Annotated in this window: 39 protein-coding genes; 15 read left to right on the top strand and 24 right to left on the bottom strand. The window is 35.5% G+C overall.

All coding sequences use genetic code 11. The annotated features are described in order from the left end of the window. Positions 1-42: 42 nt before the first annotated feature. Positions 43-1,191 carry a DNA/RNA nuclease SfsA gene (gene sfsA / locus P6940_RS07560; RefSeq protein WP_277293671.1) on the bottom strand — a complete coding sequence of 383 codons (1,149 nt, stop codon included), beginning with the start codon at positions 1,189-1,191 and terminating at the stop codon, positions 43-45. Between the two features lie 305 nt (positions 1,192-1,496). Between sfsA and P6940_RS07555 the strand changes: the two genes are divergently transcribed. From P6940_RS07555 to P6940_RS07545, 3 genes are read left to right on the top strand one after another with little or no spacing between them, the layout of a single operon-like run. Continuing rightward, positions 1,497-2,699 carry a DUF1858 domain-containing protein gene (locus P6940_RS07555; protein WP_277293670.1) on the top strand — a complete coding sequence of 401 codons (1,203 nt, stop codon included), beginning with the start codon at positions 1,497-1,499 and terminating at the stop codon, positions 2,697-2,699. 1 nt (position 2,700) lies between these two features. Next, positions 2,701-3,366: a hypothetical protein gene (locus tag P6940_RS07550; protein ID WP_277293669.1), complete on the top strand. Its 666-nt coding sequence runs from the start codon at positions 2,701-2,703 to the stop codon at positions 3,364-3,366. Positions 3,367-3,370: 4 nt separating this feature from the next. Then, entirely contained in the window at positions 3,371-3,655 is a 285-nt protein-coding gene (locus P6940_RS07545; RefSeq protein ID WP_277293668.1) for a DUF1637 domain-containing protein, read from the top strand. A gap of 310 nt (positions 3,656-3,965) precedes the next feature. On the opposite strand, the gene P6940_RS07540 is transcribed toward P6940_RS07545, so the two are convergent. From P6940_RS07540 to P6940_RS07500, 9 genes are all read right to left on the bottom strand, one after another. Beyond that, positions 3,966-4,418, bottom strand: a complete 453-nt coding sequence (locus tag P6940_RS07540; RefSeq protein ID WP_028257893.1) for an OmpH family outer membrane protein — start codon at positions 4,416-4,418, stop codon at positions 3,966-3,968. 261 nt (positions 4,419-4,679) lie between these two features. Further along, positions 4,680-5,033, bottom strand: coding sequence for a GerW family sporulation protein (locus P6940_RS07535; protein WP_028257892.1), 354 nt, complete (start codon positions 5,031-5,033; stop codon positions 4,680-4,682). A 300-nt stretch (positions 5,034-5,333) separates the two neighbouring features. Further along, positions 5,334-6,287 carry a hypothetical protein gene (locus P6940_RS07530; RefSeq protein ID WP_277293667.1) on the bottom strand — a complete coding sequence of 318 codons (954 nt, stop codon included), beginning with the start codon at positions 6,285-6,287 and terminating at the stop codon, positions 5,334-5,336. A 324-nt stretch (positions 6,288-6,611) separates the two neighbouring features. Continuing rightward, positions 6,612-7,190, bottom strand: coding sequence for a cob(I)yrinic acid a,c-diamide adenosyltransferase (locus P6940_RS07525; RefSeq protein WP_277293666.1), 579 nt, complete (start codon positions 7,188-7,190; stop codon positions 6,612-6,614). An 18-nt stretch (positions 7,191-7,208) separates the two neighbouring features. Continuing rightward, complete coding sequence (locus P6940_RS07520; RefSeq protein WP_277293665.1) at positions 7,209-8,222, bottom strand: M23 family metallopeptidase; 1,014 nt, start codon at positions 8,220-8,222, stop codon at positions 7,209-7,211. A 145-nt stretch (positions 8,223-8,367) separates the two neighbouring features. Further along, entirely contained in the window at positions 8,368-8,889 is a 522-nt protein-coding gene (locus P6940_RS07515; RefSeq protein WP_028257888.1) for a DUF4446 family protein, read from the bottom strand. A 23-nt stretch (positions 8,890-8,912) separates the two neighbouring features. Next, entirely contained in the window at positions 8,913-10,130 is a 1,218-nt protein-coding gene (gene hydF, locus P6940_RS07510; protein ID WP_277293673.1) for a [FeFe] hydrogenase H-cluster maturation GTPase HydF, read from the bottom strand. A 26-nt stretch (positions 10,131-10,156) separates the two neighbouring features. Continuing rightward, positions 10,157-11,032 (bottom strand): ParB/RepB/Spo0J family partition protein, encoded by an 876-nt coding sequence (locus P6940_RS07505; protein WP_423839129.1) that lies wholly within the window; start codon positions 11,030-11,032, stop codon positions 10,157-10,159. Positions 11,033-11,072: 40 nt separating this feature from the next. Beyond that, a complete protein-coding gene (locus tag P6940_RS07500) occupies positions 11,073-11,837 on the bottom strand; it encodes a ParA family protein (protein WP_038153205.1) in 765 nt (254 codons plus the stop codon). A gap of 1,407 nt (positions 11,838-13,244) precedes the next feature. Between P6940_RS07500 and P6940_RS07495 the strand changes: the two genes are divergently transcribed. From P6940_RS07495 to P6940_RS07480, 4 genes are all read left to right on the top strand, one after another. Beyond that, positions 13,245-13,919 carry a methionine synthase gene (locus tag P6940_RS07495; protein WP_028257884.1) on the top strand — a complete coding sequence of 225 codons (675 nt, stop codon included), beginning with the start codon at positions 13,245-13,247 and terminating at the stop codon, positions 13,917-13,919. A 683-nt stretch (positions 13,920-14,602) separates the two neighbouring features. Next, positions 14,603-17,026: a homocysteine S-methyltransferase family protein gene (locus tag P6940_RS07490; protein ID WP_277293663.1), complete on the top strand. Its 2,424-nt coding sequence runs from the start codon at positions 14,603-14,605 to the stop codon at positions 17,024-17,026. Positions 17,027-17,086: 60 nt separating this feature from the next. Further along, positions 17,087-17,944, top strand: coding sequence for a methylenetetrahydrofolate reductase (locus tag P6940_RS07485; RefSeq protein ID WP_277293662.1), 858 nt, complete (start codon positions 17,087-17,089; stop codon positions 17,942-17,944). A 104-nt stretch (positions 17,945-18,048) separates the two neighbouring features. After that, a complete protein-coding gene (locus tag P6940_RS07480; RefSeq protein ID WP_028257881.1) occupies positions 18,049-18,237 on the top strand; it encodes a hypothetical protein in 189 nt (62 codons plus the stop codon). Between the two features lie 197 nt (positions 18,238-18,434). Here the strand turns inward: P6940_RS07480 and P6940_RS07475 are convergent, their stop codons facing one another. The 13 genes from P6940_RS07475 to P6940_RS07415 form a co-directional block, all read right to left on the bottom strand. Next, positions 18,435-19,190, bottom strand: a complete 756-nt coding sequence (locus tag P6940_RS07475; RefSeq protein WP_277293661.1) for a Fic family protein — start codon at positions 19,188-19,190, stop codon at positions 18,435-18,437. Between the two features lie 159 nt (positions 19,191-19,349). Further along, on the bottom strand, positions 19,350-19,832 hold the full coding sequence (locus P6940_RS07470) for a HepT-like ribonuclease domain-containing protein (protein ID WP_277293660.1): 483 nt from the start codon (positions 19,830-19,832) through the stop codon (positions 19,350-19,352). A gap of 4 nt (positions 19,833-19,836) precedes the next feature. Continuing rightward, positions 19,837-20,142 (bottom strand): nucleotidyltransferase family protein, encoded by a 306-nt coding sequence (locus P6940_RS07465; protein WP_277293659.1) that lies wholly within the window; start codon positions 20,140-20,142, stop codon positions 19,837-19,839. Positions 20,143-20,149: 7 nt separating this feature from the next. Next, positions 20,150-20,341: a hypothetical protein gene (locus tag P6940_RS07460; RefSeq protein ID WP_277293658.1), complete on the bottom strand. Its 192-nt coding sequence runs from the start codon at positions 20,339-20,341 to the stop codon at positions 20,150-20,152. 764 nt (positions 20,342-21,105) lie between these two features. Further along, on the bottom strand, positions 21,106-22,551 hold the full coding sequence (locus P6940_RS07455) for an amino acid permease (RefSeq protein ID WP_038153187.1): 1,446 nt from the start codon (positions 22,549-22,551) through the stop codon (positions 21,106-21,108). Positions 22,552-22,568: 17 nt separating this feature from the next. Further along, the gene (gene gyrB, locus P6940_RS07450) at positions 22,569-24,470 is read right to left on the bottom strand and encodes a DNA topoisomerase (ATP-hydrolyzing) subunit B (protein ID WP_277293657.1); all 1,902 of its coding nucleotides are present in this window, start codon (positions 24,468-24,470) and stop codon (positions 22,569-22,571) included. A gap of 90 nt (positions 24,471-24,560) precedes the next feature. Continuing rightward, positions 24,561-24,821: an extracellular matrix/biofilm biosynthesis regulator RemA family protein gene (locus tag P6940_RS07445; RefSeq protein ID WP_277293656.1), complete on the bottom strand. Its 261-nt coding sequence runs from the start codon at positions 24,819-24,821 to the stop codon at positions 24,561-24,563. 5 nt (positions 24,822-24,826) lie between these two features. Beyond that, on the bottom strand, positions 24,827-25,783 hold the full coding sequence (locus P6940_RS07440) for a DUF721 domain-containing protein (RefSeq protein ID WP_277293655.1): 957 nt from the start codon (positions 25,781-25,783) through the stop codon (positions 24,827-24,829). Beyond that, on the bottom strand, positions 25,764-26,864 hold the full coding sequence (gene recF, locus P6940_RS07435; protein WP_277293654.1) for a DNA replication/repair protein RecF: 1,101 nt from the start codon (positions 26,862-26,864) through the stop codon (positions 25,764-25,766). Before recF ends, P6940_RS07440 begins: the two co-directional genes overlap by 20 nt. Next, complete coding sequence (locus P6940_RS07430; RefSeq protein ID WP_028257876.1) at positions 26,864-27,094, bottom strand: RNA-binding S4 domain-containing protein; 231 nt, start codon at positions 27,092-27,094, stop codon at positions 26,864-26,866. The genes recF and P6940_RS07430 overlap by 1 nt, the downstream gene beginning before the upstream one ends. Positions 27,095-27,268: 174 nt before the next feature. Then, a complete protein-coding gene (gene dnaN / locus P6940_RS07425; RefSeq protein ID WP_277293653.1) occupies positions 27,269-28,378 on the bottom strand; it encodes a DNA polymerase III subunit beta in 1,110 nt (369 codons plus the stop codon). A 247-nt stretch (positions 28,379-28,625) separates the two neighbouring features. After that, entirely contained in the window at positions 28,626-30,311 is a 1,686-nt protein-coding gene (gene dnaA / locus P6940_RS07420; RefSeq protein WP_277293652.1) for a chromosomal replication initiator protein DnaA, read from the bottom strand. 312 nt (positions 30,312-30,623) lie between these two features. Further along, positions 30,624-32,744, bottom strand: a complete 2,121-nt coding sequence (locus tag P6940_RS07415; protein WP_277293651.1) for a TonB-dependent receptor — start codon at positions 32,742-32,744, stop codon at positions 30,624-30,626. A 774-nt stretch (positions 32,745-33,518) separates the two neighbouring features. Between P6940_RS07415 and rpmH the strand changes: the two genes are divergently transcribed. From rpmH to rsmG, 8 genes are all read left to right on the top strand, one after another. Continuing rightward, positions 33,519-33,653, top strand: a complete 135-nt coding sequence (gene rpmH / locus P6940_RS07410; protein ID WP_006555255.1) for a 50S ribosomal protein L34 — start codon at positions 33,519-33,521, stop codon at positions 33,651-33,653. A gap of 81 nt (positions 33,654-33,734) precedes the next feature. Further along, on the top strand, positions 33,735-34,082 hold the full coding sequence (gene rnpA / locus P6940_RS07405; RefSeq protein ID WP_028258037.1) for a ribonuclease P protein component: 348 nt from the start codon (positions 33,735-33,737) through the stop codon (positions 34,080-34,082). A 47-nt stretch (positions 34,083-34,129) separates the two neighbouring features. Then, on the top strand, positions 34,130-34,339 hold the full coding sequence (yidD, locus tag P6940_RS07400) for a membrane protein insertion efficiency factor YidD (protein ID WP_028258036.1): 210 nt from the start codon (positions 34,130-34,132) through the stop codon (positions 34,337-34,339). Between the two features lie 147 nt (positions 34,340-34,486). Next, on the top strand, positions 34,487-35,116 hold the full coding sequence (locus P6940_RS07395; protein WP_277293672.1) for a YidC/Oxa1 family membrane protein insertase: 630 nt from the start codon (positions 34,487-34,489) through the stop codon (positions 35,114-35,116). A 1-nt stretch (position 35,117) separates the two neighbouring features. Beyond that, the gene (jag, locus tag P6940_RS07390) at positions 35,118-35,906 is read left to right on the top strand and encodes an RNA-binding cell elongation regulator Jag/EloR (RefSeq protein WP_038153049.1); all 789 of its coding nucleotides are present in this window, start codon (positions 35,118-35,120) and stop codon (positions 35,904-35,906) included. A gap of 207 nt (positions 35,907-36,113) precedes the next feature. Beyond that, positions 36,114-37,505 carry a tRNA uridine-5-carboxymethylaminomethyl(34) synthesis GTPase MnmE gene (gene mnmE / locus P6940_RS07385; RefSeq protein ID WP_277293650.1) on the top strand — a complete coding sequence of 464 codons (1,392 nt, stop codon included), beginning with the start codon at positions 36,114-36,116 and terminating at the stop codon, positions 37,503-37,505. Positions 37,506-37,589: 84 nt separating this feature from the next. After that, a complete protein-coding gene (gene mnmG / locus P6940_RS07380; protein ID WP_277293649.1) occupies positions 37,590-39,467 on the top strand; it encodes a tRNA uridine-5-carboxymethylaminomethyl(34) synthesis enzyme MnmG in 1,878 nt (625 codons plus the stop codon). Positions 39,468-39,785: 318 nt separating this feature from the next. Continuing rightward, positions 39,786-40,538 carry a 16S rRNA (guanine(527)-N(7))-methyltransferase RsmG gene (gene rsmG / locus P6940_RS07375; protein ID WP_277293648.1) on the top strand — a complete coding sequence of 251 codons (753 nt, stop codon included), beginning with the start codon at positions 39,786-39,788 and terminating at the stop codon, positions 40,536-40,538. Between the two features lie 186 nt (positions 40,539-40,724). Here the strand turns inward: rsmG and P6940_RS07370 are convergent, their stop codons facing one another. Further along, the gene (locus tag P6940_RS07370; RefSeq protein WP_028258030.1) at positions 40,725-41,711 is read right to left on the bottom strand and encodes an IS30 family transposase; all 987 of its coding nucleotides are present in this window, start codon (positions 41,709-41,711) and stop codon (positions 40,725-40,727) included. Between the last annotated feature and the right edge of the window lie 144 nt (positions 41,712-41,855).

Raw genomic sequence — 41,855 nt, 5'->3', positions numbered from 1 at the left:
TTCTATCTTTCTATCTTTCTATCTTTCTATCTTTCTATCTTTCTATCTTTCTATCAGCGAGTCTAACCGATTCATGCGCATATCTTCAACAACTTTCATAAATAATTTGTTATGAATTGGATTATCTTGCATGCCGAATAAATGACTTTCACAATGGCAATCGGAGCAACCAAAACCCGGTATGGACCAATCAGTCACCGCTTTCAATGTCTGTGCTAATTCACATTCTAAATCAGAAGCTGTCCGCACTGGAATAGCAGCCACGATTTCACAATGGCCACGAAAATAATCTAAATGCCAATGCATTTTTTTGCGCTTTCGTGTATGTCTTTCTATACGTTTTTTCAAATTGGCTTTAGCCGATCCTACATACATATAGTAGCCTTGTTTAAAAACCATGGTCCCCTTGTTACCAATAGTGATTGACGCATCTGTTGGTAAGTGCATAACAATGATATAATCACCTGCATCCTTAGCTTCTTGTGCGACTACAGCTGGTTCATAATGACATATGCGAACTACATGAGGCATGGTGAATTGCTCATTCCAACGCAAAGCGACCGCTTTCCAGTCGAGGTGAGGGGCCACTTGCTGAAATGTAGTCGCAAATGCTAAATCCGTATGGTAATCAGGCAAAAACCATTCTGCCTTTTCCCATTGCACTAAAAATAATACGCCCGTATGATACCCCTCTTGCTGTAACGCCTCTAAATGCAACAGATGTTTTCTCCCACGCTCAGTAATCGCATCGGGAAACATGGCACCCCTTTCACTAAACAAGGTGCAAGATTTTACTTCTAATAAAAATTGTTCTTTCTTAGCATTCGTCAACAGTAAATCAAATCGACTATGCCCTACCGTATATTCGCGTCGCACGACAGACCATGCTTCCCAACCAGGAATGAGCTGATGGGAAAGTAGGTACTCCGCCACATCATTACTATAATTGGTATCCAACATAATGGGAATGCCATCACGATCAATGCCAATCACTCGGTACTGTGTTTTTGCCCCTACTTTATCATGGGGCACAATATACATAGTCACCCCCGTAAAAAGTAATTCCCACATACGTCCTGGATTTGGCAAATGGGCTAATACGGGTATGCCATCTAAGGCTACTGAAACGACAAAACGATTAAGTCGTTCTATAAACGTCGCCTTATATACGGTATCATATAATACTTTCATAATAATCTCCTTATTCATCCCTACAGATCATACTACGTGCTAGCAATGTAACTTTCTTCTACTCCTAGTATATACATATCCTATCATAATAATAACTGATTAGCCTATTCGACTATCATACTATATAATAATTATGAAAGCGAATAGCAAATACCTAAAAAAAATATTCATATGTTGCCATGGCAACATACAACACTGATAAAATACGATATACTAAGTATATCAATACAGAATATTTCTATATAACATATAGGCTACGGCAATCGCAGAAGAATCAGTATTAGTTACTGAAGAAAGGATGTACTATGTCACAAATTGCAGCAAACTTACAACGAATTAGAAATGGTCAACGGCGCTATGCCATTACTCCTCGTATTCCAGGCGGCTTTGTGCAACCTGCTCTATTACAAAAATTTATCGATGTGGCTAACAAATATAAAGTTACCTTGAAAATAACTGGCGCACAACGAATTATGATTACCGGCTTACGATCAGAAGATGTCAATGATGCTTGGGCCATGCTAGGTATGAAACCAGCCTACACTGTAGCGAATCGTGTACGCTCCGTTACCATGTGCCCAGGTACCACTTTTTGTAAACGAGCAAAACAAGACAGTGTAAAACTAGGTATGCAACTAGAAAAAAAATACACGTCCCTTGAAATGCCTTCAAAAGTAAAAATGTCTGTATCTGGATGTCCTAACTCTTGTACAGAAGGCGCTTTAAAAGATATTGGTATTATCGGATCTGTTAATGGTTGGTCCATCTATGCAGGCGGTAGCGGTGGTGCTCATCCACGCCTTGGGAAACTTATTGCCCACGTGCCAAATGAATCAGATGTGTTAATCATTGTGGATCGCATGATAAACTATTACAAGGAACAGGCACAAATTGAACGTGTAGCAGAATTTATCGATCGCATTGGGTTAGAAACTTTCAAACAAGCAGTATTGGGCCCTGATTATATGCAATATGCAGCGCCTATAGAATCTGAAAACACTACTACAAGCGATATAGAAGAAGTAGTACCAACAGCCAAAGTAGCACCTACTATGGACGATGTAAACGCCAAGTATCCTATTATTACACCTGATACAATCATTCGCGATATTGTGGATACCTATCCTGATTGCGTTCCCATTTTACAAGATATGGGAATGGGCTGCCTTGGTTGCCCTTCTTCTACAGCAGAGCCATTATCGCAAGCGGCCCATATCCACGGTGTGAATGTATACGACTTGGTATCCAAGTTAAATAGTGTGCGTGCAACATTACTAGAACCAGATCAAGCTAAACCGCTACAAAAAGGTGAGCCGATTACCAAAGATACTATCATTCGTGACATTGTCCACATTTACCCAGAAGTAGTACCTTATCTACAAGATAAAGGAATGGGTTGCCTTGGTTGTCCTTCTTCTACGGCAGAACCGCTATGGCAAGCTGCGCAAATTCATGGTTTTGATGTGACTCACTTAGTCGATGAATTAAATGAACGAAAAGGAGCATAACATGTCAGCAACACTAGGTCATATTCATTATTGGTTATACAAAAAAATTCAATTGATTGTAACGAGAGAACAATTAATTGCAGATCGAACTCGCACGGTAATCGATAGCTTGTCCGATGAATTACATCAAATGTCACTCGATACATATGGTACACCCATTGATCCAACTACGGCACTGGAAACTATAATTGATCACAGTAATATCCATGGTTGGTTATCTAACCAAATACAAATTGCCTCTGTGCGAGAAGCCACTTTCATCAAGGATTTATTAGATTGTGTAGATGGTAAACAAGCGTTGCCAACAATTTCCGCCATACTAGCATCCTTTGCTGTACAAGGTAAAGCTTGTGCTGCCATTGCAAAAGAACAACTTTCACCGATAACAGCTGAAACGATTTATAAGGAATTACAAAACTTTTACGTAAACGGTATGCCTTGTGATGGTGGTGATCAAATCATCACCCAAACAGCAGATACCTTTAGCTGGATAGGTAATCATCGATTGCAATTACCATACTGGAAAACAGCAGGCGTAGACCCTAAATTTATGGCCTTAGCGTACCAAACTTGGTTTGAATCCTTTGTAAAAGAATTAAGTCCAACCCATACATTTACCGTCACCGAAGATAATGGTGAACCTATTTATACAATTAAAAAGGAGTGATACTATGTCTCTAGGTATTGAAAAACATGAACCAGGAACCATGTTTCAAGAAAAGCAGTATACAGTCATAAAAAAAGTAGGTAATGCAAGTGACACTATAGAAAAGCATAATCATCCAGATTATACGATTTTATTTACCGTTATACGAGGTACTATCCTTGTAACACTTAATGAAGTGGAAGACCATACACTCAGTGCTGGTATGGTGCTACGCTTTGATGGCACGAATTTTATACAAGCTAAGTTTATAGACGATGGAGAATGCATTGTGACCCTGTTAAAAAAATAATTGCTACGCTTATACATTATATTCGTTTCTTATATAGTTAACTAAAATAGAATGAATTTTCTTTATAGAATAAGCCTAGTATACGCAACACATTAAGTCCAGAAATACACACTACAAAGTAGCCGATGTCGTTATGTACTGCTTTTAACACACTAAATGCTACCAAAACATCTCCCTATAAAGGAACCGATATCACTATAGACTGTGCTTAATTACGCATTAACCACTAGATACTATAAAAGCTATAGAACCTAAAAAAATTGCCCTAGACCTATGTGGTCTAGGGCAATTTGCGCTATTAATTTTTATATTATTTTTTCAATGTAGCAATCACATCATTAGTAATATTAATTACTTGACTATTTGCATCAGCAGAAATAACTGCATATGGATTATCTACTACAACATCAATAGATTTTCCTTTACGGATCGTATCGATACGACCTGCAATATCAGTCATCATTGGATTAATAATTTTATTAATTTCGCTTTGTGCTTGTTGATTTAATGGTACAACTTTTTCATTAAATGCAGCTTCACGTTTGGATTCTTCCAATTTATTAATAGCATTGTATTCTTTTTCAATTTTAGGTTTATAATTTTTTTCTACCGCTTGAATTTGTAATTCAATAGCGCCGTATCCAGGATAAGAACTTACTACTTGATTAATATTTACAAAACCAATATTGGCAGCACTAGCTACTGCTACTGCACTCATAGCACCAATAACTGCTAATGACATAACTTTTTTCTTTAAATTCATATTCATATCCTCCTTATAAAGAGTTAATATACTCTATATCATTATACCGTAATTATGTATAAATAGCAATCAATAAACACAATTACCTTATATATTGCATCAATTCTACATGAAAATCATAAAAAATACATATATCCAGATTTCATATACGTTCAATCATATAACATATACACAAAATAAGCATTGCAACACTATACTACTTAGTATTCTTAGTTACAATGCTTATTATATACTACTACTTGTATTCTTTAGTAAAATATATTAGTCTTCTTCATTAAGATAAATATATTTGTCTGTTTTTAATTTTGCAATGACATCTGGCACCATACCTACTAATCGATCAAAACCTGATGTATAGGCTGTTCCTTTAATATTGAATAATTCAATACGTTCCCCTTTCACAACTAAAATGGCTGTTGGTTCCATCTTGGCACCACCACCGCCACCGCCTAGTTCATTATTGCGCGATCCTGATCCAAAACCAAATGTAACATCTACAAAAGGAACTAACGTAGCATCACCGATTTTAACAGCTTCGCCAACGACTGTTTCCACTTTAATCATGTCTTTAAATCGTTCAAATAAGGTTTCTAAATTTTCTTTTACTCCATCCATGACGTATCCTCCTCAGGTTTATGACCACACTATGTACACATGATAATAATCTATCATTCATTATCTATTGGTAACGTATTAAACTTACGCCTATTCTTAATTACTAATGATACTGCCATCTATCTACATTCATTATATACTTGTCATCCAACGATTCACAATAGGTGATTGATATAAAGTATGCATATAGAAGAATTGATGTACTCTCTACATAGGTTACACATATAATACGTTGACTACCAATATATTTACTTACACATTTACCTCATAATTACTTCGAGTTCTCCTCTGAAAGTACGATTAGGCTACTGATTGTTTCGCTTTTGCTTCTTTTCGTTTAATAAAAAATACTTTCATACCAGCTACCACAAATGTTCTTACAGCTTTTGTTACCATAAATTGAGTACCATACCAAGCCATAACAGCAGGAATAATTCTCCCATATATATACCCACTACCATCACAAACGGGCTTGATATACTCTAATCGAACATCTTTCATACCATGAGGCCAAACACTATATAATACACCAGCAATGAGACCTGTATAATACGCATTACCACACCCATATGTACCTTCTATATACATTTTTCTTGGCTTAGAATGGTCATACATTCGTTTACTCACTACGTAAAGAGCCTTATATAGTGCAGGATTTTTCAAATAGGGTACCCACCAATCAAAGGGCACTTTTGAATCTTTCTGTAATACGTTATCAATCTTTTTATGAAATTGTTCTTTCTTATCAGCAAGCGTCCCTGTAAACTCTTGCAATGATGAAAAAATAGTTTTTTTCTTATGGTTCGCATCATCCGTCCCAGTGACTGTATCATCTGATTGGCACACAATTTCTTGTATATTCCCATCTTCTGTAAATACTACCTTTTCGATAACTGGCTCCGTATCCTTTTCTTCTACGTGCACCTCTTTTGTACTGATAGGCTCATCATACTGTTTAGATGCTTCCATATCTACTTCTTCTTCTACACGTTTTGCTAACCATTCTTCATAATCTCTGGCAGGGCCAATTTTCATACGCCCTAATATATAGACCTCTTTAAAAAATGGCTTTCCTTGTTCATAGCGAACATGAACGGAAAATATACGATACAACCATGATAACTTACCTTCAAATGTATAGGGATACCTACCATTAATATCAATGCGGTAAGTAACTGGACTGATTAACACAATCACTAACAGAGAAATAATGACTATGAGTATAGCCAGTAATGCTATTCCAATGCCAGACATATGCATCACCTGCTTTCAAAATAATATATACTTATATATATTCGATACAGCCTTATAAAATCCTTTATTTTTTTTTAAGTCTATAAAAAACTCTACGTAGCTATATGTCATCTATCTACGTAACCAAGAATAAACTGCTATGTCTACAAATTTCTATCCATCTATGTAAGCATGAGTCATATATTTTTTTATTCACATGCACTATGGTCAAACCAAGTACGTATGTTGAATGAATTGAATACTAATTACTATGCTTTATTCTACAATTAACAGCCTACGCCTATGGTAATGTAACTCTATAACAATGAAAGATTTTTGATTATCTTAGTTTTCAATACCTAATCGCGCATTGACACCTTGCGTATAGTAATGCTTAATTTCTTTCATTTCTGTTACCAAATCAGCAGCTTCTATCAATTCCTTTGGCGCACCACGACCTGTAAAAATTAATTCTATAGATGGATTACGTACATCAAGTAACTGTTTAGTGTCTTCCCAACTAATTAATTCGAAAAAGAGTGCCATATTGTATTCATCTACTATGACCATATCAAACTCATTAGATTGTACAGCTTCTAAGGCACGATTATAACCTTTTTTGATTAAATCAATATATTCTTGAGGTGGATGCCCTGCTTCAAATACAACGACTTCATTGCCCCAACGAGCTAACTCTTCCTCTGATTTCATTCCCTTAGGAATAATAAAAAACGGTTTCCCTACAGTCTCTAACGTTATGCCTGGTAACGATTCTAGTATAGCATGTTCACTATAGACTTTTGATTTCATAAATTGTAATACTAACACCCGCTTACCAGCACCAATTGCCCGAATTGCTAGACCAATAGCCGCTGTAGTTTTCCCTTTTCCATCACCTGTATAAACTTGTACATATCCTTTCATACCAGCCCATCCCTCTTATCAATGATTACCAATCGGTAAAAATAACATAGGATCCACAGGCGATCCATTAATACGTACTTCATAATGCACATGAGGTCCCGTACTTTTACCTGTACTGCCCATCAATGCAATCACTTGACCTTGTGTAACCTTTGTACCTGGCGATACTAGTAACATCGAGTTATGACCATAGCGAGTAACAAATCCATTACCATGATTAATTTCTACTAAATTACCATAGCCTCCATCTGTACTGCTAGCGATCGTAACTACCCCATCCGCTGTAGCCACAATCGGTGAATTATAATCATCAGCTATATCAACACCTTCATGAAAACCGCTGCCGCCATATACGGGATCGACACGATTGCCAAAAAATGAAGTAATCACACCTTTTGATGGCCAAATACTTGGCATCGCACTATTAGAAGTAGAGGATCCATTCGTAGCTATGTTTAGATTTTTCAAATTTTTTATACTATCACTGGCACTGTCTTTTAAAATAGACCGCAACATATAAAAAGAAACTAACCGTTTTTGTGCTTGTCGATCCAATTTCGATAATTTAATAGACATAGCTGTAATACTACTTTGATCACCATCTGCTGCTGTTTCATCACTAGTAGATAATGGGACCTGATCATGATCAGGCCCCCCTTGTGGTACGTGTCCTGATTCAGAACCTTTAATCATCTGACGAATTTCTTGGTCCAAAGAATCTAACACATTCATCTTTTTATCTAGCATTTGTATTTTCTGATCTAATAATTTGAGTTGATCACCTTGCATTTGATTTTTTTCTCGCAATTGCCATACTTCAGTTTCTCTTACAATCCCCCATATACAAGCGGCCATTGACAAAATAATCATCATACAAACTATCAGAATAATAATTTTACTCTGTTGTTTGCTAATCGTAATATGATAGGATCCATCTTCTTGTCTAACGGTCGTATATAACCAATTTGAAGGTTTACATAGCTTATATAACCGTTTCCATATGGTGCCTATCTGTAATCGAATGTTATTCAAATACCTACAACCTTCTATCCATGCACACATATAAAACTATAAAATAGATACGATGATAACTCACCTATCACACAGGTATACATATCATACGTTTATATGTAAAAGTACGCTAGTATCTACCATAATACAATACTTACGCTATCTTCTACTTATCTACAGAAACACGTTCTAATGCATCTGCATTACTTGTTTCTCCTAATGCTTCATTTAAACTTTCTAATTCTTCCTGTGAAAGACTATCGATACAACTTCCTTTCACAATAGGTTTACTAAATATACGAGATTCATTACGCCCATAAATACTAGAAATAATGATACCATTATTGTTTCCATCTAAAATCGTTAAGGAAAATGACAAATCATTACCAATATTTTCAAAGGCATTGTACTTCACAAACCCAATTTTTTGTAGTGTACTATGCTGTATATTTCTAATCGCATATTGTTCTTGAAATAAACTGTCAATCGATTTAGCGGCTTCACGAATTTCTGTAATTTCTACAGATAACTTTCTCTCCAAACTATTACCATCATCGCCTTTCATAAAAAAATTATATTTTTTATAAAGTCGACTAATTTTTATTTGTAAATTAATACAATAGAACAATAATATAATACAAATAATTACACTTATAGCTCCTAGCCACGGTAGAATATTTTCTAACATGCTAACACCTTTCATCTCTCTTATTATAATTCATTACAGAAGGGACTAATAGCCCTTTCTAAAATACCATGCAATTCAGCAATCAAAATACCATAATTTACAATTGGTACACCATGTATCGTAGAAATATCAATGCGATGTAACACTTCACGTCGTGTTAACATGCATGCACCACAATGGATAATTAAATCATAGGTTTCTATATCTTCCGGAAAGTGACCACCAGAACTCCAATGTAAATCTAAATCTTTATACCCTTGTTTTTCTAACCATTTTGGAATTTTCACGGTGCCAATATCATCACATTGTCGTCTGTGAGTACAGCCTTCACTAATCAACACCTTTGAGCCAGGTTGTAACTGTTTAACTGCATCAATTCCCTTTACCAATTCTTTTAATCGTCCTTTAAAGCGAGCCATTAAAATCGAAAACGATGTTAACGGTATATGTAATGGCACTATGTGAGATACCTCTTCAAAAGCTTGTGAATCGGTAATTACCAACCGAGGTTCTTTACTTAATGAATCAAGTGTTTGTGCTAGTTCCTCTGTTTGAACAACCACCGCCAAGCCACGTTTGTTGAGAATTTCTCGTATCATTTGTACCTGTGGTAAAATCAATCGTCCTTTTGGTGCTGCACTATCAATGGGACACACTAATACAACGATATCACCAACTTCAATAATTCCTTCTAATAACGTAGCTTCCTCTTCCCCATCAATCGGTTGTATATGTCCTAACATATCAAGTAATGCTAATCTTTGATCTTTTTCTAAAAAATTAGCACTGCCAATCGCTTTTACTTGTTCTTTTATCATAGGATAGGAGGCCAAATACTTGTCTGTAGAAAGTGATGGATCTACTTGATTCACACATAAGACGATAGGCACATGATGAGAAGATAATAAATGTATCCATTCTATATCCAATTCAGAAATTGGTACATCATTTCTTACTACGTACACAGCAATATTGATGGTAGGTAATAAGGTTTTTGTTTTTTTTATACGCAACGCACCTAATTCAGACGTATCATCAATACCAGCTGTATCGGTAATCATTACAGGGCCTAACGGTAAAATTTCCATAGCTTTACTAACTGGATCTGTTGTCGTACCAGCTACAGATGCTACTAACGATACTTCCTGATCTGTTAACATATTAATTAACGTAGATTTTCCTGCATTGCAAGGTCCAAAAAATCCTATATGGATTCGATTACTTTTAGGGGTATTTTCTATAGTTGACATAACTTACTTTCTAATTACTAAACGCGAAAGGAATCAATATGAGTGTCACTTTCATCACGGGTCTGCATGTAAGATAGCAATCGTTCTAGTTCACGCTCTGAAGAAAATGAAATTTCAATACGACCTTTCATCGTCTTACCTGTATGTAACTTAATCGCCACAGGCGTTCCTAAACTTACTTTAAGTTGTTCTACTAAGGCACGAATTTCTGCAGAATCGTTAGAACTAGATCGTGCAGTATCTTGTTTTACCTGTTTTGGCTTAACTAGTGCTTTTACTAATGCCTCCACTTGACGAGCACTCAATTCTCCTTCTTTTATTTTCTCTACTGCTTCTAACTGTAATGCTTCATCTTTCAATCCTAATAAAGGTCTAGCTTGACCAATAGTAAGATCACCAACAGACAAATCATTTCGAATCGGTTCTGGCAATTGCAACAAACGCATCATATTAGCTACATGAGATCGGCTTCGTCCCAATTTCACTGCTATTTTTTCCTGTGTTTGTTTAAACGTTTCCATGAGCCGTTGATACGCATAGGCCTCTTCAATAGGATCTAAATCTTGTCGCTGTAAATTTTCGACCAATGCAATTTCAGTAACTTCTTCCGTACTATAATTTTTTATAATAACCGGCACTGTCGTCAATCCCACTTGTACCGCTGCTCTATATCGTCGTTCACCAGCTACAATTTGATAGGTATCGCCTAATTTTCGAACTACAATAGGCTGTACAATGCCATATTGTTTAATAGATTCTACCAACGTAGCAAGTCCGTCTTCGGAAAAATTTTTTCGTGGTTGATTTTCATTAGGAACGATTACCTCTATAGGCAACTCACTTTTGTTAGATTGTTGTATCTCGTCAATCGTTTTCGTGTTATCTAAATTCATTAAAGAACCAATACCTCGACCTAAGCCTCCACTTTTCTTACTAGTAGGCATCACCAAGTACCTCCTTAGCTAAATTCATATACACTTCTGCTCCTTTCGATTTAGGATCATATATAATAATGGGTTCTCCATAGCTAGGAGCTTCACTTAATCGAACATTTCTCGGTATGATGGTTGTATATACATGATGCTTAAAAAAGCGTTTCACTTCTTCTGCGACTTGAATTGATAGATTTGTTCTACCATCAAACATCGTTAATAAAACGCCTTCAATTTCTAGTGACGGATTTGATGTTTGTTGCACGATTTGAATTGTTTTAATTAATTGACTAACACCCTCTAGCGCATAAAATTCACATTGAATAGGAATTAATACACTATCTGCTGCTGTTAATGCATTCAACGTTAATAATCCTAGTGATGGTGGACAGTCTATAATAATAAAATCATATAAATCTCGAATCGATTGCAATGATTGTTTTAAAATTGTTTCACGTGAAACAATGGGAACCATATCAACTTCAGCACCAGCTAATTGAATCGTTGCAGGTGCAACATCTAATCTTTCTATCATCGTATGTTGAATGATTTTTTCTATATCATACGTTTCAATTAGTACATTATATATGCAATACTCTAATTCATCTTTATTAACACCAATTCCACTCGATGCATTACCTTGTGAATCTAAATCAACCAAAAGTACTTTTTTTCCCATATTGGCCAAACAAGCACTTAGATTGACTGAGGTTGTTGTTTTACCTACACCACCTTTTTGATTCGTTATTGCTATAATTTTTCCCACTGCATTCACCTCATTTTGCATGTATCATTCACATTTTATTATATCATAAACTATCCTCTATATATGATTTTTATCTGTAAATTAATTATTTTTTCTTTCTATATGTATCATATATCAATTATATATTTTATAATGTTACACGTATACTCTGTCAGTGTAATAACCAGTATACTACTGTATATGAATAATTTTCCACTCTATAAATAAAAGTATCATCAACACTATCTTATGATGGTGTTATATGTATATAAACTAGGATTCATTAAAAAGAACGCCAATGTATAATAGCTATTTCTATTCAAACACTAAACAGCGGTCTATTTTCTATATCTGATAGTACCATAAATATAGTACTACTCCAAATAGTTATTTATTTTATATAGGTCCATTATATAGTAATCTTATTTAGTGAATGATGATTATACTTATAGCGATGTAAATGTACTATATTAGCTGAATAAGCACTTAAAAAGATGAATAAGTCACAAAGAACAGTTTCCATCAATTGAATTATTAGATATTTTTGTATGCACATTTGCTAGCAAGTATAATGCTAATTTTTGGGTAAAATACATCGTGGATTCGGTGTAACATTGAGCCAATCACAAAATATGTTTGGTAATTAATAATAAAAAGACGTTTATAGAAAATAATTGACACTATCTATAGCGATATAATATGCACTATATGAACTGAATAAACTGATTTTATTATGATACATATAAAACATATAACCGTACTTTCTTCAATCTAGCAATAAAAAGAAATATTATATGCGACATAATAAACATATCGCCTATTCTACCTATGCAGGGTAGTTAAGTACATGGAATTTTAAGTTTTAATTTTTAGTTTTCTAAACTATCTATGCGGTAGTTAACATTCTGCTGCCAACTTAGTGATAGAAAAATAATTTCTAAGCTACCTTTACGGTAGTTAACGCAATATTACTATACCATCAAAAGTTCAATCATTTCTAATCTACCTATATGGCAGTAATTTGTAACTATGTTGAGTGTGAAGTAGTTACAGATTTCTAATCTACCTATTCGATAATTAACAGAGGAAAAAGGATATTTTACAATCAGCTTTATTTCTAGGCTACCTCTAATTCTAGTACTAATCATCTATCACTATATACTGTATGCATATATCAAACACTATTGGTAAAAGTTTATAGCTTTAACCTATAACCAACTTAGTAAACCCTTATAGGGTAATTTATTGACTTTACCAAGCTATTTTTCTATACTAAAAGAACATTGATATATATTTTTTATAGACACTATCTATAGTAGATAGTTTTTTTTATACTAATACACTAGTGATGATAACTAACGTGTAGCAAGTGTATATGTATCGATATTTTTATTGTTATACAAATAATTTATAAACGAGGTGATATCTATGGCGATTTATAATGGTAGAGTATCATCGATTAATAAAAGTGAAGTAAAACGATATGCCGGACTGAGACATGCTGAAAATTTTCCTGAACACTATGTTGATGAAGCTTGTAAAGAAATTCAATTATTAGCAAATCCAAAAGGTATTTATCAAGAGTATTCCTATAATGCAACTACCTATACCATTGAAAGTAATCCCCCTATTGTTGTAGAGGGTACATCGATTCGCAATCATTTAGCAAATGCTACTAAAGTATTTGTGCTAGCTGTAACGATTGGTGAAGCCGTAGAAATACGAAGCGCTGAATTATTTAAAGAAGGAAATTATACAGTCGGTTTACTCGTTGATGCCGCCGCTACCACTGCGGTAGAACAAGTAGCTGATCAAGTAAATGAAATTATTAACCGTTTGGCTAAGAAAAATGGCTATACTCCCACTTGGCGTTTTAGTCCCGGTTATGGCAATTGGCCTTTAGAAGTACAAAAAGACTTGGCGTCGATTATAAAAACAGAAGAAATCAATCTATCTGTAACCGATACCTTTTTATTATTTCCTAGAAAATCGGTAACTGCTATTATTGGTTGTATGCCTGGCACTACTACGACTACAACCAAGCGAGGTTGTACATCCTGTTCGCAAAAAAATTGTCAATCTCGTAAAACCTCTATGGAATAATGGAATGATTGCTTTCTACTAAGCAATTCTATATAGTATATTCTGAATTGCTTATTGACGTAGAATAACTAGCGTTCCATTCTATTTCAATCGATGTCATATAGATTTCGATTACTGAATTTCTTAACCTATAAACGTATCTTATATATCTTATTGTATTTGATACTTTCAAGTATCTTATGATGAGAACATCTTACTATGCTTATTATTTTATAATATTAAAATATTATTATTCGATGGAAATGTATTACTTATAATCGAATACAACCAAGCGAGGTTGTACATCCTGTTCGCAAAAAAATTGTCAATCTCGTAAAACTTCTATGGAATAATGGAATGATTGCTTTCTACTAATCAATTCTATATAGTATATTCTGAATTGCTTATTGACGTAGAATAACTAGCGTTTCATTCTATTTCAATCGATGTCATATAGATTGTACTGAATTTCTTAGCTTGGTTAACGTATCTTATTTTATTTTGATACTCTTAACTATCTTATAGTTAGAACATATTACTATTCTGACTTTGTTTATAGTATCTCACTTATCTTACTTATTTTATTTATCTTAATTTTATGAAAGTTAACTGTAGTGCACATAAAACAATTTGTACTACAATAACTATGATGATATTTCTATTGTTTACAATGATCCCTAATCGAATCACTAGGAGATGTATATATGCTTATTTTTGATGGTGCTATGGGCACGATGTTACAAGCCGCTGGCTTACAAGAGGGCTATTGCCCAGAATTATTTAATATTGAACGACCAGAGGTAGTAAAACATATTCATACAGAATATTTACAGCATGGAAGTGATATTATTACCACCAACACCTTTGGTGCGTGTTCTTTAAAATTAGAGGATTATCAATTATCTCATCGTGTAAAAGAAATTAATACAGCGGCCGTTAAGATAGCTAAAGAAGCGATTGCTGAATGTAAACCATCTGCCAAAGTAGCTGGTGATTTAGGACCTACTGGTAAATTTATCGTTCCTCTTGGTAATATTCCTTTTGATACTATTTATAACACCTATTATGAGCAAGCCTTAGCCTTAATAGAAGCTGGTGTGGACTATATTATTATTGAAACAATTATTGATATTCAAGAAATGCGTGCAGCCCTATTAGCCGCCAAAGATGCACGGGACTTTCACAAAAAAACAAAGGAAGACGTACAAATTATCTGTCAATTTTCTTTCAGTGAAGATGGTCGTACAATTACTGGGACTACCCCAGAAGGAGCGGCCATTTTGCTAGAGGCAATGGGCGCTGATATTATCGGTATCAATTGTTCCTTAGGTCCTGTACAAATTGCACCTATGATTAAAGCGATGGCATCCGTCACTAATTTACCCCTCATAGCCCAAGCGAATGCAGGTATGCCGGTATTAGTAAACAAGAAAACGGTGTTCCCTTTAAATCCAACGGATATGGCATCCCATATTACCGATATTATTGATGCTGGTGCTACCTATATTGGTGCTTGTTGTGGTAGTACACCAGAACATATTCAAGAAATCGCCACCATAGCACGTCACTATCAAGCACAACCTCGTCCTATCGTTGAACCTTTTACCGCTTTGACAAGTCGGACACAAATTTTACGATTAGGTCAAGAGCAAGAACCTGTTATCATCGGTGAACGAATTAACCCAACGGGACGTAAAGTGCTCGCCAAAGAGTTGCGCGAAGGTAACTTTATGATGGTAAAACGCGATGCCTTAGCCCAAGTTGAAGCAGGCGCCTCTATTCTAGATGTAAATATGGGTGTTGGTGGCGTTGATCAAGCGCCTTTGATGGAACGCGCCATTTGTGAATTATCCATGTTAGTAGAAACGCCTTTATCCATCGATACACTCGATCCTAAGGCATTAGAAGTAGGCTTAAAAAACTATCCTGGTCGACCTTTAATCAATTCTGTTAATGCAGAACCAGAACAAATAAAAGCCGTTATGCCCTTGGCAAAACGATATGGCGCAGCTTTGCTCTGTTTACCGTTAAGTAGTGGTGATTTACCAGAAACTGCAGAAAAACGCATCGAATTGGCAAAAAAAATTGTTACCCAAGCCTATGAATATGGTTTAAGACCAAATGACTTACTCTTGGATCCATTGGTATTAACACTTGCTTCTGGTGATGAAAGTGCGAAACAAACACTGCGTACATTACAATTATATAAAAAGCACTTTGGATTTCCTACAGTGATGGGTCTATCGAATATATCCTTTGGTATGCCACAACGCCCTTACTTAAATTCTCAATTTTTAACCATGGCCTTAGCCAGTGGCTTAACTACACCGATTTTAAATCCATTAAATTATCCTGTAAAAAAAGCCTTTATCACTGCTAAAACATTATTAGGTTGGGATTCTGGAGCCGCTACTTTTATCAAAGAATATGGCTATGAATCCGAAGATACCAGTACCCCGGTAACTGTGAAAGAAACGAATCCATCAAAATTTACCAGTGATAATCCCATCGATATGATTCAACATTGCGTAGAACAGGGAGAAAAAGAGGCGATTATCCCCTTAATTGAAACAGCCCTATCTGATGGCATAGATCCTCTCATCATCACCAAACAAGGATTATCTGAAGCCATGAATGTGGTAGGTGACAAGTTTGGATCTGGTAAATTATTTTTACCCCAAGTAATGCTAGCAGCCGAAACAATGCAAGCGGCCTTTCAAACGATAAAACGCGTCTTACCAGCTGATACGTCATTAGAAAAAGAAACTGTCATCGTTGCTACGGTAAAAGGTGATATTCACGACTTAGGAAAAAATATTGTAGCTGCTTTATTAGAAAATAACGGATATCGCATTATCGATTTAGGAAAAGATGTGGACCCTACTACAATTGTGGATGCTGTCAAAGAACATAAAGCAGCCTTGGTTGGCATTTGTTCCTTAATGACCACCACTATGCCTCAAATCGACAATACCATTCATGCAATGCGCAGTGCTGGTCTTACTACACCTGTTATGGTAGGTGGTGCTGTATTATCGCAAGAATACGCCGATCAAGCTGGTGCTGACTACTATGCAAAAGATGGTGTCACTGCTGTTAATTTAGCGAATGAATTATTTAAAAATTAATGGCCAACAACACATTTCGATATATTTATATTTATTATCATCGTAGGTAGGAGTCTTACTATGACATTACGAGAAAAACATGAACAACATCAATTTACTATTACTGTAGAGCTAGATCCCCCTAAAAGCAGCTCTGCGCAAAAAACCTTTGACGAAGCAAAGCGATTACAAGGAAAAATTGATGCCATTAATATCGCCGACAGTCCTATGTCGAATATGCGTATGAGCCCTATTGCCCTATCCCATTTATTACAATCCCAATCCAATGTAGAAACAATTTTTCATTTAACTTGTCGTGATCGAAATATTATTGGTTTACAATCTGAATTATTAGGGGCTGCCGCCTTAGGTGTTCACAATATTTTAACCTTAACTGGTGACCAGCCAACTAATGGCGATCATCCACAAGCAAAAGCCGTATTTGAAGTAGATTCTATGGGATTATTGCATATTGCTTCATCACTCAATGAAGGTCATGATCTAGCAGGTAATCCATTAGATGCACCCACTAATTTTTACATTGGTACCACCGGCAATCCTTGTGCTGATGATTTAGTAGCAGAAAAAGAAAAAATTAAGAAAAAAATAGATAATGGCGCTCAATTTATACAAACGCAACCCATTTATGATTTAGAAAAAGCAAAACGTTTTATCGATAGCATGGCCTCTCTCAACATACCAATTATGTTAGGATTAATTCCTTTAAAAAGTTATAAAATGGCCACTTATTTAGATACAAAAGTACCAGGTATTACGATTTCAAAATCCATCTTAGAACGCGTAAAAATAGGCGGTAAAGAGGCCGGACTTGAAGTGGCAATAGAAACCCTTCAAGAAATAAAAAAAATTGCTCACGGCGTTCATATTATGCCTCTTAATGATATTGATACCGTCTTGCATCTGATTGATAATGTGTAGTATATGTAATCCTATGGTATAATGAAATCATATACATGTGATTAGATGATATGTATCATCCATCCACATCTCAATTAAGTTCTATCATCTAAACGAGGAATGTCATGAAAACATTACTAACAGGAATTATTTTATCAATCATTGTGCTCTGCTTTGGTGGTTTTTTATTTGCCTACGGCAATAATCCAGCAGAACCACATTTTATTATCCGAGGAATTGGTCTACTCTTAATTACCTATTCCTTATTAATGCTCTATCATACATGGAAACTGGTCTATAAGAAAAATAAATAGCTTCTTGCATCGTACACTATATATGCTACTATGGGATGACATCATATGTATCCTATGAAAGCTCCCCTATGTTCCTAAAAATGATATAAAGCTTTTCCAAACGAAAATGAAAAGGCAAGTTGATGACATACCATCAACTTGCCTTTTCGTGTATATAAATTATTATTATTGTTACGTTAAGTAAAAAAGATACATATTTATTTAGCTAGTTTTGGTTCAATTAATTGTTTGCATATTTCAATATATCTATCTTGACCATATAGACAAGTGTCTAATAAATATCCTTTTTCTTTATTATATTCATTTAACCCTCGCATATAATAAGGCTTCATATCTTCCATAATAATAAATGGTGTTATATTGTGTTTCAAACACTCTTTGAAAGCAATAAGGCGACCTGTTCTGCCATTACCATTTTGAAAAGGATGAATTTTTTCAAAACCTACATGAAACGTAACAATATCATCTAATGATTTAGATTGTATTTGATGATAATTTGTAAGCAAATTTTTCATTAACGTTGAAACTTCTGATGGATCAGCTGTTTCAACTGTACTTCCGATTAAATTCGGTACAGCTTTGTATTCGCCAACATTAAAATAACTTTCTTGAGCTTCCTCCGTGCCTACAGTTAACATGCCTTGAATTTTTTTTATAAATTCTTCTGAAAGACTATCATTCGCATGATCTAACATATAATTAAACGCATTAAAATGATTGGAAGTTTCAATAACATCATCGCTATAAATCACTTCATCTTTATTAGGAAAAATTGTTTTTGTTTCAAATAAAGATCTAGTTTGTTCTTCTGATAATCTACTACCTTCAATAACATTACTATTGTACGCCATATTAATTTGAGTATAATGATAAATTCCGCTTTTATTTTTATATACTCTCTCTTTTTCTAAATGTTGTAAAATAAGTTGTCCTTGACACGTCCAATCAATCATAATGTATTCTCCCATAAAATAGTTTATATATTTACAGTGTTATTATTGTATAGTATTACTTCATATTGCTTTACCAGTCGATACAATATCCCCTGTGTGAACATAACCATTTAATTACCTCTACCTCTTTTTTATACTCACTCGAATATAGCCCTAACTTCATCGTTCTAGACCGTCATTTTCTTTTGGTTTAGAAAATGTAATTTTAAGAGTAGTTGTTTTAGTTTTTTGTTCTAAATCTTTTTGTATGGCAATTAATATATTTTTTTCTTTGCTATATGTAATATTAAAGTACTTTTCTAATGCATTAATTGTATTAAGCCCTAATTTAGGAACTTCATTAGTTATAGTTTTCCACAAAACTCGCTCATCAATACCAAGATATGCGTATGCTAGTCGATTTCTCATCCCAATAATATCTTTTGCATGATTACTAGTAACTTCTTCTGCTATATCAGCGTTTAAATGATTTACAGATTCTCCAATATGCATAAGAGGCGGAATAAAAGAATCTCTTATGAAATCATCATTTGAAAAAGTCATTTTATTAAAATTTATTCGTTTTAAACGATTAGAAATAATGATAGTTAGGTCCATAATTTCTTCTAAATTGATTTTATCTTGTACAGTTCCATTTTTCATAAATTTATCCTTTTTTTGTTAAAAATAAAAGCTTTAAATCTTGTTTAATGTGATTATAAAACCGTTTATTTTTATATAACGAATGCAATGTTTTTAAATCAACAGGAACATTTAACAAAGTTGATAATTCATTTTGCATACATTCTAAATCCAAATAACTAATGACATCAGGTAAATCAATAATTAAATCTACATCACTTGTTTCTGTTTCTTCTCCTCTTGAATAGGATCCAAACAAATAACATTCTTGAATGGGCCATTTTTTTGCTACCAACATAACGGCATGTATAATTTCTTCTCTTGTTACCATACTAAATTTATTCACTCCCAAAATACGTATTCCATAAACTATTAAATGTTTCTTCATCAATAACATGGCCATAATAATTGGCTTTTAAACTAGATTGCAATTCTTCAATCCAAATATCTAAATCTTTTCCAGTTTCTACAGCTAATTCAAATGATTTTATGTCGTCTTGAAGAGATTTTCTTAAACACTTTATATCCATATAATAATCTCCTTTATATATCGAACTATATCATTATAATAGAATAGAATAGTATCTTATATATATTATATAATTTTTTTAATATATATAATACTATACAACAACACATATCAATAAGAATACTTTTTAACGTAAAAATAAAATAAATAAAAAAGGACGCCAACACCGACCTTTTTCTGTATATCTTTATAATTTCATTTTTTCTGCTTATAATAAATCTACCATACATCTTGTAACATCCTGAATACGTATCATGCTAAACCATCCTATGCATCCTATAGAAGCTCTCCTATATTCATATAAAATGATACAAAACTAAAAAAAGAAAAGGCAAGTTGATGACATACCATCAACTTGCCTTTTCGTTTACATATATCTACTAAAATACTTAATGCATACTATCGTCTTATATAGTACTATGCATTCATAATTCGTTTATATATGCTTATACTTCATCTATTTAAGTTAAGAAACCATGAATCATATATCTATTAAACTACTTCATACGTATACTATCTTCTTATATAGCAGTTGTACATTCATAATTCATTTTTACGTTCTTCCCCTTCATCAATTCAGAAGAAATTTTTGTATAGAGTTCTTTTTACCACTAGAATGTTTGTATAGAATTGTTTCTACCACTAGTAAGAAACGATAGAGATATTAGCTTATACTACTTTCAAATCCCCTCGTATCACCCGTAGTATATATGTTATACGTACTGTCGATGAATCTACCAATCAATACCCATGTAGGATAGGTAATTACTCATCATAATTTCGTGATAGGTCGATAGCTTGTAATGGAATCACTTTTGTATGATGTGTCCATTTATAACCTAGGTACGTAGCAAAGAATACCGGTAATCCGATATAGGCTACACTCACACCATACCAGTCAATTTCATCGCCTATGAAAGCAGAATAATTTTGCCCTGCAATAATAAATATACATAACGCTAAGGCTAATAAGGGACCAAATGGAAATAATGATGCCTTATAAGGAATATGGCTCAATGGTTTATTCTGCGCTTTAAAGGCCCGGCGGAATCGATAATGGGAAATGGCAATACCAACCCAGGCAATGAAACCACTCATACCGCTAATATTAACAATCCAACTATAGGCTGTACCTTCTCCAATCAAGGACGTTAAAAAGGCAAATAACCCTAATGAAGCCGTTAATAAAAGTGAATTAACGGGAACACCTCGTTTATTGACACGGCCAAAACAAGCCGGCGCTTGACCTTCTTTTGATAAAGCATATAGCATGCGCGTAGATGCATATAAACCAGAGTTGCCCGCCGATAATACGGCTGTTAAAATGATGGCATTCATAAAGCTGGCTGCAAAAGTAAATCCAAATCGATCAAATACGAGCGTAAAAGGACTAATGGAAATGTTTTCTACACTACTATTTAATAGATTAGAATCTGTATAAGGAATTAAAAATCCAATCACTGTAAATGCGCCAATATAAAAGAGTAAAATGCGCCAAAATATAGTATTAATGGCTTTAGGAATATTTTTTTCTGGATCTTCTGATTCGCCAGCCGCTACACCGATCAATTCTGTACCTTGAAAGGAAAAGCCGGCTACCATAAATATCGTTAAAATAGCCCCTACGCCGCCTACGAATGGTGCATCACCAACTACCCAGTTAGTAAATCCTGGAGACTCGCCTCCAACGCCTAATATGAGCATGAAACCGGCAAATAAAAATACGAGCACTGTAATTACTTTGATACCGGAAAATATATACTCACTTTCACCAAACGAACGGGTCGATAAATAATTTAGTGTAAATAAAAGGATTAAAAAGATAGCACTCCATACAATGGCTGGTGTATCAGGGAACCAATATTTCATAATGAGCGCCCCGGCTACTAATTCAGCGGCTAAGGTAATGGCCCAATTGAACCAATAATTCCACCCTAAAGCAAACCCAAACGCCTTATCAACGTACCGCGTCGCATAGGTGCCAAAAGACCCCGATACAGGCAGATACGTCGCCATTTCTCCCAAGCTAGTCATGAGAAAATATACCATAAGGCCGATTAATCCGTAGGCTACTAAGGCACCACCTGGGCCAGCAGTACTAACAACTTCACCACCGGCTACAAATAATCCGGTGCCGATAGCTCCACCGAGAGCAATCATATTCATGTGCCTAGCTTTTAAACTTCGTTTTAACTGTTTTTGTTCACTCATAACCTAATTCGCCTCCATTATAAGTCAAGGTTACGAACTAAGTTAGCATTGTCTTCGATAAACTTACGACGTGGTTCTACTTTATCACCCATAAGTATCGTAAAAATTTTATCAGCTTCTAAGGCATCTTCTAAACTAACTTGCAATAATGTTCTATTTTCAGGGTTCATAGTTGTTTCCCAAAGCTGCTCAGGATTCATCTCCCCTAAACCTTTATAGCGTTGAATTGTATAATTGTCGCGACCTACATCATCTAATTTAACTTTTAATTCATCATCACTATACACATACCAATGACTTTTCCCTTTTTTGATTTGATAGAGTGGTGGTTGTGCTATAAATACACGACCATTTTCAATTAACGGTTTCATGTACCGATAAAAGAACGTTAATAGTAATGTACGAATATGAGCCCCATCCACATCGGCATCGGTCATGATAATGATTTTATGATATCTGCTCTTATCTAAATCGAATTCATCAGCAATCCCCGTACCAAAAGCAGTAATCATGGATCGTATTTCTGCATTCGCTAAAATTTTATCTAATCGTGCTTTTTCTACATTTAAAATTTTACCGCGCAATGGTAAGATGGCTTGATATCGTCTGTCACGACCTTGTTTAGCACTGCCGCCGGCAGAGTCCCCTTCGACTAAATAAATTTCAGTCATTAACGGATCTCGTTCCGAACAATCCGCTAATTTACCTGGCAATGAACTAATTTCCAAAGCATTCTTACGACGTGTTAATTCACGAGCTTTTCGAGCTGCTTCACGTGCTCGATTCGCCATCGCCGATTTTTCGATAATCTTTTTCGCATCTGCTGGATGTTCTTCTAAAAAGGTGCGTAACCCTTCCGATACAATGACATCGGTAATCCCTTTCACTTCGCTATTGCCGAGTTTACCTTTTGTTTGTCCTTCAAATTGTGGATTTAATACTTTCACGCTAACGATAGCCGTTAACCCTTCACGCACATCATCACCGGTTAAGTTATTTTCATTATCTTTTAACAAACCAGTTTTACGCGCATAGTCATTTAAAGTACGTGTTAAGGCACTGCGGAAACCACTTAGATGCGTTCCTCCATCAATCGTATTAATATTATTAACAAAGCTTAGTATGTTTTCGCTATAACTATCGTTGTATTGCATAGCCACATCGACAACTACGTCATCTTTTGTATTTTCAATATGAATAATATTAGGATTGATGGCTTCCTTGTTTTCATTTAAGAAGGTAATGAATGAGGAAATACCCCCTTCATAGTGAAAGCTTTCTACCCGCGGTTCTTGTTGTCGATAATCGGTTAAGGTAATCCGCAATCCTTTATTTAAAAAGGCTAATTCTTGTAAGCGTACTTTCAGTGTATCAAAGTCAAACACAGTCGTTTCAAAAATATCTGCATCTGGTTTGAAGATAACCGTTGTACCTGTATGATCAGTAGTACCAATTTGTGTAAGTTCACTCGTTTTATGACCACGAGAAAATGTAATTTCGCGAATGATAGAATCTTGATGTACTTGTACACGGGTCCATTCGCTCAAGGCATTAACGACGGAAATCCCCACGCCATGAAGACCACCGGACACTTTGTATCCGCCACCACCAAATTTACCACCAGCATGTAATTTAGTGAGTACTAATTCTACCGCTGGAATTCCTGATTCATGGATACCACAAGGAATACCGCGACCATCATCAACTACTGTAACGCTATTGTCCTCATGAATCGATACTTCAATATGCGTCGCATACCCTGCCAAAGCTTCGTCTACACTGTTATCAACAACTTCATAGACTAGATGATGTAAGCCTCGAATGGATGTACTACCAATATACATACCTGGTCTCATGCGTACAGCATCCAAGCCCTCCAGAACTTGAATATTCTGGGCTCCGTAATTTTGATCGGACATTCAGTACCTCCTACTATTAATTATGAAAGAATCATCATACTCATAGTGTATGACATGATGATATGAATAACAAAAATCGTCTAACTTTAATTATACAATAGATTGCATAGAAATTATACCATTAAATTCATCGAGTCGACTCATCAGTGTTTGTACAGTAACCGGTGATGTATAGACCGCCGTAGTCGTGACAATATACGTTTTTATCGGTTCCTCTCGACTAGCATGAATATACTCTTCTTCTGGTATCCCATACCCTAGGAGAGGTTCTCTCTTATCCATCAAATCCTCTACACGAAGTATGGCAATAATATCACATGCGGCTACAGCTATGTCATTTCCTATATGCATATACATTATATATCCTCTTTCTCACGATATACGCCGGCCTGACGTAACCGTTCTAGCTGCTCATCTGATAAGTAGTTAGAACGTCGTTTATGGCACAAATTAATCACATGGTCATCCGTTAATTCCTCTGGTCGTTTAAACGTCAATAACATGGCCGTCATATACATATCCTGTCTACTTACGGATCCATGATAAATACGATCCAAATAGAAATATAATAATTCTGAACGAGCTCTATTAAACTCGTCCAATGTGCATTGACCATAGTTAATAATTTCATCATATTTCATATACGGCCTTTCTTGTAAGGCAGATTTAATCGCACTAATGCGATATCTATCGTGTTTCGATTTACAATTGGCACATATCTTGTGATCACTATGCATCCAATTACCACAGTTAGGACATCGTACATAGCCCTGTTTTTGTAAATAGTGGTTCTTTTTTTCTTGCTCAATTTGAATCTTTTTCGTAATCGCTTGCAACCGTTTGTTATCCGTCAACGCACAAATGCGATCAATTCGTTCGACTGATGCATCTGGTATTGTAAGTTTAGAAAAATTAATCCGCCCCGTCGGTATATGTGGCAAATCAATATCACTTGGCGTGGCTGTTTCTTTTACAAAACTATGGCGATACATAGTGAGTTGTATGGTAGTAATTACCGATTCTTTATAATACTCATTAATACACCGTAACAACTGTCTTTGCTGCATTTGTAATTGTTGCATCCACGCAGATGTATAGGCACAAATCACAATCTTAGGCGGCTCGATAGCAAGTACCTTCGTATGTGCTGCTATGGTAGGTCCCACAACCGATTGCCAATGATGTATAAGACTATGCAATCGAAATGGTTGCACCATATGAAACTCTTCATCTAAGGTGCGAGGTAAACAAGTATCCACCGATTCGAACTGATTATGCTGCCTACGGCGCCTCTTATGTTCTATCTCCTCCATCCTCTTCACCTCCACACGCAATGTACTGTACATTTCCTAGTTGTTGAAAGTCCGTAATATCCGTAGTTGTTATTACCGTTTGTATCCGTCGATGAATAAATTTGATTAGATTAGATCGCCGCGCTTCATCTAATTCACTGAGTACATCATCTAATAACAAAATGGGATATTCCCCAACTTCTGATTTTATAAATTCTAATTCGCTAAGTTTCAACGATAAAATAGCCGTTCGTTGTTGCCCTTGAGATCCAAATTTTTTTAAATCCTTAGCACCTGAAAAAAAACATATATCATCACGATGAGGTCCTATAGTAGTTTGTAAACGCTTTTGATCTATCTCCCGATTTTCTTGTAATAGCGCTAATAATTCCTCTTTCGTGGTGACTAACGTATTATCCGTCATATACGGTTGCTTGTAATAGAGCGTTAGATTTTCTAATCCATCCGTTAATTTACGATTCATTAAATCAATGAGTAAATTAATTTTTTTTAAACTCTCTAATCGCTTCTGTATTAAAAAGCTCCCCAAATCAGCCAATTGTTCGTCCCATTCCTCTAAGGATATTTTAGTTTTTCCTTTCCCCTGTTTCAACACATAATTGCGTTGTTGTAACACGCGATTGTATTGTAATAGCTTATGATAATAAGTCGAACTCGTTTGTGATAATTCCAAATCGATAAAACGTCGTCGTCCTGAAGGGCTTGCTTTAATTAACTGTAAATCTTCTGGAGAAAAAATAACCGTATGTAACGTTCCCAATAATTCTTTTTGCGTAATCTTAGTGTTATTTAAAAGAATCTCTTTGCTTCCTTGTTTATATAATTTAATGTGCAACGTATGCAAGGTATCTTTTTTTTCAAAACTAATAATAATACTTGCCTGATCCATAGGAACCATCAATAAATCAGACGTATCATTCGTACGATGACTTTTACCAATTGTTCCCACATAGATGGCTTCTAATATATTCGTTTTTCCTACCCCATTGGCACCATATAAAACAATGCTATCTGGATTCAATTCACACTGATAGTGCTTATAATTTCTAAACTGAAATAATTGAAGCGATGTAATATGCACTATACTTCCTCACTCACAACTGTAATCGTTGCCACATCAACTACCTCTACCACGTCATGAGGTCTAATTTTTTTTCGTTTTTCCTGGCACCGTACATGATTAACCAAAATAGCTTGCGCCTCTAATAATTCCTTAATTTGTCCACCTGTTCCAATAATACCTTCTAATTTAAGTAATTGATCGAGTTGAATGTATTCTGTGTGGATCCGTGTTGTAATACATTGTGTCATAGTTTGTTCCTATATCTTTCCCTATCATTCTATATATGTCCATTATACAAGGGCAATTGTGAATATTTTCTGTATATTTATTAGTATATCAATGATAATATCTATAAAAAACTTTAATATAACCATACTGGAATCTATCACTATCCACGTGGTTATGTGTATAACTGATTGCTATTAATTAGTTCGTACTGGTGTTACCACATAGGTATAATTGCTATTATTATCTTGGCGGATGACTACAGGACCATTTTCTTTTAAATACAAATGAATTAATTCCCCTGTACTATGGCGAAGAATATCACTAATATAACGGCCATTGAAAGAAATGGTAAATGGTTTTCCCTTAAATTCACATGGTACTTCTTCCTTCGCCATTCCCACTTCCGAGTTTTGACTCGATAAAATCACATGTTGTTCATGCCAATCATAGCGAATTACATTATAACTAATATCTTTAGCTAATAAAGAAACGCGATCTACAGCGCCTGCAAATTCTCGACGGTTTACGATGGCGCTCGAATCAAATTGCGCGGGAATAACTTTTGTGTAATCTGGATAGGTTCCTTCAATTAAGCGTGAAATAATATAGATAGAATCGAACAAAAATACAATTTGCGTACGATTCCATATAATACGAATGATGGATGGTGCATCTACTGGTAATAAGCGTGATACTTCGGCTAAGGTTTTTGTAGGAATAATAAAACGAGTCGATGTGGCTGCCGATTCAGGAATTGTTATTTTTTTCACAGCCATTCTATGCGTATCGGTAGCAACCATTGTAATTTCATTATTGTTAATTTCTAGTAAGGCCCCAGAAAATACAGGACGATCATCATCCGTAGCTGCTGCATAATTGGTTAAGGTGATTAATTCCTTTAAATCCATAGAATCAATGTCGATATGATGTTCATCGTGAATTTGTTCTACTAGAGAAAAATCATTTTGATGTAAGGTAACTAAACTAAAATCAGATGAAGCTGCTGTTATTTTTAATGTATTAGTCCCTTCTTGTTGTTGTAATTGAATTGTATCACTTGGTAACTTTCTGATTAATTCTTGAAAGTAGCGCGATCCTACAACCAATGTACCTGGTTCAATAATTGTGGCATCGATGGTAATTTTTATACCTAATTCAAAATCATTGCCTTGTAATTCTACTTGATTTTGTTTTGTTGTAATATAAATGGCACCTGGTACATTAGAATTTGTTTTATTTTGAGATACTTTTTGTAATACATTGATAGCTTTTTGTAAATTTTCTTTAGGAAATAATATATTCATGATAAGTCCTTTTTTAGTAATAACGATATAAGTTATGAATCTATTACCTTTTTTGGTTGATAGATAAAAATAGTAGTTTTAGTAATAGGGGTTGTTGATAAGTGAATAAGTTTCTCTAGGTGTGATGACATGTGGATTTGTGGATAGGCGTATCTATGTGTATATGTGCTACATAGTTATCCACATATCCTCGTATAGTTTGATTATTGCTGAGTTATACACAATTATCCACAACTTATCCACCATGCTATGAACAACTATTTATTTTTTCACGTATTTCATCAATCATACGGCGTGTATTGTTATTTCTATCGTTTCGATCGATTTCACGACAAATCTTTTCGTATGCATGTAATATGGTGGTGTGATCTTTTTTACCAAAAGCACTCGCAATTTGCGGATAACTTTCATTAATTAACTCACGACATAGATACATGGCAATTTGTCGAGGAAATACATATTGTACATTTCTTTTTTTACTTAATAAATCGGATTTCTTGATTTTAAAATAATCAGCAATAAAATCTTGGATAAACTCGATGGTGACTAAGTGAACCGGTTTATTTTTGATTAAATCTGCCAATACACGCAATGCATAGTCCATATCGATATGGTTTAATTTTCCCTCTAACGATGCAGCACCAATTAATCGATTAAAAGCACCTTGTAATTTACGAACATTTTCATTAAATTGTTCGGCAATAAAGGTAATGACTTTTTGATCAATTTGCAAGTCTGGCGCTTTTACTCGTTCTTTATCGATGTTGGCCCTCAAAATGGCTGTTCGTGTTTCAAAGTCCGGTTGTTCAATGGTAACAATCATAGCAGCTTCAAAGCGTGACCGTAAGCGATTTTCCATTTTCACCATATCTTTCGGCAAAATATCGCTGGTGAGGACAATTTGTTTCTTATTGGGACTATCTAACAGAGCATTAAAGGTGTGGAAAAATTCTTCTTGTGTACTTTCTTTGTTTTGTAAAAATTGGATATCATCAACGAGGAGTACATCAATATTGCGAAAGGTGTTTCTAAAACTTTCATTTTGCTTATCTTTTAAAGAATTAATAAATATATTGGTAAAATTTTCACTCGTAATACACATGACCTTTAAATGTGGTTTCGTTTCCATAATTCGATTGCCAATAGCATGCATTAAATGCGTTTTACCAAGTCCCGATTGGCCATAAATAAATAATGGATTGTACCGTTCGCCAGGTTGTTCGCCCACATATTGTGCTGACGCATAGGCTACACGATTTGAATTACCATTAATAAAGCTTTCAAAGGTAAAAGCAGGATTTAAATTCGATTCCGTTAGGTCGATAATTTTGTTGGTGCTTGGAGTAGGTGCTGGTTCCGTTGGTGCTGTATCGACGGGCATGACAAATGGTTTTTCATCGGGAAACAATTGAAACGCACTTTGATGATCACTAGGGTGTGGATCAATATAAACGGGATCATCATAGAGTGACTGCGAATTATTTTGAATTTGCTCTACCGTAGTTGTTGGTGGTATTGATACAGTTGGTGTTTGTGAAACCGTTGGTTGTGATGGAGCTATATTTTGTTGATACGAGGTAGCATCGTCAGACATAGGCGGTAGTGGTTCATTCGTGTCTTTCGTAGGTGGTACGGGCGATGGGGATGTCGCTTCTTCTGATTGCTCAGGGCTTTGAAAAGAAATAATGGAAATATTGACAACCATACCGCATGCTTCGTTGGTAGCTTCTTGTAATTTGTTGTAAATCGGTTTGTTTTTTTCTATAAAAGGTTTTAAATAATTTTGAATCACACCTACAGTAAGGGTGGTGTCGGTTAATGAAACGGGTAACAGTCCCGTATGAATCGATGTTTCCCATAATTCTGGGTTCATAGTTTGTTTGGTAATAGTTAATATTTTTTCCCAAATAGATCCTAAATCCTGATTGGCCATACATAATTCCTTTCTATAACATATATGTGGATAGGTGTATAGGTTGATTGTGGATAAATCATAATTTCTATATAAAAATATACCCGAAAGTTTAGTAAAATTCAAGTCTTAGTGAAACTATTACACCATGTGTATAACTTGTGTATAATCTGTGAAAATAATGAGTATATCCTGTGGTTGTGTAAAGTATAATAATTTTTACTATCAATTTAATATGTTTTATTTGAATAATTAAAAAAAGCGAATCTTTATAAAATATAGTAAAGATTCGCTTTATACTTAATAATATATATATTATGGAGTTATAGAACATTAAAAATTATATTTACATCCTATAAAATAAGATCGTTTAAATCCAGGTATTACGGTATATACACCTTCGCTAGCGTATTCATAATATTCAGTATTTAATAGATTTGTTATACCACCATATATATTTAAAGTCTTATATTTATAATCAAGATTCAAATCAATAATAGAATGTGATCCAACAATACCATCTTCTTCTTTTTTAGAGTCACTTAAGAAATTATTATAAGATCCTATATATGTATATTTTAGTCCAGTAGTTAATTTATCATTAACTTTATATTCTGCATGAATTGATAATTTATGTTTTGGAACTTTTTGTAATCCACTTCGTGTATAATCAATTTCTGTATCAGGATGTTCTTGTATAAACTTTTTACCTGTTTCGTTATATTCACTAAATCCTTTTAAGTAAGTATAATTTTCTTTTAATGTCCATTTACCAAAATATTGTCCTAATGAAATATCAAAACCTTTACGAGAAGTTTTTAATAAATTTTTTGTTAACATTGATAGACCGTAGTCATCTAATGTATAAAATCTATTCATTTGATTATTAGTGTAGGATGAAAATAATGTAACATTAATCGATGAAATTCCTATGTTGTCACGCCACCCTAGTTCGTATAAATTAAATTTTTCATCTTCTGCACTAGTGGCTACATATTGATTTATACCATTAACTTTTATTTGATCAGTAATTTGTAATCCATCAGGACTTGTAAATCCTTTTTCAAAACGAGCATATATATTACCAGTTTTATTATAATTATAGGCTATAGATAATTCACTAGCTGTATTCCATCTATTGTCAGTGTCATTACCAGAAACATTACGAGCAGCATGTTTATCATAAGTCCACTCTGTTTTATCACGTCTGATTCCTTGAGTAAATGTCCATTTATTTTTATTTAAAATATTTAAAATATAAATAGCTGAATTCTTTTTATGATAATAAAAGCTTAAAGGAACTTCTTTATATATTTTTTGTTGATAATTTATTGACTTATAGTCATTATAATTAAGATTAGCTTTTTGACTGTAAATATCTAAACCTACTAATAAATCATTTTTTAATCCATAATTATAATCAAATTTTAATTTAACTCCTTTAGTATCATGATTCATTTTTCTGTAATCAGTATCATTATTTCGATAATATCCAGTATTATAGAAAAAATCACCTGTAACATATAAATTTTTATTAATATCCTTATGATAAGTCATGTTATATGAGGTTAATTCTCGATTTCCATTTAAATAATCTGGACGTACTGTTTCTATTTTATGGCCATCTTTATCTAATCCTAATGTAAATTTTTGTAATTTAGGAACATAATTATAGCCTTCTTGTTTCAATTTTTTTGAATTAACACTACCAACATAATTACTTTTTTCATCTAAAAAACTATATCTAAAAGTGATATCTTGTGAATTGTCAAATTTATAGGTAAGTCCTGTATAATAATAATCGCTATGTCGATACGTATTTTTAAAATATAAATTCCTATGTAATTTATTATATCCAGCTTGGATACTTAGATTATTATTTATTTTATTCCCTACATTAATACCTAATCTATGGCCCTGCGAATTAAATTCTGTAGTGATTATATTTTTAGGTTTTTTTATAGATCGTAAATTAGTAGTAATATTAATAACACCACCAGCACTTCCTGAACCATATAAAACGGATCCACCGCCAGGAATAATTTCAATTTTTTCAACTTGCTCAATAGGAACAATATCATAATTAGTTTTCATTGGATGATTGACCATTGTTGTAATGGGAGCACCATCTAACATTACTTGAATATTACGAACTGATTGATCTGAACCTTGTCCACGAATATCAATGTCTCCAGTTCCTGTAGTATTCACGTTAATACTTGTTATATCATTTAATGCATCTGATATCGTACGATAACCTTTATTTTGTAAATCTTTATCACGTAAAACAATAACTTGTTTAGTATTACGTAATCGTTCAATTTCTACATAATCAGATCGTACTTTTATGGGATGTAATTGAACAGGTTGCGTGTCTGTTGCATAAACAGTACTTAACAGTGGTGTAACTATTGTTAATGAACATAGTAGTTGCTTATATAAAAATTTAGTCATAATTTTGACTCCTCTATGTATTCTATTAGTTGAATAATTAATAATGATAAATATTTTCAATTAAAAGTATACATAAATAATTAATTATTGACAATAAGAAGTATGAGAGATTTTATAAATTGTTAGAAGTCTGTAATGAAATATAATAATACATTGTAGAATATAATCAAAGAATTATACGTAATGTATAAAATAAATACATTAAAAATGTATTAGAAGTGTAGTAATAGACATGTACCTATTTGTAAGCAGTGGATACATAAATGAATCGTGTATATATGATTATCATATGGATAAGTTATTTAGAAAATTGTAAAATATATAGACTTATTATGTAATGACATATGAATTTGTAAAATATGAAAATTACACAGAAAAGGAAAGTGTGTTTTGCCTTTTCAAAGGCAATAAAAGAATTATATACAGAGGTAATAAGAATAAAATCGTACTCACGCACCGTGGCAGAATGATGACGTCGAGAGACGTCATAGGGAAGATGGTAATATTTTATATAGCAGAAACGTCTTTATAAGTAAAAAGGAATATATCAAACAAGTAAAATAACGTAAAGTAAGATATAATATGACAAAGACTATTCTTGAATTTACAAGTCTAAACCAAGTTGTATCAGAATACTTCTCAATGTGTTACACATGTGTGACAACTAAGAATTATAAATTTATAGATTTTGATTGACATTTACCAGCGTACACCATATACTTATACTGTTATGGTATAAGTAATCATAAAACATTACGAGGAGGTGTTTTACTAATGAAACGTACTTATCAACCAAATACGCTTTGGAGAAAACGTACTCATGGTTTTCGTGAACGTATGAAAACTATTGGCGGCCGTCTCGTGTTAAAAAGAAGACGTGCAAAAGGCAGAAAAAAATTATCTGCATAATATAATAGCTTTTAGGCAGGAGAAAAAACTTGGCGCTGCTGCCAAGTTTTTCTATTCTATGGTGAATATATGAAGGAAAGAATGAACGGCTTACGGAAAGAACGTAGGATTACTAAAAACAGTGAATATCGTCTTGTATATAAACATGGTAACTATGAAGTCGGTCGTCTTTGCGTTATATATCGTATGCCAGTGGCTAAACAAGCAACGCGAATTGGGTTTGTAACGGGTAAAAAAGTAGGTTGTGCAGTAGAACGTAATCGTGCTAGACGATTACTAAAAGAAGTATATCGTCTACATCAACATGATATTCGAGAAGGCTATCATATTGTGATGGTAGGGCGCGCTAAACTTAGTACAGCTACATACGCGCAAGCAGAAAAAGAAATACTCTATTTGCTAGGGCGTAGTAAACTTATGAAATCATAAAAGAGGCGATACGAGTGCATAGATGGATTACGTATATCAGTAGAGGTATCAATTTCATATTGATTACGTTAGTACGTATATATCAGATAGCTATATCACCATTAAAACCGAGAACGTGTCGATTTTATCCTACATGTTCTACATATACCCTACAAGCATTACAGAAATATGGTCCAGTTAAAGGTAGCATTTTGGGAATCAAGCGGATTATGAAGTGTCATCCCTTTCATAAGGGCGGCTATGATCCATTACCATAATGCACAGTTTTGGAAATACCGAAGTGTCTGTATGGATGAAATTTAGACCATACCATAACCTTATAGGCACGCACAGGACGATAGCTGTATGTTATATTTTGATACAGGAGAAGACTATTGGCAATATTTCAAATTTTAGTTGATTTTATGGCACAATGTGTGACATGGTGCTATCAACTTACTCAATTAGTAGGATTTCCTAGTTATGGTATCGCCATTATTTTATTAACTATCGTTATTAAAGCAATTTTGGCACCATTAACAGTTAAACAAATCAAATCCATGAAGGGCATGGCTGAATTACAGCCTAAAATGAAAGAAATTCAAGAAAAGTATAAAAGTGATCCACAACGGGTGCAACAAGAAATGGCAAAACTATACCAACAAATGGGGATCAATCCCTTATCGGGGTGTTTACCATTACTTGTACAGATGCCATTTTTAATCGCTATTTATTGGGCATTGAAAGATTATGCATATGATCCTAATTTTATTAGCTTTTTATGGTTACCTAGCTTAGGTGAACCGGATCCTGTGTATATTCTACCTGTATTAAGTGCCGTGTCTACGTATATTATGAGTAAACAAACTGGTGGCGCTAGTGCAGGTGTTGCTGGTGGTGCACAAGCTAAAATCATGCAAATTTTCATGCCTTTATTCATTGGCTATATCAGTTTAAGCTTTCCAAGTGGATTAGTTATTTATTGGGTTGTTTCTAACATTTTCCAATTAATACAACAAGCCTTTATCTATAGAAATGATAAAAAGGAGGCTTAATATGGAATTTATAGATGTATCTGCAAAAACCGTAGAAGATGCGATTGAACAAGGAAAAGAACAATTACATCAAGATGGTCGTGAATTTGTTAACAGTGAAATTGTTACACAATCATCGAATGGATTTTTAGGCTTTGGTCGTAAGCCAGCTGTAGTTCGTTTATATTTTACAACTAGTGAAAGCGAAGATGTAGTGGTACCTCGTAACGAAGAGGATACTGCTCCTGAAGAAATCGTGGTAGAAACCACTGAGGCACAGCAAGTGGCAGCAGACGATGATCGTTCTTTACGCGCTAAAGTAGATGACCATACGAACGATGTTCTTACAAAAGAAGTGCAAGATATGATTGCTAAGAAGGGGAAACAATTCTTAGACGACATGTTTTCACAAATGGGTTTATCGGTAATGATTGAAAAGATGACGACCCAGGATAAAATTATCTTTCAGATTCACGGTGAAGAACTGGGAATTTTGATTGGTAAACATGGTCAAACGTTAGATGCCATTCAGTATTTAACGAATTTAGTAGCCCATAAAGAAGTGAACGGTCATTGTCACATTGTAGTGGATGTGGAAAATTATCGGTCCCGTCGTGAAGAAACGTTACAAGTATTGGCTAAGCGGTTAGCTAGTAAAGTGAAACGAACACGACAAAAAGTGTCGTTGGAACCGATGAATGCGTTTGAAAGAAAATTAATTCATACGGCATTACAAAATGATGCACATATTGTGACTGATAGTGAAGGTGAAGAACCATATCGCCATGTGGTGATTAGCTATAAGCGATAATCGTAGTAGAAAATTGGCATGAAATACATCTGTGTTTCATGCCAATTTTTATGATATTATTTTACTCACACCGTCATCGTGTATTATACTTAAAGGTAGAGCTGTTAGAGTATGTTATAGGTCTGTGTACATGCATAGATGTAGATTGTATGCCAGTGTAGGAATACGTTCATAGGACCATAGAGAATTAGGATAAGGAGAAATTGTATGTATCTATCTGATACGATTGCCGCCATTGCTACGCCACCGGGTATTGGTGGTGTCGGTATTATTCGTGTAAGTGGCAGCGAGGCGTTTTCCATCGTCAATCGATTATTTTCGAGTCAAGGGACATTGGATTTACGTAAGCGACCTAATAAAACAATTCAATATGGCTATATCGTCGACCCTGATACACCAGATAGGCACATCATCGATGAAGTGTTGTTGCTATTAATGAAAGGCCCTCATTCGTATACGGCGGAAGATGTCATTGAAATCCAATGCCATGGCGGTATGGTGTCTGTACGATCGATTTTACAATTATTGCTAGTCAATGGGGTTCGCTTGGCAGAGCCGGGAGAATTTACGAAACGAGCTTTTTTAAATGGTCGTATCGATTTGACACAAGCAGAGGCTATCATTGATATTATTGATGCGAAAACGGAAGACTCGTTATCCTTAGCGGTACAACAACTAGATGGCACTGTATCCACCTATATACATGAGGTACGGGAACAGTTAATGGCTATGATTGCACGATTAGAAGTTACCATCGATTATCCCGAAGAAGATATTGAAGAGGTAACTTTAGAGGAAGTCAGGGATGGTTTATTGCCGATTATGAACGATATGGATGACCTACTGGCGACGGCACAGACGGGACGGTTAATTCGTGATGGCATTATGGCGGTCATCGTAGGAAGACCGAATGCGGGCAAGTCGAGTTTATTAAACGCCTTGCTCCGTGAAAATCGAGCCATCGTTACCGATATTCCAGGTACTACGAGAGATAGTATTGAAGAATACATGAATGTTGAAGGGATTCCGCTTCGACTCATCGATACGGCGGGGCTTCGCCATACGGAAGATACCATTGAGGCGATGGGCGTTCAAAAAGCGAAAGACTATATGCAACAAGCGGATATGATTTTATGTGTCATTGATGGGTCCACACCGCTTACGGCAGAGGAAATTGATATTTTACAATCTGTATCGGGTAAGCAGACCATCGTGTTGATTAATAAATCGGATGTGGCGCAAGTCGTTACGGCGCATGATATCAAACAGATTGGTACGTATACGGCGATAGAAACCATTAGCGCCAAAGCTGGTGATGGGACTCGTATACTCAATCATTGGGTGAAAGAATTAGTCTATGGTGGACAGGTGGCGCATCATCAGCAAGCGGTGTTAAGTAATGTGCGTCATATTTCATTGATGGAGTCGGCTAAGTCACAGTTACTAGAGGCGATGGCAAGCATTGATAGCGCTATGCCTGTAGATTTAGTGGTTACCGATATTCGTGGCGCATGGGAAGCACTGGGCGACATTACGGGCGATACGATTCGCGAATCCTTAGTAGATGAACTATTTTCACGATTTTGTTTAGGGAAATAATGTCCTAGATTGATGGTAGTAAATGAGCTATGCGTAACGATCTATGGTATAGAATGAGTATTGAATCATTGAGGTAAGGTTTAGATGTATACAGTAGATAAGTATGATGTAATTGTGATAGGTGGCGGTCATGCTGGCTGTGAAGCTACATTGGCAGCAGCACGCATGGGGTATCGCACTTTAATGGCCACATTAAATTTAGATAATATTGCGTTAATGCCCTGTAATCCAGCGATTGGCGGTCCTGGTAAAAGTCATTTAGTGTGTGAAATTGATGCCTTAGGTGGTCAGATGGGGATCAACGCAGATGCTACGACGGTGCAAATGCGTATGCTAAATACGGGGAAAGGGCCAGCGGTCCATTCCTTGCGCGCTCAGTCGGATAAAGGGGCCTACCAGCGATTGATGAAAGAAACCCTAGAAAATACAGAGGGCGTCAATATTAAGCAAATCATGGTGAATGAACTCTTGGTGGAAGATGGCACTGTGAAAGGGATTGTATCAGAACTAGGCGAAGTCTATGAGGCTAGAGCGGTGATTTTGTGTACCGGTACCTATTTAAAAGGAAGTATCATCACTGGCGAGTTATCCTATGCAGGGGGACCGAATGGGCAACGATCGGCGGAACTACTTTCAGAGTCCTTGAAGCGCCATGGCATCGCCTTACGACGATTTAAAACGGGTACACCGGCGCGCGTAGATCGACGCACGTTGCATACGGAACGGATGGCCATCCAAGAAGGGGACCCTCATTATCACTCCTTTTCCTTTATGTCCGATTGGAAAGATCGAAACCGCCAAGTGTGTTGGCTAACTTATACGAATGAAGAAACCCACGAAATTATTAAAGAGAACTTGCATCGCGCTCCTATGTATAGTGGCATGATAAAAGGGATTGGTCCTCGCTATTGTCCAGCCATTGAAGATAAAGTGGTTCGTTTTGCCGATAAAAATAGACATCAATTATTCATCGAACCAGAAGGAGAACATACGAATGAAATGTATGTACAAGGGATGAGTACGAGCCTACCTATCGATGTACAATATGCTTTCTTGCGGACGATTCCCGGCTTAGAATCGGTAGAAATTATGCGCCCTGCCTATGCCATTGAGTACGATTGCCTAGATCCTTTACAATTGACACCGGCTCTAGCGGTGAAAGCGATTAAAGGTCTTTATTCTGCGGGACAAGCCAATGGCACATCGGGCTATGAAGAAGCGGCGGCACAAGGATTGATGGCTGGTATTAATGCGGCCTTATACTTGAGTGGTAAAGAACCGTTTATCCTATCTCGATCCGAAGCCTACATTGGCGTATTGATTGATGATTTAGTGACGAAGGGAACGAATGAACCCTATCGCATGATGACGAGTCGCAGCGAGTATCGCTTATTGTTGCGCCAAGATAATGCAGATATGCGTTTAACAGAAAAAGGGCGCGCCATTGGACTCGTAAGCGATGAGCGGTATCAGCGCTTTCAGAGTAAGAAAGAGGCCATTGAAAAAGGCATTCAATTGTTGAAAGATACGCCGATTACTCCATCAAAAGAAACGCAAGCCATTTTACAAGAACTAAAAACGGCACCGATTAAAACGGGGATACGGGCCTTTGATTTGGTGAAACGTAACGAACTTTCCTATTCTATGGTGGCGGACGCCTTTCACATAGAGCGATTTACACCGGATGTGGAAGAAGAAATTGATATTTCTATTACCTATGATGGATATATTAAAAAGCAACTCGACCAAGTGGAAAAGGTGCGCAAATTGGAATATAAAGTGATTCCTTCCGATTGGGACTATGGGTCTATGAAAGGGATTACCTTAGAGGCTAAGCAAAAATTAGAAACAATTAGACCTCATTCTATTGGACAGGCAAGCCGTATTTCTGGCGTATCTCCAGCAGATATTTCTGTACTACTCATTCAGTTGGAACAGTATCATCGCAACCATAAGCAGTAAGAGTCACACGATGTGCTTAGGTCGTAATGATGATTTGTAGACCTAGTAGCAAGGCGCAGCAGTATAGTGTAGATAGATGTTGATAATACAAGCTATGCATTGTCTTTTACTAGATGTAGATAGAAAGAACGCGTTTTTAGGATACTATTCGTACATTAGGATCGCCATATGGTACTACGTGCTAGACGCACCGTAGGGCATGCGTTTAGGAGTAGAAAGGTAGATAGCCTTTGCTAGATGGTTGTAGATCGATGACCGTAGTTGATGTTCATAGGCGTAACGTATAAATTAGTAGATGGATAGAAGAAAGGACTGGCTATGAAAGCATCTGTATCAGACTATGTAGTAGAACAAGACGTATTTATAGCGGATATGTTAGCACAAATGGAGGCTATCGGATTACCGTTAACCGATGCACAAGGACGAGATTTTTACACCTATTACGTGTATTTAATCAAGACCAATGCGCATATGAATTTGACGGCTATTACGGACGCTCATGAAGTAGTGGTTAAGCATATGATCGATTCCCTATCTTGTTATGACCCAGCCTATTTTTTCGAGGGGGCACGTCTGTTAGATGTGGGAACGGGTGCTGGATTCCCAGGCATTCCTCTCGCCATCTATCGCCGTGACTTAGAGATTACCCTTTTCGACTCGCTGCAAAAACGATTGCGCTTCTTGCAAGACGTCATTGACATGCTCAATCTTACAAATGTGACCACGTTGCATGGGCGTGCGGAAGATATGAGTCATCAAATAGAACATCGTGAACGTTATGATCTGGTTACGAGTCGTGCAGTGGCTCGACTTCCCATATTGGCAGAATGGACCTTACCCTATGTGAAAGTAGGCGGCTATTGCATCGCTTTAAAAGGGGCTATCTATGAAGAAGAAGTAGAAGAATCACAAAGGGCTCTATCTGTGTTAGGCGGTGCCGTACGAGAAATTCGTCCCATCACATTGCCTACCATATCGGATAAGCGCGCCGTGGTGTACCTAGAAAAACAAAGAAAGACACCAATGAACTATCCGAGAAAACCAAAAGATATTAAAGCGCGCCCTTTATAAGAGGGGCGTATGCTACACGCGTGGAGAATAGGATAGATACTAACTCACATAAACGACATAGATAATATAATGATTGTGTTGCTCCCTCTAATCTGGCGACAGAAAAGGTGTTCATTTTCGGATAGATTACTCACATTTTTCGTATCCGTCATGGTAAATGTCAACAAGCTTTTCTATCTTGAATTGTCAAGTCAAGTGCAACTCTACTGAATGGTAAACTTCATAAGGTGTTTTCCAGTTTAAGCATTTACGTGGACGACGATTGATCTCTTCTATTTTCGCTTCAATATAGCTATCTGATTGGTCAATATCTTTCGTTTTTGGAAAGTATTCTCTTAATAGACCATTTGTATTTTCGTTGGTACCTCGTTGCCATGGGTGATGGGGCAACGGAAAATAGAATTCTACGAGAGAAAGTTGCTGTGAAATTTCGGGATGTTTTGAAAATTCTTTCCCTCTATCGGGAGTGATGCTTTGAAGGGGTTCATCCTTCAGCAGTTCAACCATGGCTTGCTTAACACATTGGGCAGTCTTCTTTGAAATTTTCCGGCAAAGAAGGTAGCGACTTTTTCTGTCTGTTAATGTGAGTAGACATGCTCTGCCGATCTTACCTGCCACTGTGTTTGCTTCCCAGTCGCCTAAGCGTTGCCTTTTTTCGGCTGCATCGGGTCGCTCGGATATGGGATTAGTGATTGGAATTTTACCGCGTCTCTCTTCATAGGACTTGCTATGCCTTGTTTTTCCGCGATGTCTTAATTTTCTAATACATCCTCTGTTGCCCCTAGAGAGATTCGGATCGTCAAAAAGGCCATAATAAATGGCTCGATAAATTGTAGTGAAGCTAATGCGATAAACACTTTTTTCATATTTTAAGCGAGCAGCGATCTGTTCCGGAGACCACTGATGCTCTAAGAATAACGACTTTACCTTTTGGAAAAGAACAGCATCGTCTAACTTCTTATGAGGACGACATGCTTTTCTTCTGGTGGCATAAAGTGCCTGTGCATCGCAGGGCAAATATGTTCCCTGTAAAGAATTTCTCTTTAACTCACGACAAATTGACGATTTGTTGCGTCCTAACTTTGTTGCTATTTCAGATTGATTTAAGCCGATGTCCATATAATGTTTTAGCAACTCACGCTCTTTTAGTGTAAAATGAGAATAATGATTCATCGTTCCTCCTGGTTGATTGGTTTTCGTCGACATAATTTTACCAGAAAACGGTGAATCATTTTTTGTTGCACTTAGATTGTAAATTCAAGCTTTTCGAAAGGATAAAACAATGATAGAAAGTAGACCTAAGTTTGATAAAATCAC

The sequence above is a fragment of the Veillonella montpellierensis genome (assembly GCF_947090115.1).
In the GTDB taxonomy this organism is placed as follows: Bacteria; Bacillota; Negativicutes; order Veillonellales; family Veillonellaceae; genus Veillonella; species Veillonella montpellierensis.
The sequence above is the reverse complement of the archived record's forward strand: the minus strand, read 5'-3'. Positions and strand labels throughout refer to the sequence as shown.

Bases quoted from the DNA above. Each gene is read 5' to 3' on its own strand.
- mnmE (WP_277293650.1), top strand. From the start codon at position 36,114: ATGTATCTATCTGATACGATTGCCGCCATTGCTACGCCACCGGGTATT.
- P6940_RS07490 (WP_277293663.1), top strand. From the start codon at position 14,603: ATGCTTATTTTTGATGGTGCTATGGGCACGATGTTACAAGCCGCTGGC.
- P6940_RS07415 (WP_277293651.1), bottom strand. From the start codon at position 32,744: ATGACTAAATTTTTATATAAGCAACTACTATGTTCATTAACAATAGTT.
- P6940_RS07475 (WP_277293661.1), bottom strand. From the start codon at position 19,190: ATGATTGATTGGACGTGTCAAGGACAACTTATTTTACAACATTTAGAA.
- P6940_RS07445 (WP_277293656.1), bottom strand. From the start codon at position 24,821: ATGCATATAGGAAATGACATAGCTGTAGCCGCATGTGATATTATTGCC.
- P6940_RS07550 (WP_277293669.1), top strand. From the start codon at position 2,701: ATGTCAGCAACACTAGGTCATATTCATTATTGGTTATACAAAAAAATT.
- P6940_RS07430 (WP_028257876.1), bottom strand. From the start codon at position 27,094: ATGACACAATGTATTACAACACGGATCCACACAGAATACATTCAACTC.
- P6940_RS07555 (WP_277293670.1), top strand. From the start codon at position 1,497: ATGTCACAAATTGCAGCAAACTTACAACGAATTAGAAATGGTCAACGG.
- P6940_RS07460 (WP_277293658.1), bottom strand. From the start codon at position 20,341: ATGGATATAAAGTGTTTAAGAAAATCTCTTCAAGACGACATAAAATCA.
- P6940_RS07440 (WP_277293655.1), bottom strand. From the start codon at position 25,783: ATGGAGGAGATAGAACATAAGAGGCGCCGTAGGCAGCATAATCAGTTC.
- jag (WP_038153049.1), top strand. From the start codon at position 35,118: ATGGAATTTATAGATGTATCTGCAAAAACCGTAGAAGATGCGATTGAA.
- rnpA (WP_028258037.1), top strand. From the start codon at position 33,735: ATGAACGGCTTACGGAAAGAACGTAGGATTACTAAAAACAGTGAATAT.
- P6940_RS07485 (WP_277293662.1), top strand. From the start codon at position 17,087: ATGACATTACGAGAAAAACATGAACAACATCAATTTACTATTACTGTA.
- P6940_RS07530 (WP_277293667.1), bottom strand. From the start codon at position 6,287: ATGTCTGGCATTGGAATAGCATTACTGGCTATACTCATAGTCATTATT.
- P6940_RS07370 (WP_028258030.1), bottom strand. From the start codon at position 41,711: ATGAATCATTATTCTCATTTTACACTAAAAGAGCGTGAGTTGCTAAAA.
- mnmG (WP_277293649.1), top strand. From the start codon at position 37,590: ATGTATACAGTAGATAAGTATGATGTAATTGTGATAGGTGGCGGTCAT.
- P6940_RS07455 (WP_038153187.1), bottom strand. From the start codon at position 22,551: ATGAGTGAACAAAAACAGTTAAAACGAAGTTTAAAAGCTAGGCACATG.
- P6940_RS07515 (WP_028257888.1), bottom strand. From the start codon at position 8,889: ATGTTAGAAAATATTCTACCGTGGCTAGGAGCTATAAGTGTAATTATT.
- dnaN (WP_277293653.1), bottom strand. From the start codon at position 28,378: ATGAATATATTATTTCCTAAAGAAAATTTACAAAAAGCTATCAATGTA.
- P6940_RS07545 (WP_277293668.1), top strand. From the start codon at position 3,371: ATGTCTCTAGGTATTGAAAAACATGAACCAGGAACCATGTTTCAAGAA.
- P6940_RS07525 (WP_277293666.1), bottom strand. From the start codon at position 7,190: ATGAAAGGATATGTACAAGTTTATACAGGTGATGGAAAAGGGAAAACT.
- dnaA (WP_277293652.1), bottom strand. From the start codon at position 30,311: ATGGCCAATCAGGATTTAGGATCTATTTGGGAAAAAATATTAACTATT.
- rsmG (WP_277293648.1), top strand. From the start codon at position 39,786: ATGAAAGCATCTGTATCAGACTATGTAGTAGAACAAGACGTATTTATA.
- sfsA (WP_277293671.1), bottom strand. From the start codon at position 1,191: ATGAAAGTATTATATGATACCGTATATAAGGCGACGTTTATAGAACGA.
- P6940_RS07535 (WP_028257892.1), bottom strand. From the start codon at position 5,033: ATGGATGGAGTAAAAGAAAATTTAGAAACCTTATTTGAACGATTTAAA.
- gyrB (WP_277293657.1), bottom strand. From the start codon at position 24,470: ATGTCCGATCAAAATTACGGAGCCCAGAATATTCAAGTTCTGGAGGGC.
- P6940_RS07480 (WP_028257881.1), top strand. From the start codon at position 18,049: ATGAAAACATTACTAACAGGAATTATTTTATCAATCATTGTGCTCTGC.
- P6940_RS07505 (WP_423839129.1), bottom strand. From the start codon at position 11,032: ATGAATTTAGATAACACGAAAACGATTGACGAGATACAACAATCTAAC.
- P6940_RS07465 (WP_277293659.1), bottom strand. From the start codon at position 20,142: ATGGTAACAAGAGAAGAAATTATACATGCCGTTATGTTGGTAGCAAAA.
- P6940_RS07495 (WP_028257884.1), top strand. From the start codon at position 13,245: ATGGCGATTTATAATGGTAGAGTATCATCGATTAATAAAAGTGAAGTA.
- P6940_RS07540 (WP_028257893.1), bottom strand. From the start codon at position 4,418: ATGAATTTAAAGAAAAAAGTTATGTCATTAGCAGTTATTGGTGCTATG.
- P6940_RS07470 (WP_277293660.1), bottom strand. From the start codon at position 19,832: ATGAAAAATGGAACTGTACAAGATAAAATCAATTTAGAAGAAATTATG.
- rpmH (WP_006555255.1), top strand. From the start codon at position 33,519: ATGAAACGTACTTATCAACCAAATACGCTTTGGAGAAAACGTACTCAT.
- P6940_RS07395 (WP_277293672.1), top strand. From the start codon at position 34,487: ATGGCACAATGTGTGACATGGTGCTATCAACTTACTCAATTAGTAGGA.